Below are 57,671 nucleotides of genomic sequence, written 5' to 3' on the forward strand. Positions count from 1 at the left end.
GGGCGTACTGGTGTGTGCTTTGATAACGCGATGGCTGAGTCGTTCTGGTCGACGCTTAAAACCGAGTTCTACGACCGCAAGCGCTGGCCAACCCGTGATGCCGCGCGCAAGGCCGTTGCCTACTGGATGGAAGTCGTTTACAACCGTCGGCGCCGGCACTCTGCACTAGGAATGGTCAGTCCCGTCGACTTCGAAAACCACATTGGTCTAACCACCAGTAGAAAAGAAATAGCTGCCTAAACACTAGGTAGCCCCACTACGTGTCCACGATTTGCGGGCAACCCCAGTAATGCTGCTGATATAGACAAAGGTGTCATTAAGCTTTCCACCGGGCGTGTGCCTTTTGTCCCGGCTGGCCCGGATGTGGCGCTGTATAACAGGCTTATGCAGGTAATTGAGTACGTTGATGGTCGTCAAGCAGTTCCAGTCCAGGTTATTCCGCAACAGCGTATCGATAGGCGTATCTCTTCGCGCTACTTATCGATAGAAGAACGCGAGCTCATCTTTGATCTTGACCGGCAAGGCAAAGGTGTACGTGAGATAGCTCGGCGTCTTCAGCGCTCTGCTGGCACTATCAGCAAGGAGCTTAAACGCAACCGGGATGAATTTGGGGTGTATCTTCCCACGCATGCGCACCGTAAATCGGTGTTGCGTAGGTTTAGACCGAAAAAGCGCAAGATTGATGCCAATCCACGTTTGCGCACCGTGGTCTGGGCGATGGTGAAAGATAGGTACTCGCCGGAGCAGATTTCTGGGAGGTTGCGCAGTCGCTATCCCGGTGATGAGACTATGTACGTGTGTCCTGAAACTATTTATCAGTCTTTGTATTTCCAGGCTAAAGGCGAGTTGAAAAAGGAAGTCGCTGCTGCACTGCGTCGCGGTCACGCCCAACGTCGACCTCGTGGCACGCGCAGTGCCCGCAGGCGGTTTGTTGACCCTATGGTGATGATTTCCGACCGGCCAGCAGAAGTAGATGACCGAGCAGTACCAGGTCATTGGGAAGGCGACCTCATTTTAGGCGCGGGTAATAAGTCTGCAATTGGCACGCTAGTAGAGCGAACCACGCGCTATGTCATCTTGCTGCATTTACCTAATGGGCATAGTGCTACCGAAGTAAATGAAGCACTTACTAAAGCGATTGCTACCTTGCCAGATCATCTCAAAGGATCACTTACCTGGGATCAGGGAAGTGAAATGGCCTGCCATAAGGCCTTTTCTGTAGCGACAAACTGTCCCGTGTTCTTCTGCGATCCTGGTTCGCCGTGGCAGCGAGGCACCAATGAAAACACCAATGGACTACTAAGGCAGTACTTCCCTAAAGGAACAGACCTAAGCGTCCATAGTGCAGCGGACCTAGAATTCGTCGCCATGCAACTCAACCGCCGCCCCCGCAAAACCCTGGGCTTTCAAACACCAGCCGAGAAAATGGCCGCACTGATAAACTCAACCGAAACATAAGAAGTGTTTCCACGACCACTAGAATCCGCCCAGCGATTGAAAACAGCGAAACCCCCGCACCTTCGTGCGCGGTTCCTTGTGGTGGGTTCCGAGCGGAGGAAGAAGGTGAGGGGTTTAGCTGGTCTTCATGAAGGAGTACAGAAGGCTAATTACTTAGCTTCTGCAGCAGCCTCTGCGTCATCCTTGGAGGACAGGCCCTCGAATACGGAGGACAGGCCCTCGGAGTCGGTGTTGGACTCGGAGGAAGCGTCGATGAGGCCCTTGATGCCCTTAACGAGTGCTTCCCAGTCGATGGCGGAGCTGAGGTCTGCGAGGGAATCGAACATATACATTCCTTTCGGATCGGCGGAGTAAAACTACAATCTCTCTCTGGGGTAGCAGCTCTTAACTGCTGTAGTTCCTAGTGTGCGGTAGCGGGGGCGAGCTGCCAATCCTCTTTTGGATCCTTTCTGAGGTGACTTTTGGATCCTCTTAGGGTTATTTAAGGATCTCCGTTTGGGTGTGGGGCAGTGTTGGGTGAAGGGGGTGATTGTGCGGAGGGTAGGGGTGTGGGCGTCGGCAAGGGCGGGGCTGAGCTGCATAAAGGCAAGGTTTACAAGAAAAGTTGAGTCGCGGGGAATAACTTTTGTAGGCTACCCGTTGTAAGGATTGAGTGACACGGGCTCAAGGTTGTGTGACCGGACGTAGAAGTTCTGTTACAGTAGCGCTCGGACGCAACGAGAAGTTGAGTCACTGACAGTCAACTTTATTAATTACCCCAAGATAAAAGGAGAAGAAATCATGGGACGCGCAGTAGGTATTGACCTTGGTACGACGAACTCCGTCGTTTCCGTACTGGAGGGTGGCGAGTCCACCGTTATCGCTAACTCTGAAGGCTCCCGCACCACGCCTTCCGTCGTTGCTTTTGCAAAGAATGGCGAAATCCTGGTCGGCCAGTCCGCTAAGAACCAGGCGGTAACCAATGTTGACCGCACCATTCGCTCCGTCAAGCGCCACATCGGCACCGACTGGAAGATCAACATTGATGATAAGGATTACACCTCCCAGGAGATCTCCGCTCGCACGCTGATGAAGCTGAAGCGCGACGCAGAGGCTTACCTCGGTGAGGATGTTACTGACGCCGTTATTACCGTTCCTGCATACTTCGAGGACGCACAGCGCCAGGCCACCAAGGAAGCTGGCCAGATTGCAGGCCTGAACGTGCTCCGTATCGTTAACGAGCCAACCGCAGCTGCTTTGGCTTACGGCCTAGAAAAGGGCGAGCAGGAGCAGACCATCCTGGTATTCGACCTGGGTGGCGGCACCTTTGACGTCTCCTTGTTGGAAATCGGCGATGGCGTCGTTGAGGTTATGGCCACCGCCGGCGATAACGAGCTGGGTGGCGATGACTGGGATCAGCGCATCGTCGACTGGCTGGTAGACCGCTTCAAGACCTCCCAGGGCGTTGACCTGACCAAGGATAAGCGCGCCGTACAGCGTCTGCGCGAGGCTGCAGAGAAGGCCAAGATTGAGCTGTCCTCCTCCCAGCAGGCCAACATCAACCTGCCGTACATCACCGTTGACTCCGACAAGAACCCGCTGTTCTTGGATGAGACCCTGACCCGCACCGAGTTCCAGAAGATCACCCAGGATCTGCTGGACCGCACCAAGGCTCCGTTCAACCAGGTCATCAAGGACGCTGACCTTTCCGTCGGCGATATCGACCACGTTGTTCTCGTTGGTGGCTCCACCCGTATGCCAGCCGTATCTGACTTGGTTAAGGAACTGACCGGCAAGGATGCCAACAAGGGCGTTAACCCGGACGAGGTTGTTGCAGTCGGCGCTGCCCTGCAGGCAGGCGTGCTGCGCGGCGAGGTTAAGGACGTGCTGCTTCTCGACGTCACCCCGCTGTCCCTCGGCATTGAGACCAAGGGTGGCGTGATGACCAAGCTCATCGAGCGCAACACCACCATCCCGACCAAGAAGTCCGAGACCTTCACTACCGCAGAGGACAACCAGCCTTCCGTACAGATTCAGGTCTTCCAGGGCGAGCGCGAGATGGCTACCGCTAATAAGCTGCTCGGCTCCTTCGAGCTCGGCGGCATTGCTCCGGCACCGCGCGGTGTTCCGCAGATTGAGGTCACCTTCGATATCGATGCCAACGGTATCGTCCACGTGACCGCAAAGGACAAGGGCACCGGCAAGGAAAACACCATCAAGATTCAGGATGGTTCCGGCCTGTCCCAGGAAGAAATCGACCGCATGGTCAAGGATGCTGAGCAGCACGCTGAAGAGGACAAGAAGCGCCGTGAGGAGCAGGAGCTGCGCAATAACGCAGAGTCCACCTCCTACCAGACCCGCAAGTTCTTGGATGACAACGCTGACAAGGTATCCGAGGACGTTAAGACCAAGGTCACCGAGGCTGCTGATGCCGTTGATGAGGCTCTGAAGGGCGATGACCTCGAGGCCATCAAGTCTGCAGTGGAGAAGCTGTCCACCGAATCCCAGGAGATGGGCAAGCAGATCTACGAGGCACAGGCTGCTGAGGCAGGCGCCGAGGGTGCTGCCGATGCTGGTGCTGCGCAGGGTGACCCGAACGTCGTCGACGCTGAGGTCGTTGACGAGGACGAGAACAAGGATGGCAACAAGTAATGACTCAGGACAGCGGAATGCCGCACAACCCAGGCGACCCGGAAAACACGGATCCGGAGGCTACCTCGGCTGACCGCGCTGAGGCTGCTGCCGAGCAGGCCGAGGAGGCCCAGGCTGCGCAGGAAGCACAGGCTGACGCCACCGAAGAAGCCGAGCTGGATCCCACCCTCGATGCTGACCTCGAAGAAGCGCTGGCAGATGTCAACGCTGATGAGGTAGAAGCCGAAGCAGCGGGCGAAGAGCCCGCAGGCACCGGCGCTAGCGATGTGGAAGCACAGTTGGCAGAACGCACAGAAGACCTGCAGCGTCTCAATGCGGAATACACCAACTACCGCCGCCGCACCGAGCGCGACCGCCAGGCCGTAATCGAGACCGCCAAGGCCAAGGTCATCGCAGATATGCTGCCTGTCCTTGATGACCTGGAACTGGCTCGTGAACACGGCGACTTGGAAGGCCCGCTCAAGGCGTTTGCGGATAAGCTCCACAGCACGCTGGAAAAGCACGACCTCGCTGCCTTTGGTGAGGAAGGCGATGCCTTCGACCCTGAGGTCCACGAAGCCGTGCAGGACTTGTCCTCCGGCGATGAGCAGGTGCTTGGCACCGTGCTGCGCAAGGGCTACCGCGTGGGCGACAGGCTCGTACGCAATGCCATGGTCATCATCGCGGACCCCAGCGATGAGTCCGGCAGCTCGGAAGAATCCGAGTAAATAACATAAAGGGCGCCCTGGGAATTGACTAGTGACCTTCCCGCGGCGCCCTTTTACTTAACTTGTATCGATTCTCTTTGAAAGGAGGAGATGCCCAGTGAGCGCTAAACCCGAATGGGCAGACAAAGATTACTATGCGGATCTGGGGGTCTCCTCGTCCGCAGACCAGAACGAGATTAAGCGTGCTTACCGCAAGCTAGCGCGCGAAAATCACCCTGATACCCACCCGGACGACCCCGCGGCAGCGGAAAAGTTCAAGAAGGTTGCGGAAGCCTACGACGTGCTTTCCGACGCCACCGAGCGCAAGGAATACGACCAGTTCAAGGCCATGCTCCGCAATGGAGGCGGCTTTGGACGGATGGGAGGCGCCGGATTTCCCGGCGGGTTTCGATCCACGCGCATGGGTGGACAAGGTGCGCAAGAATTCGACCTCTCGGACCTCTTCGGAGGATCCGCTGGAGGATCGGCTCAAGGCGGCGGTGTTGGGGATATCTTCGGTAGCGTTTTCAACCGCGGCGGTAGTGCTGGCCACTCAGCTAAACCGTCGCGGGGGGCCGACGTCGAAACGGAAATAACCCTCGACTTCCGAGAGGCTGCTAAGGGAACCACCATTCCCCTAGCGCTCAGCGGCAATGCGCCCTGCACCACGTGCCACGGCTCGGGTTCCGCTTCCGGCAAGACCTCTACCTGTGGCACCTGCAGCGGTACCGGTTTTACCTCGGAAAACCGCGGCGCCTTCGGTTTCTCTGCCCCGTGTAAGGACTGCGATGGCACCGGCCGCCGCATCACGGATCCGTGCAAGGATTGCCACGGCACTGGCACGGTTCACCGCACCCGCAATATCACCGTGCGCATCCCTGCCGGCGTCATTGATGGACAAAAGGTCCGCCTCGCCGGCCAGGGCGAAGCAGGTCCCAACGGCACACCGGCCGGTGACCTGTTCGTAGCGGTGACTGTAAAGCCGGATAAGGTCTTTACCCGCGAGGGCGATGACCTCCATGTCACCGTTCCGGTTTCCTTCACGGAGCTGGCCTTGGGCGACACCATCGCGGTTCCTACCTTGGATAACCCGGTGCGCGTGAAGATCCCGGCTGGCACCCCGGATGGTCGCACGTTGAGGGTGCGTGGAAGGGGCATCGCCAAGCGCGGTGGCAACTCCGGTGATCTGCTGGTTTCCGTGCAGGTTACCGTGCCCACCAAGCTCGATGCCGCTGCCTCCAGCGCCCTGCGCACCTATGCTCAAGCGGAAAAGGACTCCGGTTTCAACCCGCGTGCGGGTTGGGCCGGCGCCGAGAATGCTTAAGGCAGGAGGTGTGTTGAAAGATGAGCACTGGAAAGGCAGAAGATTCCGGCACCGCGGTCTACGTCATCTCGGTAGCTGCAGAACTATCCGGAATGCACGCCCAGACCCTGCGCACCTATGACCGTATGGGCTTAGTCTCCCCGGCCCGCACCCGTGGCGGCGGCCGCCGCTACTCTGACCGGGATATTGAGCTGTTGCGCAAGATTCAGGCGCTGTCCCAGGACGATGGCGTCAACCTTGCCGGCATCAAGTCCATCATCGAGTTGACCGAAGAACGCGATCGACTCGAGGCTGAGCGCGACGCTTTAGCTGAAGAGGTCCGAGCCCTGCGCGAGCAGGCCGCTGGACGTCGCCCGCAGCGCAGTGGCGAGCTTGTCCATGTACCACGGTCCACTTCCGTGGTGATGTGGAGCCCGCGTACCGCGCGTGAGCGCAAGCGCTCCCGCGGCCGTGGATACGGCCAAGACTAACTCTCGCTCTGCAGACGAGTACACCCAACCCCGCAGCCAGCTTCCCCGCTGGATGCGGGGTTTTCTTCTGCCTGCGTACTCGCGGTGGCATGTGAATATTTGCAAAGGGGGTAACTGTAATCAGTGCGCATTGCAAAGTTTAGGGTTAGGATGACTAGCAGGTTGGTGATGTAAGACACAGGCAGGAATATTAGTGTCGCACAACACCTTTACCCGTAATTTTCTCCAGGAAAGGACACACAGCATGACCCTGTATGCAGCCCCGGGAACCGAAGGCTCCATCGTTGACTATCGCGAAAGCTATGACAACTACATCGGCGGCCAGTGGGTGGCGCCCGTCGATGGTGAATACATGGACAACATCAGTCCAGTAAACGGCGAGGTATTTTGCCGGGTAGCTCGCGGCAAAGAAGCCGATATCAACTTGGCTATCGATGCCGCGGAAAAGGCCTTCGAAACCTTCGGTAAAACCACCCCGGCCGAGCGTGCATTGCTTCTGCATCGCATTGCGGACCGCATCGAGGAAAACCTGGAAAAGATTGCGGTCGCGGAAACTTGGGAGAACGGCAAGGCCGTACGCGAAACTCTGGCCGCTGATATTCCGCTGGCCGTGGATCACTTCCGCTACTTCGCTGGCGCCATCCGCGCCCAGGAGGGCCGCCTGTCCCAGCTCAACCAGGACACCGTGGCCTATCACTACCATGAGCCGCTCGGCGTCGTAGGCCAGATTATCCCGTGGAATTTCCCGTTGCTCATGGCCGCCTGGAAGATTGCGCCAGCGCTGGCTGCTGGAAACTGCATTGTCATGAAGCCGGCTGAGCAGACACCAGCATCCATCCTGTTGCTCATCGATATCATCGGTGATCTTCTTCCTGACGGCGTGCTCAATATCGTCAATGGCCTAGGTGATGAAGCCGGTGCGGCACTATCCGGTTCGGACCGCATTGCCAAAATCGCCTTCACCGGCTCTACCCCGGTGGGAAAGATCATCAACAAGGCTGCCGCTGACAAGGTCATCCCCGTTACCTTGGAACTGGGTGGTAAATCCCCGTCCATCTTCTTCAAAGACATCATGGATGAAGACGATTCCTACTTGGAAAAGTGCGTGGAGGGCTTTGTCATGTTCGCCCTTAACCAAGGCGAGGTCTGCACGTGCCCATCGCGCGCGCTGGTGCACGAAGACATTGCGGATAAGTTCTTGGAACTGGCCGTTGAGCGCGTCAAGAAGATTAAGATTGGTCACCCACTCGATACGGAAACCATGATGGGTGCGCAGGCCTCCCAGGAGCAGATGGACAAGATCAAGCAGTACCTGGAGATCGGTCCGCAAGAAGGCGCGGAGACTCTTGTGGGCGGCCACGTGAACAAGGTGGAAGGCCTGGAAAAGGGCTACTACATCGAGCCCACCGTGTTTAAGGGAAATAACGACATGCGCATCTTCCAGGAGGAGATCTTTGGCCCGGTGCTCTCCGTAGCTACGTTTAAGGACTATGACGAGGCGATCACAATCGCTAACGCCACCAACTTCGGCCTTGGTGCCGGCGTATGGTCGCGCAGCCAAAACATCTGCTACCGCGCGGGCCGCGATATCCAAGCCGGCCGCGTGTGGGTAAACCACTACCACGACTACCCAGCGCACAGTGCCTTTGGTGGCTACAAGGAATCTGGCCTTGGCCGTGAGAACCACTTGATGATGCTGGGCCACTATCAGGAGACTAAGAATATGTTGGTCTCCTATTCGGACCAGCCGGCCGGCCTGTTCTAAAGGCCGTACCCCTCGGATTAGTTCGCGCGCGCCACTTGGCCTAGGCCACGCAAGAACCGCGGGTCCTCCCAATAGGAGCCATGATCGCCAGGGAGGCCATCCGCGCCGGGGAGGGGAGTGGCACCAAAAGTATCAACGGTGGGATCGGGACCATGGATGCCGCCGTTAGGCCCCGTCGTAATAGCGATGGGGTCGTTGGCATTTGTGGCCGCCCAGATGCGGCCATGCAGTTCTGAGGCATGGTCAGCGCCGGTGCCAGGGCTGCCGACGAGCACTACGTCCTCAGCAATCCTTTCCTGCTTTGCGGCATGCCCGGTGACGACAGAACCATAGGAATATCCCACTACGGTGCGCTTGGCCTGCGGATAGCGTGTACCGAGCGAGCGCTGAAACCGGGCGAGTTCTTGACTGGCAGTGCGCGCGGGAGTGGCGTGAACCGCACGGGGTAGGGAGGATGGCGCCTGGTAGCCCAACCACACCACCGCCGGCCCGCCACTGGCCTTAGCAAGATTGCGGCCGCGGTCTACCGCGCGCTGCCAGGTTTCTGGATCGGAGGAGTGAACTCCTTCCACGAAGGTGGTAAGTGATGCCGGCGTAGTCCGGAAGCCGCCGGGGTCCACCATGGCTACGAGCCGTCCGTCGCTAGTTTCTAGCACCCGCATATCTGGGTTCTGCGCGGCTAGCTGAGATACGTGCTCGCTGGCGTGGGCAAGGTTAATCTCGTGGACGGTATCCACTGGAAGATCGGAGAAGTCTTCGAAGCGAACGGGTGGCGCGACCCCGGCAGGCGTACACAGGGCATCGATTTCTTGGGAGCACAGCCAGTCGAGGGAATCACCCAGTGCCCGCACCTGATTCAACAAGAGTCCAGCGGCACTGGCCGCGGCGCCATTGCGCTCATCCACTTGTCCTAGAAATGCGATGATGCGGTCCTCGAGTTCCTCGCGGCGGGCCTGCAGGTCCGCGTGACGCTCAAGGGTGGTGGCAACCTGCTCCATCTGGTGCAGCGGCTGGGTCAGCCAGTCGGTGTAGCCCGCCAAACTGGTGCGGGCGGCGTCACCAGCGGGGCCACCCAGTGATAGGCCGCGCCAATCCTGGTGTGCATCTAAAAATCGAAAACGCAGTTCAGTGCGTTCGCTGTGCAACGTACTGGCGCCATGTCTTAAAGCCATAGATAGGGTCATCGCGCATCTCCCAGTGCATGGCCCAGGCGGGAATCCACCCCAGCGGCAGTGCCGAGAAAGGCCGCAATGGAGCGCAATTGCTCGGTCGTGGCGTCCTCCGTTGCGGCCACGGTGCTGGACCAGGTGTCGCGGGCCCGCTCTAGTGCGGCCGCGGTGCGGTAGGCGGTATCGAGCGCGGCCGTCGGCGGTGGCAGTGGAGGACGCGCCATGAGGGAGCGGACGTAATCGGGCAGGTGCGTGGGAATTTCTACATAACTCATGCCCCTAAGCCTGAAGGACCACACAACGCCGCGCTAGGGGTTATGACGCAGCCTGTGGATAACTTTGCCCTGCTTCATTATTTTGGGAGGCATGAAGGTAGCAGCAGTGCAGTTAACGTCCACCGGTAATATCACCGAAAACCAGGAACTGGCCCTTGCCAAGATCCGTGAGGCAGCCGGAAACGGGGCGCGGTTAATCGTGCTGCCGGAGGCCACGTCGCAGAATTTCCGCTCCGGGCGCCTTGATGAGCAGGCGCAGACGCTCGAAGGCCCGTTCGCCACGGCGATCCAAGCGCTCGCAGAGGAGCTCGAGGTCACCGTCGTGGCCGGCATGTTCTGCCCAGCCGATACCGTGGAGCGCGAGGGCAAGACCATTAATCGCGTGACCAATACGGCGCTCATTGCAGGTCCTGGCGTACTGGGTGGCTACGACAAGATTCATACCTATGATGCCTTTGACTACCGCGAATCGGATACGGTCTTGGCCGGCGAATCGCTGGTGGCCTTCGACGTGGATGACCTTATTGTGGGCGTAGGCACCTGCTATGACATCCGTTTCCCGGAGCAGTTTAAGGAGCTGGCCAGCCAGGGCGCGCAGCTCATTGTTGTGCCCACGAGCTGGGCGGACGGCCCCGGAAAGCTGGAGCAATGGCGCCTGCTCACGGCCGCGCGTGCCTTGGACTCCACCAGTTATATCGTTGCGGCCGGCCAATCGCGCCCGGGCGGTGACGCAGAGGCGGGCAATCCTTCCGGACCAACGGGCATTGGCCATTCCACCATCGTTGACCCGAATGGCGTGCGCATGGCCGAGGCCGGGTACGAGGATGACATCCTTTATGCCGACATCGATCCGAATGAGGTAGCGAAAACCCGCCGCGCCCTGCCGGTCGTGGCCACTGCGGACTAGGCCAGTGCCGCGTAGTCTTCCGGCTGCCAGCGCCCGTCGCGGCCCCAGCTAAGGAGGTCGATGTGCTGCTTGCCGACGCCCCTTTGAACCAACTCTTCCTCACCTTCCACAACTTCTTCGGCCGGTCCGACGAGTAGGAAGCGCGGGGGAGTGCCTGTGGATAACTCCACCTCGTTGACTACTACATCGGTCGGCTCCCCGGAGACCACGTAGTCGGCGCCGGGTGCCAATTCGCGGGCATTGAGCAACCACGGGTCTTTTTCTTCCCGCACGATGCGGCGCACCGGTACGCCGAGCGCTGCTAGGTTCTGCTGGAAGTAGGTGTCATAGTGGGCGCCGGGGCTGCCCGCCACGGCAAAGAGGCGCGGTACTCGGCTGCGGACTTTATCGCCCAGCGCGGCGAGCGCCGCGCAGCGGGCTGTGGCCCAGCCGGTGCCGTAGGCAATGATGACCAGTTCACCTGCGCCCGCGTTCTGGAGGCTAATGCCGCCGGCGGGCTGGCCCAAGGTCCACCAGTCTCCGGGCTGCGCGTGCGCGAGGGACCGGGAAGCCTCGCCCGCGGTGGAGACGTGAAAGATCAGCTGACCGGTCCCGTCGCTAGGCTGCGCAGGGGTGAGCATCCGCCATTGCCCGGGCAAGTACTGTGTAGTCACCGGAAAGTGCTGCCCCGGTTGGTAGGGCACAGCCAGGCCAGCCTCCACGCGGATGATGGATGTCTCGCGGGTGGGGTGATCCACCGCTACCACTTGCGCCGAGTGCGCCGGTGCTTCGCCGGCGGCGTCGGATTCCCGTGCGGCGTCGGCCATCGTGGTACATACCTGGTGGATGACGTCGCAGGCAAAGTTGTATTGATACTGCGTTAGCGCCAAAACCCGCAGTCCCGCCACGAGGGCATCGTCAAAGCGGGAATAGATTTCGGCCGGAAACCCATGCCGGCGGTGATCGCGGGCGAGCTGGGTGAGCTTTGCGGAGACGTCGGCAAGCAGGGGCTCCCCAGGCTCCGTATGCTCAATCACCCACGCCAGCGCAGGCACCATCGAGGTATGGGTATCGCGCATGGACAGGGCAAAAATCTGCCGGGATTCAGGCACCGCGTTAAAGAAATGCTCGTGGACCGCATCGCGGTACTCGTCTTCGTAATTTCGAAAATGCTCGCCCAATTCCCACATGTCACATCATCCTAATAGTCAGCGCCCAACCGGGGGTCGAGCTACCTACTGAAAGTGTAGTGGGGGTGAAAACGGGAGCCTATGTTGTGGCTCACTTGTCGGAAGGTATTGTATTCCCTATCCGTCTGCCCTCTAACGGGGGCAAGTCGCCATAATTGCACAGCTAGAAAGGGTCCCCATGGAAGATTTTTCCGCTTATACGCTCATGTTGGATGTGGGCTGGATTTCTTTGCTCATGGTCATCGGCAACGTCCTGCGTCACCAGGTGAAGTTCATCTTCCAGGACCTGCTGCTGCCTGCCCCTATTACCGCCGGCCTTATCGGCCTGCTGGTAGGTCCAAACGTGCTGGGCTGGATCAACTTCTCCGATAATTTGGGTGACTACACCTCCATCCTCATTGCGGTGGTCTTTGCGTCCATGGCCTACTCCATGGAAGTGGGCGGCAACATGGGCAAGGGCGCGCGCAATATGTGGGGCTATTCCACCATGATGTTCACCGGCCAGTGGGGCCTGTTTATCGTGCTGGGCCTTATCCTCTTTGCGCCGCTTTTCGATACCCCGAATTGGTTCGGCATGATGCTGCCCGTCGGTTTTACCGGCGGCTTCGGTACTGCTGCGGCCGTGGGCGGCGCGCTGGAGGGCGTGGGCGCTGATGCCGCGTCTTCGCTCGGCTTTACCTCAGCGACCGTCGGCACGCTGGCCGCTATCATTGGCGGCGTAATCGCCGGTAACTGGGGCATCCGCAAGGGCAAGGTCTCCCACGTACCCAAGGAGCTGCCGGAAGAGCTGCGTCGCGGCTACATCAAGAATATTGATGAGCGCCCGTCTCTCGGCCGCGCTACCACCAACCCTTCCTCCATCGAGCCGCTCGCACTGCACTTTGGCTTCATCATCTTGACCGTGATGACCGCCTACGGCATCAATCAGGGTTTGAGCAGCATCTGGGAAAACGTCTCCGTGCCGCTTTTTGCTATGTCTATGGTGGTGGGCCTTCTCTTCCGTGCGGTCATGAATTTCGTCGGCGCCGAGGATTATCTGGATAAGGACTCCATTTCCTCCATTTCCGGCGCGGCCACGGACTACCTCATCGCTTTCGGCGTGGCTGCCATCGTCCCAGCCGCTATTGCCTCTTATTGGCAGGCACTTCTCCTGCTCTTCGTCTTGGGCACCATCTTCTGCGTGTTCTTCTTGCTGTGGTTCCCGGCCGAGTTCTTTGGTGAGCGCTGGATCGAGCGCGGCATCTTTGGCTGGGGCTGGGCCACCGCCACCGTGGCGACCGGCATCGCCATCCTCAAGATTGTGGATCCTAAGCTCAAGTCCGGCACGCTGTCCGAATACGGCATGGCCTATATCGGTTTCGGTCCCTTCGAAATCTCGTGGACCATCATCGCGCCCATGGCTGTCATGTACGGATTTACCGGCGTCTTCGGCGCCATTTCCTTGGCGATTTCCATCGGCGTCTACATTGCCTTCAAGGCCATGCGCCTTATGCCGCCGCGCGGCACTATCTTCCAAGAGGGCATCGGCCATGTAGGACAGAAGCAAGCATAGCCGCGCTTGCCGACGACCCCCTCCTTCCCGCCTTGAAAAACTATGAGATTGACCGCATAAAAGTTAAGAATATTTCTCGTCGGTGCGGGATTGGTGGAAACCCTCATGGCCGCGACCATGGCCTATAGGCCGCGCTACCACCGTTAACATCGGTGAGAAAAGATTTTCTCGAGAAAGGGCATTCGATTGGGGGTTATTCCTGTACCTTAAATTTTGTTAGAATTAGCGGGTATTAATCTTTGTCTTGATGGGGAACTAGATGTACCAGTTAGATGCGGCTTCCAGGCGGGTGATCATCCTGGAAGCCGCTGTTTATGTAGCGGGCTGCGAAGGCGAGCAAGCCGTTACCGTGGAATCTGTGGCGGACCAGGCTGGTCTCTCGCCACAGGTGGTGGCTGAGGAATTCGCCACCGGTGCCGACATGCTCGCGGAAGTCCCCGCCTTCTTGGATCGTCGCATGTCTGAATACATGGTGGAAGCGGCGCGTCACCTGCCGGAGGGTGATTCCGGCGGCGATGTCCTCATGCAGCTGGCAGAGGCCTACTTTGCCTACGCCCATGACGAGCCCGCCATCTACCACTACCTCTTCGAGCGGTACGATGCTATGGATGAGGAGCACGTCTGCCAATTTGCCAAGGGAGAAAAGTCGGGGACTCCGGGGGCGGACATGGCGCTGGACGTCGTCAAGCGCTTTGCCGAAGAACAGGGTGCCGTCGTGGCCCACGATGGAGACATCTCGCCTTTGGAAATCGGCCGCATCACCTTGGCGTGCTGGTCGGTCATTCACGGCATGGGCCACTTGAGTGTGATGGGTATCTTGCGCCTGCAACATGCCGTTATTCGCGCCGCCAATCTTAAGCAGGTCGATCGCCTCGTAGTCGATGCCCTGCAATATTGGTTTAAGAATAAGCAGATCCCGCAACGCCGCCCCATTATGAACGATGCCCGCGGCATTGTGGAAAAGGTCATGGGCAGCGAGCGTGAAAAACCCTTCGTGGCTCCGGATAACCTTGAGCAGATGGATCCTGAGGAAGCCAAGAAGGTCATTATTGAGGCCGCGCTGCGCGTGGCTGGTCGCCGCGGTGTCGACCGCCGCTTCTTTGACCACGTGGCCGAAAAGCTTGGTACCTCCAAAGACTTCCTGACCACCATCGTGGACAACGATTTCGCGCTGCGTGAGGTGGCAGAAACCCTCACCACCACGGAAATGGTCAAGGTCTTCGAGGATTGCCTTGCTGCGCTTCCGGAGGACACCCCCACTGTAGACCAACTGCAGATTGTTGCGGCCGCCTATTTTAATTACGCGATGATGTACCCAGAGCGTTTCAGCTCCATTATCGCGCTGGCCAGCGGTTCCATCGTTCCACACAATGGTGATGGCAGCTCGCATGAGGGTATGACCAAGAACTATGCCATCATGATGGACCTACTCCGCAAGTTTGTCATCGAGATGGGAATTACCCCCACCGACCAGCTGGTTTATATCAGCGCCTTGGCTGTATGGGCCGGCGCCAATGGCATTGCCCATCTGTGTAGTATCGGCGATTTCAAGACCTTTAATGAAGATCTCAAGTGGGCGCTTTTTGTTCAGGTAGTGACCGTATCCTTCTTTGCCATCGCGCATAGCTTGCAGATTCTGGGCCACGAAAACGAGGAATACAAGCAGGTTTAAAAGTCCTGCGCAAAGTTGAGCGCCCCACGCTCAAAAATATTTAGGTTGAGTGGAATAGGCTCAACTCTGGGTGCGTTGTGCTAAGTGAAGCCCTACAGTGGGTGAATAAAACTTAGAAGGAGCAACGCACACATGAACTCATTTAACCCCACCACTAAAACACAAGAGGCCCTGCAGGACGCCCTGCAAACAGCCTCCTCTAATGGCAACCCGGATATCCGCCCGGCCCATCTGCTGGCCGCTATCTTGAGCCAAGAAGGCGGCATTGCCGCCCCAGTTCTTAAGGCCACCGGCGTAGACCCAGATACCGTGCTCAAGGAAGCCCGCGAGCTCGTTGATTCTTATCCCAAAGCCGAGGGCGCCAATATGGCCAACCCGCAATTTAACCGCGATGGCCTCAACGTCCTGACTAAATCGCAGGAGTTGGCCGGGGAGCTGGGCGATGAGTTCGTCTCCACCGAGGTCCTCCTCGCCGCCATCGCTGGCTCTAAGACCGACGCCGCCGAGCTACTTACCGGCCGTGGTGCTACTTATGACGCCATCAAGGGTGCCTTCCCCTCCGTCCGCGGCGCTGCCAAGGTGACCTCTGAGAACCCGGAGGACCAGTTCCAGGCCCTAGAAAAGTACGCCACGGACCTCACCGCCCGCGCCCGAGAGGGAAAGATCGACCCGGTTATCGGCCGCGATCAGGAAATCCGCCGTGTGGTCCAGGTGCTTAGCCGTCGCACGAAGAATAACCCAGTGCTCATTGGCGAACCCGGCGTGGGCAAGACCGCCATCGTGGAGGGCTTGGCCCGCCGCATCGTGGCTGGCGACGTCCCCGAGTCCCTCAAGGGCAAGACCCTCATCAGCCTGGATCTTGGCTCCATGGTCGCCGGTGCGAAGTACCGCGGCGAATTCGAGGAGCGCCTCAAGGCCGTGCTCGATGAGATTAAGTCCTCCGAGGGCGAGATCATCACCTTCATCGATGAGCTGCACACCATCGTTGGCGCCGGCGCTACTGGCGACGGCTCCATGGACGCCGGCAACATGATTAAGCCCATGCTGGCCCGCGGCGAGCTGCGCCTCGTTGGCGCCACCACCTTGGACGAGTACCGCAAGTACATTGAAAAGGACGCCGCCCTCGAGCGCCGCTTCCAGCAGGTCTACGCCGCCGAGCCTTCCGTGGAAGACACCATCGGCATCCTGCGTGGCTTGAAGGAGCGCTACGAGGTGCACCACGGCGTGCGCATCATGGACTCCGCGTTGGTATCGGCCGCCGAGCTATCCAACCGCTACATCACCAACCGCTTCCTACCGGATAAGGCCATCGACCTCGTCGATGAAGCAGGCTCCCGCCTGCGCATGGAGATCGACTCCTCCCCGCAGGAAATCGACGAGCTTGAGCGCATCGTTCGCCGCATGGAGATCGAAGAGCTGGCGCTGAAGAAGGAATCTGACGCCGCCTCCCAGGATCGCCTGGCTACCCTGCAGGGTGAGCTCGCGGACCAGCGTGAGAAGCTCGGGGAGCTCAAGGCCCGCTGGGCCAATGAGAAGAAGGCCATCGATGATGTCCAAAACATCAAGGAAGAACTCGATGACCTGCGCCGCCAAGCCGAAATTGCCGAGCGCGACGGCGACCTCGCACTCGCCTCTGAGATCAACTACGGCAAGATCCCCCCGCTGGAAAAGGATCTCGCGGCCGCGGAGGTCAAGGCCTCCGAGCAGCGCAATACGATGCTCGATGAGGAGGTAAGCCCGGACACCATCGCGGAGGTCGTTTCCGCCTGGACCGGCATCCCGGCCGGCAAGATGCTACAGGGCGAGACCGAGAAGCTGCTCAATATGGAATCCGTGCTGGGCAACCGCGTGGTCGGCCAGAAGGAAGCCGTCACTGCCGTATCGGACGCCGTTCGCCGCTCCCGTGCGGGCGTGGCCGACCCCAACCGCCCGACCGGTTCCTTCCTCTTCCTCGGTCCCACCGGTGTGGGCAAGACCGAGCTCGCGAAGGCATTGGCGGACTTCCTCTTCGACGATGAATCCGCCATGGTGCGCATCGATATGTCCGAGTACGGCGAGAAGCACTCCGTTTCCCGCCTCGTCGGTGCCCCTCCGGGATACGTCGGCCACGAGGCCGGCGGCCAGCTCACCGAGGCCGTGCGCCGTCGCCCCTACACGCTCGTGCTTTTCGACGAGGTAGAGAAGGCCCACCCCGACGTCTTCGACGTCCTCCTGCAGGTCCTGGATGAAGGCCGGCTTACCGACGGCCAAGGACGCACCGTCGACTTCCGCAATACCGTCATCATCCTGACCTCCAACCTGGGCGCCGGCGGCACCCGCGAGGAGACCATGGACGCGGTGAAGAAGGCCTTCAAGCCCGAATTCATCAATCGCCTCGATGATGTGGTTATGTTCGAGCCCCTTTCTGAGGAGCTACTGCGCGGCATCGTCGACATCCAACTGCGCGGCCTGTCCGAGCGCCTCGACGCCCGCCGCCTGACCCTGCAGGTCTCGGATTCCGCCAAGTCCTGGCTCGCCGAGCGCGGCTACGACCCGGCCTATGGCGCCCGCCCGTTGCGCCGCACCATCCAGCAGGCCATTGGTGACAAGCTCGCCAAGAAGCTGCTGGCCGGCGACATCGTTGATGGCGACACCGTCCACGTGGACGTCGCCGATGGCGGCGCCGAGCTAGACATCGCCGCCCGTTAGTCGGGCGCACAGCGCCCGCCGCGCCAAATCCTGCTCATGCCCCTAGACTCGGGGGCATGAGCATTTTGGTCTCCCCGCAAGAACTCCGCGAATCCATTTATCACGGCGAGCGTTTCACCCTCTTGGCCACCCACTGGCAGCCGCAGCTGCGCCAGAGCTATAACGAATTCACCTCCCTGCACATCCCGACGGCACTATTTAGCGATACCGCCAATTCCTTCGCCGGCCTGCCCGGCTCCCAGGTAGGCCGCAACCCGCTGCCGGATCCGGATAAGCTGCAGGAGCACTTCCGCCAGTGGGGAATCCGCGAGGATCGGCCAGTCGTGGTCTATGACGAAGGCCGTGGCCTTTTCGCCGGCCGCGCCTGGTGGACCTTGCGCTGGGCCGGCCTGGACAACGTCCGCATCCTCGACGGCGGCTTAGCCAATTGGCGCCACCTGGGCTATACCACGCTTACCGGCCCTGGCAACTTCGCCGTTGGTGCCACCGCCGAGGTCAACCCGGGCCAGATGCCCGTGGCCACCATCGATGACGTGCGCAATCACGATGGCCTGCTCATCGATACCCGCACCCGCAACCGCTTCGCCGGCCGTCGCGAGAACCTTGACCTCAAGGCCGGCCACATCCCCGGCGCCGTCAATGTGCCGGAGCGCCTGTTCCACAACGATGGCCTGCGCACCTGGAAGTCCGCGGGCGAAATCCGCGAAGTGCTTTTCGACGCCGGCCTCACCCCCGACAACGTCCAAGGCGCCATCATCTACTCCGGTTCCGGCAACCACTCCGCCCTCGCCTTGGCCGCCATGGAAGACGCTGGCTTCACCGGCCTGCGCCACTATGTCGGTGGCTGGTCCCAGTGGTCTGCCAACCCCCACAACCCCGTCGAGCGCGGCGACCGCCTCACCGTCAACGGCTAACCGCCCCAGTCCGCCCCTCACCTTCGCCCTCAGCCTCCCGCGTCCGCGCGCCGAGCGCTGAGGGCTTGCTCGTTCCTACTACTATCGTGGGGTGATGGCTTTTCTAATCCTTGCTCTCGCGGTTCTTCTCGGCATTGCCGGCGGTGCCCTGCTGCTTTACGACGGCAAACAGCGCACCTCCACCCCTACACCCTCCGCCGACGCAGACCCCAGCTCCGTGGATCCCACCCCCGCGGACCCCACGCCAACGGACTCCGCATCCACCTTCGCCGCGCCCGAAAACGCTGCCCCGGCCGAGCCTGCCGATTCGGCCTCGAGCGTGGCCCCCGAGCGTGCCTCTGCCGCTGACCCGGCCACTCCGGCCACCGAAGCAGCTGCGTCAGCTCCCGCACCGGAGCCCACTCCCGAGCCCGCGACCGAGACCCCGTCCCAGCAAGAACCTGAGCCAACTGACGAACCCGAGCCGGTCCCCGAGCGTGAACCGGCTCCCGACCCCGATCACCAGCCGGCCCCCGAGACCGCGAGCGAGCACCCCGCGCCTTCCAAGCCACATGCGCGCCACCGGCCGATCCTGCCGGGAACCATGCGCCGCGAGCGCCGCAATTGGGCGGAAGCCAAGGGATTTGAATTCATGAAGGCCGACCCTTACCTCGTAGACGAATGGACCAGGGGAGTGGCCTCCACCGGCGCGGCTCCCAAAGACATTGTCGCCGGTAACGTGTACGGCCACGAGATGCTGTTGATGGATATCGATGGCGTCAACGTCATGGCCATGCGCACCGGCGCAGCCTCCGACATGGTGGTGGACTTCCGTCGTTTCGATCGCGACGACGCGAAGGCTTCCGAGGACCTGCTTTTGGCCATGACCATCGAGGGGTTCGATGTGTATTCCTCGGATAGCGCCGTGACCGAGCGCATGGTGGACGAGCGCGTCCACGTCGCCCTCCAGCAAATGCCCGAGGCCGTTACCGCACTGTGGATGGAAACAGAGTGGGTCCTGGCGCAGACCACGAAGCAGGCGCGCTCCGCGGAATGGGACGCGATGCTGCCGCCTCTCGCCCTGCTTGCCGACGCCGCCCGCGTCCTCCCCCCGCGTTCCTCGGCCACCCACGTGGTGCGCCTTGAGGAATTGGATCCAGCCCGCGAGATTCCCGCTCAGCCCATCGTCGAAGTCGTCGGCGGCGCGCCGACCGCAGGCGCGCCCGAATTCGAGCGACCCGTCATCCAACGGCCGGAAGAGCCGTTGCAGATGCCGTCTCGGGCCTACTCCGAAACCCGCGGCCCGGTCGAGCACAGCGCCCTCGGCGGCGACGAAGTAGACGCCATTGCCGACGGCCGCGAGCGCCCCAACCCCGATTCTCATACCGCCCGCCTGCCGCGCCAGCAGTTCCGCGCCGCCTCCATCTTCGACAGCCCCTCCGCCGACTCCACCACCGATGGCCTCCGTGCGGCCGACCCCAACCCAGTCGACCCCACCCCGGCGAGCGAGTCCGCGGCCGATCGCAACCAGGCCGACCCCAACCCGGCGAGCGACTCCGCGGCCGAGGAATCGGACCCGCGCCGGGGAGAGTAGCCTAGAGTCCGATACCGGCGGCCGGCCGCCGTCCCCGAACCACAACAAGGAGCAGATGACTGTGGATTCTCACACCACCAACGCCCAGAACGCGCACGCCCAGAACTTGGACGCCGAGAAGAAGGCCCGCCTCGCCGAACTGGTTAAGGAACTGGCCGTCGTCCACGGCAAGGTGACCCTGTCCTCAGGTAAGGAAGCTGACTACTACGTGGATCTCCGCCGCGCTACCTTGCATCACGAAGCTTCCCGCCTTATCGGCGCCCTGCTGCGCGAGTTGACCGCAGATTGGGATTTCGCGGCCGTCGGTGGCCTGACTCTCGGCGCCGACCCGGTTGCTACCTCCATCATGCATGCCGAGGGCCGCGATATCGACGCCTTCGTCGTGCGCAAAGAAGCCAAGAAGCACGGCATGCAGCGTCGCATCGAGGGCGCGGACGTAGAAGGCAAGAAGGTTCTTGTCGTAGAAGACACCACCACTACCGGTAACTCCCCGCTGACCGCCGTGGCCGCGCTGCGCGAGGCCGGCGCCGAGGTCGTGGGCGTGGCGACCGTTGTGGACCGCGAGACCGGCGCCGGCGACGTCATCGCCGCAGAAGGCCTCGAGTACCGCTCCCTGCTGGGCTTGGGCGACCTTGACCTCGCCTAACGCAGATGGCGCGGCCGACCAGGCCAAGGGCCCGACCGAGTGGAACGAGGGCCGCCATGGCGTAGGCCCCTGGGAAGGTCCGCTGCCGCAAGGGCCGGAGGCCGCGAAATACGATCCAGAGCTGCTTGCCGAAGGCGACCGTCGCAACGTCGTCGACGCCTACCGCTACTGGAGTAGGGAAGCGATCAAAGAGGACATCGATAAGCGCCGGCATAGCCTGCACATCGCCATCGAGAACTTCGAAAACGACGCCAATATCGGCACCGTCGTGCGCACCGCCAACGCCTTCGCCGTCGATACCGTGCATATCGTCGGCCGGCGGCGGTGGAATCGCCGCGGGGCAATGGTCACGGATAGGTACCAGCACTTGATGCACCACGAGAGCGTCGAGAAGCTTATTGCTTGGGCGGCCGAGGAGGGCCTTACCGTCGTTGCCATCGACAACACCCCCGGTTGCGTGCCCCTGGAAACGGCCGAGCTGCCGGAGCGCAGCCTGCTACTCTTCGGCCAGGAAGGCCCCGGCGTGACGCAAGCAGCCCAAGATGCCGCGGTGATGACCTGCTCCATCGCCCAATTTGGCTCCACCCGCTCCATCAACGCGGGTGTCGCGGCCGGCATCGCCATGCACGCCTGGATCCGCCAGCACGCCGATCTGGATAATTCTTGGTAGGAAGATCGCTACACTAGCTGTATCTACCCGTGCGACTGGAGTGATTGAGGAACCGTGGAAGAAAAATGGGCCCACCGCGCCGAACTCGCAGAGGCCGCCATCAATGAGCGCCACGCGCACTCTGTGTGGGGCCTGCCTCGCACCAATCTAGCGGTGGTTAGCTGGCCGCCCACCACGAAGGAAAAACTCTTTGTCCACTGGCACTACTGGTGGCAGGCCCACTACCTGGACTGCCTCGTCGATGCGGCGCTGCGCAATAACACCAAGGTGCGCCGCTACCGCATCTATGACACCTTGCGCGGCATTCGCATCCGCAACCTCGCGCAGCTGACCAAGAATAAGTACTACGACGACAAGGCTTGGCTCGCGCTGGCCTTCGGCCGCGTGGAAGGACTGAAGAAGGCAAAGACGCCCAAGCGCCTCGCGGCCCTGCAGCGCAATATCCACGAAGGCCTCGATGAAACGCTTGGTGTGCTGCCGTGGCGCCTGGGCGAGAATTTCATGAACGTGCCCTCCAATGGCCCGGGCGCCATCATGCTCGCGCGGATGGGGCGCATTGAGGAAGCACGCCACATCGTTGACTGGATCTATGACCACCTGCTTGACGACGACGGCTACATCATGGACGGCGTCCGCATGCGCATGGACGGCCCTGAGGTGGTAAAAAACATCCACCCCTACTGCCAGGGCGTAGTGCTCGGCGCGTGCCTGGAAATCGTGCTGGCGCTGCGGGAAAAGGCCGGCGTGGGCGATCTGGAGCACATCGACAGCGTGTACGAGGCCGAGATGGCTTCCGAGATGATGGATTACATCATCCGCATCCGGGGCTTGGTGCAGACCGTGGCTTCGGGCATGGCTACGCCTTCGGGCGTGGTGGACTGGGAGACCGGCGATGGCGACGGTGGCCTGTTTAAGGGAATTTTGATGCGCTATCTTGCCGACGTCGCTGTGCGCCTGCCCGGCGATTCCCCCGCCAACCGCGCGACGAAAAAGCTGGCCGCGCGCATGGTGGTGGCCTCGGCCGAGTCGGTGTGGGAGCACCGCCTCGAGGTCGACGGCCTGCCGATTTTCGGATCCGACTGGTTGTCCGATGCGCGCCTGCCGCATAACTACGGATTCGGCCGGCGCACCATGAGTGAGAAGGTCGGCATCATTCGCGTAGATGAGCGTGATCTGTCCGTGCAACTCTCCGGGTGGATGCTGATGGAGGCCTGCGCTCGCGTGACGCGGCACATGTCTAAATAATCCACGCTTTTCAGAGGGGGATTGGCTCCGGAAATGAGCGGGTTGAAAATGTCACACGGTTTTTGCGGCAGAATTTTCGTGAAACGGGCATACTTGGGTGCTGGAACGTGTTTGACCACAAACCCACTTTTTAAGGATGGAAACTCATGCCAATTGCAACCCCTGAGGTCTATAACGAGATGCTGGATACCGCGAAGAAGAATGGCTTCGCGTTCCCAGCTATCAACTGCACCTCATCTGAGACCATTAACGCAGCTCTGAAGGGCTTTGCTGAGGCCGAGTCCGACGGCATCATCCAGTTCTCCACCGGCGGTGCCGCCTTCGGCTCCGGTCTGGCTGTGAAGGACAAGGTCAAGGGTGCTCAGGCACTGGCCGCATTCGCTCATGAGGCCGCCAAGCACTACGGCGTGAATATCGCGCTGCACACCGACCACTGCCAGAAGGAGGTACTCGATGAGTACGTCCGCCCACTGCTGGCAATCTCCCAGGAGCGCGTCGACCGCGGCGAGAACCCACTGTTCCAGTCCCACATGTGGGACGGCTCCGCTATTCCAATCGATGAGAACCTGGTCATCGCACAGGAGCTGCTGGAGAAGGCTAAGAACGCTCACGTCATCCTCGAGGCCGAAATCGGCGTCGTCGGCGGCGAAGAGGACGGCGTCCAGGCCAAGGCGGGCGCTAACCTCTACACCTCCCCAGAGGACTTTGAGAAGACCATCGATGCTCTGGGCACCGGTGAGAAGGGCCGCTACATGCTGGCTGCTACTTTCGGCAACGTTCACGGCGTCTACAAGCCAGGCAACGTGAAGCTTCGCCCAGAGGTCCTGCTTGAGGGCCAGAAGGTTGCACAAAAGAAGCTCGGCCTGGGTGAGGACGAGTACGCCTTCGACTTCGTCTTCCACGGTGGCTCCGGCTCCGAGAAGGAAAAGATCGAAGAGGCTCTGCGCTACGGTGTCATCAAGATGAACGTAGACACCGATACCCAATACGCCTTCACCAACCCGATCGCTCGCCACATGATGACGAATTACGATGGCGTCTTCAAGATTGACGGCGAGGTTGGCAACAAGAAGGTCTACGACCCACGTTCCTACCTGAAGAAGGCAGAGCAGGGCATGTCCGAGCGCGTCATCGAGTCCTGCCAGGACCTGCACTCTGTGGGCAAGTCCATTTCCAAGTAATTGCCCTTAGCTGCTCCACACTGCTTTAAGTTGAGGCAGCCTCGCACATAGGCATGCCGAATGAGCCGCTTCCCCGCGTGGGAGGCGGCTTTTTCGTGCTCTCGGCCGGCGCAGTTAGGGGTTGTGGCTGGGGCTGTGGTTGGGGTTTGGCGGCCTAGCGGGGCTGGGGACGAAGCGTGGGGTGTTGCTCCACGGTGGTATCCAGGCGACGCGGCCATCGATGCGCACCATGCGGCCGCGTTCCGTGGGCCGGGAGGGGTCATCTTGGTTGACGGCATTGTGGTGAGCACACAAGGTGACCAGATTTTCTTGGTTGGTAGGCCCGCCGGCGGACCAGGCGGTGAGGTGGTGGACTTGGGCGTCGTCGGCAGGCGTATTGCAGCCCGGCCACGCGCACACGGGGTGCTCGGCTGCGGCGAGCATGCGCTGTTTCCACGTGGCCATGCGCTCGGTGCGGTACAGGTTCACCGGGCCGTGCTCCGGGTGTACCAGGCTGACGTAGCCGCGCTGGGCTAAAGCGCGGGCGATGAGCTGCGCGCCGGTTATGCGGGCACCGTTGGTGAGCTGGAGGGTGATATCGGCGGCGTCGGCAGGCGCGGCGACGATGCGGTCGAGCTGGTCTAGGGTGAGGATGACGTTGGTATGCACGGCCGGCAGCGCGCCGGGGTTGCCCTCGAGGAGGACCTTCTTGGCGGCGGCGAGGGGATCGTCCTTGTTGACCGAGGAGAGCACGCCCTTGATATCGGCGATATCGGTGGGATCGGCCGTAATGGAGATGGTGTGGGGACCGTCGGGGCGGCGGGTATAGCGCACGCCGGGTTCGGGGCGACGGGGAGGATTGAGCTGCTTGAGGAGCTTCTTGGCCACAGAAGGGATGAGGCGGGCCTCGGTGCGACAGAGTTCTAGGCGCAGGTCCCAAGCGCGGCTGGTGTCGCGCACACGGCGGGTATAGGACTCGATGCTATCGAGCGTGGTGAGGTCATGGGCACGGGTGCGGGCGGCATCGCGCGCGAGGCGCTGCTTGCGGGTATTGGACGTGCGGCCGAAATAGACGTGCTGCAGGCGGGCGAGCTGGGCAGCCAGAAGGGGGCTGGCTCCGGCCTCGAGGAGCGAGTCTTCGGAGCAGCCCTGAAATTCGGCGACGAGGTCGACGCCGCGGCGGCATAGCAAGAGAAATTCGGTGTTCACACGGCCGAAGTTAAAGGGCACGCGAGGGTCGAACAAGCGGTGCGCGGCCGGGAATGGCGAAATTGTGGACAGGTGGGGGAAAAGGGGGCGTCGGCAAGAGCTATCCACAAGCCGGCCGGCGGCCGAGATGCGCGGGGACAGCGGCGATGGTAAGGGCGGTCTTCTATGCTGGAAGGCATGTCGGAAGCGAAGGAAAGAGTCTCAACGCGGCAAAAGCTGCGGGTGATTGACCGTTCGGTGCTCTCGCGGGTAAACCGCATCCGCTCGCGGTTTGTCTACATCGTCCAGGCGACTATCGGCGCGGCGCTCGCGTACTGGGTAGCCGGCGATGTGGTGGGGCACCCGCAGCCGTTCTTTGCGCCGATTTCTGCGGTCATCATTCTGGGGATGTCCGGTGGGGACAGGATGAAAAAGGCGCTGGAGATGTCGATTGGCGGCATCATTGGCGTGGCCGTGGGCGACCTGCTCTTCCAGATTGTGGGGCAGGGGCCGTTCCAGATTTTCTTCATTGTGGGCGCGGGCCTGGTGGTGGGCTCGTTTTTGACCAAGTCGCCGCTGGTGACCAACCAGATTGTCTTTGGCGCGATTTTGATCGCCACGATTTTCCCACCCACAGAGGGTCCAGGCGGCCTGCACCGCGCGATTGACGCGATGATTGGCTCGGGCATTGGCCTGATAACCATTGCGTTGATTCCCAATTCCCCGTTGGTGGAAGCGCGGCGCGAGGTGTCGAAGGTGCTTAAGATTGCCTCGAGCATTCTTGCCGACGTCACTTATGGCATCCGCCACCAAGACCCCGCCGTCATCCGCGACGCACGCGAGGCAGTGCGCGGTACGCAAAATAGCGTCAATACCCTGCTGAGCGCGGCGCAATCGGGTAGGGAGGCCTCGGAGGTCTCGCCGCTGTTGTGGGCCTCGCGGCGCAGCATTCGCTCGCTGGAGCGCATCCTCATGCCGGTGGATAACGCGGTGCGCGGCGTGCGCGTGCTCTCCCGCCAGGCGCTGGGCCTGACGGAGGACCGCGACAAGGTTTCGGACGAGCAGGTGGAGTTGCTCGATGAGCTTTCTGAAATCATGCTCGCGGTTAGTGAGCTCTACAGCCAGGGCAAAAAGCATGGGCACGACGAGGCGATTGAAATTCCGGACCTTGTGCAGCGCCTGCGCATCGTGGGCGGGCGCGCCGGGCTGGACATTATCGATAAAGAAGGCACGCTCTCGGCCTATATGATTCTGGGCCAGACGCGCTCCATCGTGGTGGACATGCTGATGGTGTGCGGGCTCTCGCGCGAGTCAGCCGTGGCGCACCTCGTGCCGACCTCGCAGCACCCGGCCTACCCGCCGGAGGTGTGGGGGCGCGAGGACAAGCGTCCTCGCGCGTAGATAAAGACGTCGCGCGCAGACAAGGACGCCGCGTGAGCTAAGGGCGGACGATTTGGAGGTCGCGCAGGTGGCGGTAAAACGTCACGCGGGTCACCGGGCGCTTGTGGGGGACGGAATCGACGATGACGCGCAGCTGTGGGCCGCCAGCCTGGACCGCGCGGCCGGTGCTGACGGATTCGGGGTCGAGCTGACCGGGCTTACGCAGGAGCGAGCGCAGGCGGCCCTGCGACTCGACGGGGGAGGTGGCGCGGGCGGCGAGGATGCCGGGGGCGTCGGTCATCGGGACGAGGCGCGCGCCAAAGGTTTTGGGGGAAGTGGCGGCTAGGGTGTGGTCGTCGATGATGATTTCGCCGGTGAAAGAGCCATTTGCGGCGTCCGAAATAGTGGCGGAGCCAGCGACGGCGAGGCCGGAATCGTTGCGGATGAGCGGCGCAGGGCGGACCGGGGCCGTGCGGGCGAAGTCGAGGGCCTCGGCCGGGGAGGTGGGAATTCCCCAGTTCTGCGCGGCCGCGGATGTGGCGGATGCGGGGGAGGCGGTCGGCGCGGTGGTTGAGGGGGCAGAGGCTGCGGCCGAGGGGACGGGGATGAAAGCGACCTCGGCCCAGAGGCGGTCGGAGCGCATGAGGCGGGTCAGCACGGCCGAGAGGGCGGCGTCGGAGCCGGCGACGACGATGCGGGCGGGCTCAGCTAAGTGTGGGGCTTGTGGGGCAGGTTCGGGGGCGCCGAGGTGGCGGACGTCGGGTTGCGCGGCGATGTCATCGAGCGAGGGAGTGGGGTCTGTGGGGAGGAGGGGGCTGAGGAAGGCGTCGATAAGCGCGAGCTCTTTGCGGGTAGGGATGGGGGAGAGGTCGTGGGCTTCGGCAGGCATGGCCACGCCAGGGGCGCCGCAGCGGAGGAACAAAAAACGCATGCGGACAATGCTACGCGGGCTTTTTGCGCCGGGAAAGTGTAAAGTTGGAGAGTATTTTGGCTTCAATTATGAGGAAGTGACTAAACAATGGCAGCGATCGTCATTGTCGGCGCCCAGTGGGGCGACGAAGGCAAGGGCAAAGCGACCGACATCCTCGGCGGCAAGGTTGACTACGTGGTCAAGCCGAACGGCGGTAATAACGCCGGCCATACCGTCGTGGTAGGCGGCGAAAAATACGAGCTGAAGCTCCTGCCGGCCGGCATTTTGTCCGAGAACGCCACCCCGGTGCTGGGCAATGGCGTAGTGATCAACCTTGAGGCGCTCTTTGATGAGATTGACGGCCTTGAGGCCCGCGGCGCGAACGCCTCGCGCCTGAAGATTTCCGCCAATGCGCACCTGGTGGCGCCGTACCACCAGACCCTGGACCGCGTGCAGGAACGCTTCCTGGGCAAGCGCGCTATCGGCACCACCGGCCGCGGCATTGGCCCGACCTACGCCGATAAGGTCGCGCGCATTGGCATCCGCGTGCAGGACATTTTTGATGAGTCCATCCTGCGCCAGAAGGTGGAATCCGCGCTGGATATCAAGAACCAGATGCTGGTGAAGATGTACAACCGCAAGGCCATCGAGGCGAACCAGATTGTGGAGTACTTCCTGAGCTACCGCGACCGCCTCCGTCCGATGGTTATTGACGCCGAGCTGGAGCTCAACCAGGCCCTCGAGGCCGGCAAGCACGTGCTCATGGAGGGCGGCCAGGCCACCATGCTCGACGTGGACCACGGCACCTACCCGTTTGTGACCTCGTCTAACCCGACCGCCGGTGGTGCTTCCGTAGGTTCCGGCATTGGTCCAACGCGCATTAAGACCTCGCTGGGCATCATCAAGGCCTACACCACCCGCGTGGGTGCCGGCCCGTTCCCCACCGAGCTCTTTGATAAGTGGGGCGAGTACCTGCAGACCACCGGCGGCGAGATTGGTGTGAACACCGGCCGCAAGCGCCGTTGTGGTTGGTATGACTCCGTTGTGGCGCGCTATGCCACCCGCGTTAACGGCTTTACCGATTACTTCCTGACCAAGCTGGACGTTCTTACCGGCATTGGCGAGATCCCGATCTGCGTGGCTTATGACGTCGATGGCAAGCGCTATGACGAACTGCCGCTTACCCAGTCCGAGTTCCACCACGCCGAGCCCATCTTCGAGACCATGCCGGCCTGGGATGAGGACATCACGGAGTGCTCCACCTTTGAGGAGCTGCCGCAGAAGGCGCAGGATTACGTCCTGCGCTTGGAAGAGCTGTCTGGCTGCCGTATCTCCTATATCGGCGTTGGTCCGGGCCGCGACCAGACCATCATTCGTCATGATGTGATGGAAGACCAGTAAGGCCGTAGTCCTCACTGAGGTGGTGTGAGAGCCCCACTGTCTAGCACAGCTGAACTGGCTCTCTGCACGATGCTTCTTCTAGCCCTCCAAGCAGACAACAAAGGTTGCTATCCCTGCCCAGCTCTTGGTCCCTCTAAGGGATTGAGACCTAATTGAGTGAAAGCGCCCGTGTCCCGTCATTGAGACGGAGCACGGGCGCTGTGGCGTTTTCATCGACCCTTAACCGCACACAGGGCCATGGCGTGGTGAATTAAGGCTTTCCCTGTTGAATGTAACTAGACACTAAGCTAAAGTTAAGATTACTTTAAGTACTGAGAGTTTTCAGCTTTCGCGGGCCCTATTCCCGCGTATTACTACACAGGGAGTTACTTCAATGATTATCAAGCTTGTGAGCGGCCTGCTAGCCACGATTATGGGCTTCTTCGGCCTGGGCGCCCCGGCGCAGGAGGCTGCGCCGGCACCTGAGCAGGAGCAAGTTGCTGTTGCTGAGCAGGGCAACAACGACGACGTGCAGGCGCTTATCGACGCCGCCCATGCCGAAGCCGGCTACGACTTCATCAGCGTCCGTTACGAAGGCGACACCGCCCATATTGCCCTGAACCCGGAGACCTACAACCCGGACAAGGATGGCGATACTTTTGAGGCGGTTTCCCAGCTCCTGCAGGAAAAGGGCTACCGGGTTACTGCCGTTCTTTAAGGCCTAGTTCATTCCAGGATCCGCACTGCGGCCTCGGTAAAGCATCCGCTTGTCGACGCCCGTGCGGATTTTTCTTTGCCCAATTCTCCCTCACTCCCTATTTGGGGGTCCTAAGTGTGATTGTGACGACCTTAGGCAGAGTTTTCGCTCACACAGCCCTTCTTGGAGATGAGAGGCAAAAGGGTTAAGGATTACTACATTTCTAAAATGTCGAACGTGCGTACACTCTTATCGAATGCCATGCAGTTACACCTGTAACACCAACTTTCTGGGGATGGTAGCGGGGTGACGCGAAGAAATTGCGTGCAATCCCCCCTCTCTAAAATTTGCAAGAAATTAGATAAAGCGCAGCGTAAAGAAATATCTACGTAGGTCTTGTTAAAGCTAATCTTAGTATTGATTAAGCCATTGGTGTGCTGTCCCGACCTTAAGAAAAGCCTAGGATACATTGAACATACGTATTTAAACCTAGGTTAACCGTGGAAATAAGTGCATCTACCTGTGGGTATGAAATTAGAAATCCTGCATAACCTGCAGTTTTCTAAAGCTTTCTGGCTGGCGCCTTAAATTTTCCCGTGATATCATGCTGAGAGCACAATAAGAGTTAATCCAGATTCGGGTTCAAAACCCTGATTAACCGCAGTGTGTTCAAGTCTCAATTTCAGGTTCTGTTCAGCGAAGACACTCGCTGTACAGGAAAACGAATGTAAGTATTTGTACCGCTCGAAGAGGAAAGAATGAGTAAGTTAAGAAATATATCCCGAGAGGGGTGGATGGTCTTTACCGCAGTGCTTGCTGCAATTGCGGTAATCGCGGCCATGGTCACCGTTCCGGGGGTCAAGGCGGAGGCTGCTGAGCCTGCCGATTTTGTACCCAACACGACACTGGGTGACGAAAACTTCAAGGAGGAAAAGAACCCACAGCATTTCGCTGCGGACTATGATTGGGGTCTTCTTGTTTGGGCGGGAAAGCCGGCAGGAAAAGGCTTCGGCAATGGCGGAAGTGACAAGAACGATGTGGGCTGGGCGTGGTGTATTGAGCCACATGCTCCTACTCCTCTAAACACGAAAGAGTCGTACGAAAAAAAGAACGCTACGAAACTTGAGTATAAAAAGGAATATCACGACGCCGTGATTAATCTCGGCCGGAAGATGGAAGCCGCAGCTGCACGGGGGGATAGCAAGTCAGCTGCTAACTATTACGTCTACCTGTTGATGTTCTACAATTCGCCGGGACAAAATCCAAAGAACCAACCCTATGAGACCATCATAGAGAACAGCAAAAAATATTTCCCGGCGTTTACTGGGTCCCACGAAGAGTTTACGGAGCTTACGGGGTATAAGATTGAAGGAACCTCAGCTATCCCAAAGCTTGTAAAAGACTCGGAGACGGAGATCGCAAAGCAACCTGCAGATGCGTATATTACTGTTGTACATCCGAACAACAATCGCGGCTCACGTGCTCAAAGCGTTATTCCGGTAGACCAGCCTGGTCTGCCTGATGAGCCTGATAATGGTGGTGACACCGAAGAGCCAACAACTTCTCCGGAGGCTCCGAACACGGAGGAAAATCCGTCCGATGAGACCACTCCTGAAAATCCGGGTGAGGAGACTACTCCTAACAGCGAGACGACTACTGATTCTGAGCCGTCTAACACTGAGGAGACCACTCCGAAGGATTCCACTACTGAACCGACCTCTCCTGACGAGACCACCAAGGTGACCGAGCCGACCGCTCCGGTTCCAGGTACTGAAGAGCAGGAGAAGGATCTTAATCCGGAGATTAAGACGGAGGCCAAGATCAAGGATGGCAACCGTGTGGAAAAGGGCGCCACGGTTATTGACACTGTGACGTATAAGGATCTAGTTCCGGGTAAGAAGTACACCCTGAAGGCAAAGCTGATCTCCAAGGCCGATGGCAAGACCGTACTGGGTGAAGGCTCTGCGGAACTCGTTCCGGAAGAGTCCGCCGGTGAGAAGGAAGTTGAGATCACCGTCAACGACAAGGCAGATCCTGCTGTTGACGCTGCGGTTGCCTTCGAGAAGCTTGTATCTACCGAGGTAGACAAGGATGGCAACGAGACCTCTGGCTCCACCGATGAGAACGAGATTGCTACTCACGAAAACATCAACGATGAGAAGCAGACCGTTAACACCAAGTGGACCCCGTCTATCCACACCAACGCTGACTTTGACAACGCTAAGCAGGTTAAGGCTGGCGTTACCGTCAAGGACACCGTTACCTACACCGACTTGGTTCCGGGTAAGGAATACACCCTGAAGGCTGAGCTGCATAACAAGGCTGCCGATGAGAACGGTGACTACCCGGTCGTCGGCAAGGGCGATGTAACCTTCACCCCGAAGAAATCTGCTGGTGAGCAGGTCGTTGACATCAAGGTCAACGACGATGTTAAGGGCGTCATCAAGGCAGCCGTCGCATTCGAGGACCTCTACTCCAAGCAGGTCGATGAGAACGGTAAGGAAACTCCGAACTCTGACGAAGAGAAGAAGATTACCGATCACCGCGACATCGATGATGAGGCGCAGACCGTAACTTCTAAGATGGAGCCATCCATCGGCACCAAGGCTGAGAAGGCTGAGGGTGATGAGATCAAGGCTGGCACCGTCATTACCGATAAGGTTAAGTACAACGACCTGGTTGCTGGCAAGGAATACACTCTGAATGCAGAGCTGCGTTCCAAGGTCAAGGACGAGACCACTGGTGACTACCCGGTAATCGGCCACGGTGAAAAGACCTTCGTACCTTCTGCTTCTAAGGGCGAGGTAGAGGTTGAGATCACCGTTGATGAGGGTGTTACCGAGGCCGTTGACGAGGCAGTTGCTTTCGAGTACCTGACCTCCACTGCTGTTAACAAGGACGGCGAGGATTCCACCACTGGTGAGAAGAATGACATCGCCGAGCACACCAATATCGATGACGATGACCAGACCGTAACCTCCGAGGATGAGCCGGAGACCTCTACTCCGGAGACCACCACCCCGAAGGACGACGTCCCAGAGACGCCTGATGACGGCGACAAGACCAGCGAGTCTGAGGAGCCGGGTGACTCTGAGAGTGAGAAGCCTTCCGAGTCTGAGGAACCGTCTGAGTCCAGTGAGCCTTCTGAGTCCGAGTCTGTAGAGACCACGGCTTCTGAAGCTTCCGAGACCTCTGAGTCTGACAAGCCTTCGGACGGCGAGTCGACGACCCCGGATAAGCCGACCGAGCCTTCTGAGTCGACCGAGCCTAACGAGCCGGGTACCCCTGGTGACGACGAGGAGAAGGACACCCCGAAGATCTCCACCAATGCTGACTTCGAGGGCGGCCTGCGTGAGGTTGTTGCTGGTGCCAAGGTTGTGGACCAGGTTTCTTACGAGGGTCTGGTTCCGGGTAAGCAGTACACTCTGGATGCGCAGCTGATTTCTAAGGAAGACGGCAAGACCGTTCTTGGCGAGACCAAGGGTCACAAGTTCACCCCGGATGAGGCTAACGGTACTGAGGCTGTCACTATTGTTGTCAACGATGATGTGACCGAGCCGGTCCAGGCAGCTGTTGCGTTCGAGTACTTGACCTCCACCGAGGTCAACGAGAATGGCGACGATGAGCCGACCGACGAGGGCACCCCGAATGACATCGCTAAGCACGATGACATCAACGACAAGGACCAGACTGTAACCTCCAAGCCGCGCATTTCCACCAATGCGGACTTTGCAGACGGCTCCAAGGAAGTTGTTGCTGGTGCTACGGTCATCGACACCGTCGATTACTTCAACCTGATTCCGGGTAAGGAATACAAGCTCAATGCTGAGCTGATTTCCAAGAAGGACGGCAAGACCGTTCTGGGCAAGGGCGAGGCTACTGTTAAGCCTGAGTCCGCTAATGGTCAGGCCAAGGTTGAGATCACTGTTTCTGACGACGTGAAGGAGCCGGTTGAGGCTGCGGTTGCCTTCGAGGAACTGACCTCCACCGACGTCAACGACAAGGGTGAGGACACTCCGGATACCACTCCGGAGAACCCGAATGACATCGCTGAGCACAAGGACATCAACGACGAGAACCAGACCGTAACCTCCCACAAGAACGCGATTGTTTCTACCAACGCGGACTTCGAGGGCGACCTGCGCGAGGTTGTTGCTGGTGCCGAGATTGTGGACCAGGTTTCCTACGAGGGTCTGGTTCCGGGTAAGGAATACTCCCTGGATGCCCAGCTGATTTCCAAGGAAGACGGCAAGACTGTTCTGGGTGAGACTAAGGGTCATACCTTCAAGCCGGAAGCGGCTGACGGTGTCGAGGCTGTCACCATCACCGTCAATGATGATGTGACCGAGCCGGTTGAGGCTGCAGTTGCCTTCGAGACTCTGACTTCCAAGGTTGTCAATGACAAGGGTGAGGACACCCCGGACAATGACAAGCCGAATGAAATCGGTGAGCACAAGGACATCAACGACGAGGATCAGACCGTAACCTCCGAGGATGAGCCGGAGACCTCTGCTCCGGAGACCACCACCCCGAAGGACGACGTCCCAGGTACGCCTGATGACGGCGACAAGACTTGTGAGTCTGAAGAGCCAGGTGACTCTGAGAGCGAGCAGCCTTCCGAGTCTGAGGAACCGTCTGAGTCTGAGTCCAGCGAGCCTTCTGAGTCCGAGTCTGTAGAGACCACGTCTTCTGAAGCTTCCGAGACCTCTGAGTCTGATAAGCCTTCGGACTGCGGTTCTACCACTCCGGAGAAGCCGAGCGAGCCTTCTGAGTCGACCGAGCCTAACGAGCCGGGTACCCCTGGTGACAACGACGAGAAGGACACCCCGAAGGTTTCCACCAACGCGGACTTCGAGGGCGACCTGCGTGAGGTTGTTGCTGGTGCCAAGGTTGTGGACCAGGTTTCTTACGAGGGTCTGGTTCCGGGTAAGCAGTACACTCTGGATGCGCAGCTGATTTCTAAGGAAGACGGCAAGACCGTTCTTGGCGAGACCAAGGGTCACAAGTTCACCCCGGATGAGGCTAACGGTACTGAGGCTGTCACTATTGTTGTCAACGATGATGTGACCGAGCCGGTTGAGGCTGCGGTTGCTTTCGAGACGCTGACTTCCACCCAGGTGGATAAGCACGGTGAAAACAACCCGACCGATGAGGACAACCCGAATCCGGTTGGTGAGCACAAGGACATCAATGACGAAGATCAGACTGTGACCTCTGAGGATTCTGAGAAGACTCCGAAGATCACCACCAACGCTGACTTCGAGAAGGGTTCCCACGCTGTTGTTGCTGGTGCCAAGATTGTCGATGAGGTCACCTACGAGGGTCTGGTTCCGGGTAAGGAATACACCCTGAAGGCTGAGCTCATTAACAAGAAGGACGGCAAGTCTGTTCTGGGTACCGGTGAAGCTACCTTCACCCCGAAGAAGTCCAAGGGTATGGAGCCTGTCACCATCACCGTTAACGATGATGTGAAGGAGCCTGTCCAGGCTGCGGTTGCCTTCGAGGAGCTCACCTCCACTGAGGTCAACGACAAGGGTGAGGACACCCCGGATGTAACTCCGGAGAAGCCGAACCACATTGCTGAGCACAAGGACATCAACGATGAGGATCAGACCGTAACCTCGCACGAGGTTCACGATCAGGACACCCCAGGCGGTTCTTCGGATGGTTCCTCTAACGGTTCTTCCCATGGTTCTTCCAAGGGCAAGACTCCGTGGTGGCTCATCCTGATTCCGGGTATCGGCCTGGGCAAGATCATCAAGGATCACCACGACCATAATGACCACGGCAACCACAACGGTGGCCACGGTGACAACACCGGTAACCACGATGGTGGCAACGGCAAGCACACCGACGGCCACAATGGCGGCAATGGTCACGAGGACAAGGGTCAGGATGCTCCTCAGGGCGGCAACTCTGACAATGGCCACGGCCGCAGCGTCGAGGTTCAGGGTCAGCAACCTGAAGAGACTGGCAACGCACTGCCATCCAACGCCGAGCGCGTTGAGATTAAGTCCGTACCGTCCGGCGCAACCGAGCTTGAGCCGGGTATGCAGGATTACATCAAGTAGTCCATAAGCATCGGTGAGGCGGCCCGCGGGTCGCCCCACCGGGGTTGAGACTTTAACACCAAAAATCCCCTCCAGGGTGTGACTGCACACGCTGGAGGGGATTTGCATATAACCTGCACAAGGTAGACAAATCGAGGAAGTAGAGGAAGCTAGCTATGGGAAAGCACGCTGAACCACGGCAGCCGGAGGACAATGGAATGTCGCAGTATCCGGCGAGTGGGGAAGAAGGGGGCGTCGGCAAGCAGGGCATGGGCCGTGGCAAGCTGATCGCTATTATCGCGGCCATCATTGCGGTGGCGTTGGTCTTGCTGCAGGTAGTGCTGTACCTGGCGCGCGATGATGAGGATGAGGCGGGTTCGGCGCCGGAGACGGTGGCCAGCGAGAGTGCAGCGGAAAAATCCGGACCGAAGTCCGATGCCTTTGTGGATGATTCGGGCCAGCAGGAGCACGAGTATGAGGCCGCGCCTGGTGAGTTCAAGGGCTTTGAGGGCATGTCCGTGGGCATCGATGGCGAGTACGCGGCCGTGGACCCCGTACAGGTCACGGACCAGGGCGTGCTTTTGCCGCCACACGACGTCACCCGCGTGGGCTGGTACTCCGCCTCCGCAGTGCCGGGTGAGCCGGGAAATGTGGGATCGAGTGTGATTACCGGCCACATTAACTACCAGGGCCAGGGCACTGGTTATGCGGAGAAGTTCACGAAGCTGAAGAAGGACCAGGAATTTACCGTGGTCATCGACGGCCAGGAGCGCACCTTCCGCGTAACTGAGGCGCCGTACCGCCTGCCTAAGGGCTCCGGATTCCCTGATGTGGTTAACGATAAGGAAGGCGAGAACCGCCTTGTTCTGATTACCTGCGGCGGCCAGTTCGTTGGTGGCGCGCTGGGTTATGAGGACAACATCATCACTGTGGCGGAGCCGGTAGGCGAGCCAGAGCAGCCCGCCGAGCAGCCGGCAGGGGAGGCTCCGGCCGAAGCCCCAGCCGAGGCACCGGCTGAGGCACCTGCAGCCTAGGCTGAAACTCCTACGGCGCCCTGTGGAATTGCCCACAGGGCGCCTTTGCTTATCCCGCTCACCTGGCATGTAGGTGGTGGGGTTGGGGCCTAAATATGAAATAATTTAGGGCAGTAAACGCCGCTGCCTGCGGCTTAGAAGGAGCATTTATCATGGATAATCCAGGCGAGATCGCCGGTCATATTGGCACGCCGCTGACCAGCAATGCCACCAAGGTATTGCTGCTGGGGTCGGGCGAGCTGGGCAAGCAGCTGGCCATGTCCTTCCAAAACTTGGGCTTGGAGGTCCACGCCGTGGACTCGTATGCGGGCGCGCCGGCGCACCAGGTGGCTCAGTATAGCTACGTCGCCGATATCAAGGACGCCGGGCGCATCCTGCAGCTGGCCCAAGAGATTCAGCCGCATTTTGTGGTTCCGGAGGTAGAAACCGTTGCGGTAGAAGCGCTGGAGGAGATGGAGGCGCATAGCGACGCCATCGTGGTCCCCTCCGCCCGCGCCTGCGCCATGACGCAGGACCGCCAGTGCGTGCGCGAGGTGGCGGAAAATATCGGGTTGCCGGTTTCCGCCTATCGCTTTGCTAGCTCCGTGGAGGAGCTGGAAGAAGCGGTGGGGGAGCTGGGCTTTCCGTGCATTATTAAGCCGGACGTGTCCACCTCCGGCAAGGGCCACATGATTGCCCGCGATGAAGAGGATGTGCGCACCGCATGGGAGACCGTGCGGCGCGTGTCCTCGGATTCGCAGCGCGTAGTGGCCGAGCGTTTCGTGGACTTTGACCTCGAGGTCACCCTGCTGGCCATCCGTTCCATCGATCCGGCCACGGGCAAGTTGGCCACGTGGTTTAGCGAGCCTATCGGTCACCGCCATGAGCGCGGTGACCTCGTGGAGGAGTGGCAGCCTACCGGCATGAGCGAAATCGCGCTGGAAAACGCACGCTCGGTGGCTGCCCGCATCTCCAATGAGTTGGGCGGGCGCGGCGTGTACTGCGTGGAGCTCTTTGTTGCGGGCGATGACGTGTACTTTTCCTCCGTGTCCCCGCGGCCCTCGGATACGGCGATGCTTACCGCCTACACACAGCGTTTTTCCGCCTTTGACCTGCATGCGCGCGCGATTTTGGGCTACCCCATCGACGCCACCTTGGTCACCCCGGGTGCAAGCGTGGTCATCCACGCGGACGAGGAGCTGAATGAGGTGGCATATACCGGCGTCGCCGCGGCCCTCAACTACGCCGAGACGGACGTCAAACTCTTTGGCAAGCCGGGGGCCTACAAGGGCCGTCGCATGGGCTTGGTGTCTGCCACCGCGGAAAGCGCGGAGGAGGCACGCGACCGCGCAGCACTAGCGGCGCACAAGATCGAGGTGACCTCCACGCCGGGCCTGTTGGCCCAGGGCGGTGCGCGCGGCATCGAGCCGGAGGCGGATAACGTCCCCGATATCGAGGTCGTGGAGTACGAGGGCGGCGTGGAGCTCGACCCAAAGCTCGCTTCCGGTGTGGACGACGCCGACTAGGGAGCGGGGCGCAGCATCGGCTGGTGGGGGACTCCCTCGTCGTCGAAAAGCTCGCCTACCGGAGTAAATCCAAAGCCGGCGTAGTAGTCCACGAGGCCGGCCTGCGCTTCCAGGTAGAGCGGCTGGCCTGGGTGCATGCGCTCGCCAAGGTCGACGGCCGCCTGGAAGAGTTCGCGGCCGAGGCCCGTGCCGCGCGCGGCGGGCGCGAGCGCGAAGCGGCCGATTTGGGCGCCGGCGGCGTCGGCAAGCGCGGCGTCAGTGGGCGCGGCCGGAAGGACGCGGGCCGTGCCAAGCAGGTCATGGGAATCCGCATCCCAGGCCAGCAGGTGCACGGTCTGGGGATCGGCGTCGGTGGCGTCGATCTCGGCGTACGGGCAGCGCTGCTCGTGCACAAAGACGTCCACCCGCAGCTTGTAGAGCTGGTGGACGTCCAAGGCCGCCAGCTGCCCCAGGGGCGCGGCGGTAATGATATGCGGCACGGGTTAGGCCTGCGGGCCGGCGTGCTTGACCATCTCGTCCCACTCGACGATCTTGATGCGCTCGCGGCCGTGCGGCTCACCGGCGGCGCGCTCGGCAGCATCCAGGCGGTGCCAGCCTTCCCAGGTGGTCACGGCGATATCGCGGGAGGCCAGGAAGTCCAGGATATCCTGCGGATCGCGCTTGGTGGCCGGCTCCAAGTCGCCGGCCTTGTAATCGGCGATGAGCATGGTGGTGGTGTCCTTGGCATCGGACTTGGTATTGCCGATGAGACCCACTGGGCCGCGCTTAATCCAGCCGGTGGTGTAGAGGCCGGGGATCTTCTCGCCATCGACATTGGCTAGCACGTGGCCGCCGTCGTTGGGCATGGTGGCCTGGGTTTCGTCGAAAGGTACGCCGTCGACGGACTGCGGGTGGTAGCCCACTGCGCGGTAGACCGCCTGCACCGGCCACTCGGTGAACTTGCCGGTACCGGTTACAGTGCCATCGCCGTTGAGCTCGGTGCGCTCGGTCTTAATGGCGGTGACGTGGCCGTCCTCGCCCAATACCTCTACCGGGGACTCGAAGAAGTGGATATAAAGCTTGTGCGGGGCATCGCCCGGCTCGCGCATGGCGTAGGACTCCAGCGTCTGGCACACCAGGTCAGTGGACTTGGCGGCGCGGCGGGCCTCTACAGAAGCCTCGTCATACTCGATGTCCTCAGGGTTGACGATGACCTCGATGGTCGGGGACTCGTCCAGCTCCTTAAGCTCCTTTGGCGTGTACTTAGCCTGCGCCGGGCCGCGACGGCCAAAGACGTGGACCTCCTTGGCGCGGTTCTTCTTCAGCGCTGCGTACACGTTATCCGGGATCTCAGTAACCAGCAGCTCATCTGCGGTCTTGGCCAAGATGCGGGAGACGTCGAGGGAAACATTGCCCACGCCGACGACGGCAACGGATTCTGCCGAGAGATCCCAATCGCGCTCGAAGTTGGGGTTGCCGTCATAAAAGCCCACAAACTCGCCTGCGCCATGGTTGCCCTTGAGATCCTCGCCTGGGATGCCCATGTGCTTATCGGCGGTGGCACCGGTGGCGAAGATGATGGCGTCATAATACTCGCGCATCTCCTCGACGGTGATGTCCTTGCCCACCTCGATATTGCCGAGGAAGCGGATCTCTTCCTTTTCCATAACGTTGTGCAGGGACTGCACAATGCCCTTAATGCGCGGGTGATCCGGTGCCACGCCGTAGCGGATCAATCCAAACGGCGTCGGCATCTTTTCAAAAAGATCGATCTGCACATCGAGGTCGGATTTCACTAGAAGATCAGAGGCGTAGATGCCGGCCGGGCCGGAGCCGACCACGGCGACGCGCACAGGGGTAGTCATGTGTTGTAGGTGTCCTTTCTTTCGTTTTGCTGCATATTCTACGCGGTCACTATGCGATAAAAACCACAGCATTACTAACCCCAGTTTAGGGAGGTCACGATAGGGCATAGGAGGGGGTAAATCGCGTACAGTGGAATAGTCACCGCGTGTTAATAACTGTGACGTATGACATGAAGTTATGACGCGCGTTAATTGTGTTCAAGTGACCGTGAATGAAAGGTAATTTGCATGTCTGCATCCCATTCCGCAGTTATTAGCGCTATTGGCCGGGGCTTCGATGGCCTCGACGTGCCGGCCCTGGCACAAGAACTGGGCGCGGAGTTCATCCGCCTCGAAGACTTCGATGCTACCGTCAGCGCCGTCCTGGCTAACGCGCCTGCCGCCGAGAACATCGTGGCGCAGGGTACCGGCGATATCGCCTTCGATGCCGAGACAGCTGCTGCCCTCGGCCTGCCGCTGGCCATCATTTCCGGCGCCCCACAGCGCACCGGCGAGCTTGCCCAGCACAATGCGGAATCCCTGGGTGCCACCGTCGCTGGCATCTTCACCGACCTGGAAGCGGTTCCGGGCGCACTTGCTGCGCTTGGCGACGTCTCCCCGGTCATGTCCGCAGACCTCTTCCAGAAGCAGCTCATCGACCAGGCCCGCGCCGCCGGTTCCCACATCGTCCTGCCAGAGGGCGACGATGACCGCATCCTCGAGGCTGCCCACGTGGTGCTGCGCGATAAGGTTGCCAAGCTGACTATCCTGGGCAACGAGGCCGATATCAAGGCCCGCGCCGCAGAGCTCAAGCTCGACCTGGCTGGTGCCGAGATCATCAACCACCTCGAGTCCCCGCTGGCAGAGGAATTCGCCGCTGATTTTGCTGAGCTGCGCAAGAAGAAGGGCGTTACCCTCGAGCAGGCTCGCGAGACGATGCAGGACATCTCCTACTTCGCCACCATGATGGTGCACAAGGGCTTGGCCGATGGCATGGTCTCCGGCGCTGCTCACACCACCGCGCACACCATTAAGCCTTCCTTCCAGATCATCAAGACCAAGCCGAACGCTTCCGTGGTCTCCTCCATCTTCCTGATGGTCATGCGCGGCCGCCTGTGGGCCTTCGGTGACTGCGCCGTCAACCCGAACCCCACCGCCGAGCAACTGGGCGAGATCGCCATCGTCTCCGCACAGACCGCCTCCCAGTTCGGCATCGACCCGCGTGTGGCCATGCTGTCCTACTCCTCCGGCACCTCCGGCTCCGGCCCGGACGTTGACCGTGCAGTGGCCGCCGTGGAGGCCGCCAAGAAGCTGGATTCCTCCGTCAAGGTGGATGGTCCGCTGCAGTTCGACGCCGCCTGCGATCCAGGCGTTGCGGCTAAGAAGATGCCGAATTCTGAGGTTGCCGGTCAGGCAAACGTCTTTGTCTTCCCGGATCTTGAGGCCGGCAATATTGGCTACAAGACGGCACAGCGCACCGGCGGCGCGCTCGCTGTAGGCCCTATCTTGCAGGGCCTGAACAAGCCGGTTAATGACTTGTCGCGTGGCGCGACCGTTCCGGACATCATCAACACCGTTGCAATCACCGCTATTCAGGCTGGAGAGAAATAAATGTCATACGTTCTGGTCCTTAACTCAGGTTCTTCCTCCGTTAAATTCCAGCTGGTCGATCCCGAGTCCAGCGCCACGGATACCCCGCTGGTCTCTGGCCTGGTCGAGCAGGTTGGCGAGCCCCTCGGCGCCGTCACCGTCAAGACCGGTGGTGAGAAGTACAAGGAAGAGCTGGAAATCCCTACTCACTCCTTCGGCCTTGAGCGCGCTTTTGCCATCATGAGCGAGCACAACGTTGGCCCGACCGACGTGGATGTTATCGCCGTTGGTCACCGTGTTGTTCACGGCGGCCGCCTCTTCTCCGAGCCACAGCTCATCGTGGACCAGATTGAGTCCATGATTGAAGACCTCATCCCGCTGGCTCCGCTGCACAACCCGGCCAACCTGGACGGCATTCGCGTGGCTCGCAAGATGCTGCCGGATATCCCGCACGTTGCCGTCTTCGATACCGCTTTCTTTAATACCCTGCCGCCGGCAGCTGCGCTGTATGCCATCAACAACGAGGTGGCATCTAAGTACGATATCCGCCGCTACGGCTTCCACGGCACCTCTCACGAGTTCGTCTCCCAGCAGGTGCCGGCCCTTTTGGGCCGCGACCCGATGCACACCCACCAGATCACTCTTCACCTGGGCAACGGTGCTTCTGCTGCAGCCATCCGTAATGGCCGCGCCATCGATACCTCGATGGGCCTGACCCCGCTGGCCGGTCTGGCTATGGGTACCCGTTCCGGTGACATTGACCCGGGCATCATCTTCCACCTCGTCCGCCAGGCGGGCATGAGCGTGGATGAGATTGACAACCTGCTCAACAAGCAGTCCGGTGTCAAGGGCATCTCTGGCGTTAACGACTTCCGTACGCTGCGCGAGCGCATCGACAACGAGGACCAAGACGCTTGGCTGGCTTATAACATCTACATCCACCAGCTGCGCCGCTTCATCGGTTCCTACATGATTTCCCTGGGCCGCGTGGACGCCATCACCTTTACTGCCGGTGTGGGCGAGAACGATACCGAGGTTCGCCAGGATTCCCTGTACAACCTGGATATGTACGGCATCCACTTTGATAAGGAGCGCAACCTGGTCCGTTCCGACCAGCCGCGTATGATCTCCACCGAGGATTCCCCGGTCAAGGTCTTTGTCGTTCCGACCAACGAGGAGCTGGCTATCGCTCAGAAGTCCGCCGAAATCGCCGCAATGGCGCGTGAGGCTGGCCTCTACAAGTAAAGACTCTCACGTCCAGTTAGAAGCTGGAATGTGAACGCGAGGCGTGCGATCCATAAGGGACCGCGCGCCTCGTTTTTATCTCTGAACCTAGTACAGCAACCGTTTCGTTTATTGCGTTTATTTTGTAAGGTGGGGGTATGAAGGACTTGCAAAATGGCGGGGCTACTCGGGATACCAGCCAAGCGGAAGAGGCTTTATTAAGGCTCAATTCTGTGTTGGAGGCAAAAGATTCACCGGCACCAGTGGATATATTCGTGCAAGGAACCGAGCAAATAATCGCAATTCCGCGAGAGATCGCTGAAACCCTGCAGAAAGTTCTCGCCATCGAAGCGGCAGGGAAATCGGTCCGCGTAGTGCCAGAAGAATCCGAGTTCACCACGCAACAGGCAGCAGACTTTCTAAATGTTTCGCGGCCACACGTTGTAAAGCTCATTGATGAAGGGAGCCTTCCCGGCTACAAAGTAGGTTCCCATCGGCGTGTGAGTCTTGCGGATCTGCAGAAATACAAGAATGAAAGAGATGCCCGTCAGCGCCGTGCCGTAGCTGAATTGACAGCCTTATCGGAGGACCTGGAGCTATATTAGTGGGGCGGTTGACGGTAGTTTATGACGCCAATGTGCTCTACCCGAGCATGCTCCGTGATGTCCTGATAAGGGTGGCTGGTAGCGGTGTATTCCGTGCCCGATGGACGGAGAGAATCCTAGATGAAGTCTTTTTCAACTTGCAGCGCAATCGCCCTGATTTAAACCCTAAGAAGTTATCCCGCACCCGTAGATTGATGTGTTTAGCGGTCGAGGACTGTCTTGTGACTGGATACGAGGAATTAATCGATGATCTATGGCTACCAGATCCGAATGACAGGCATGTCCTAGCGGCAGCAATTAGTTGTGGTGCTCAAAGTATCATTACTGAAAATGTAAAAGATTTTCCTTGTTCCATTCTTGATGGTTTTGGCATTAGACGGCAGAGCGCCGATGAGTTCTTGTGCGAGTTGATCGCTTCTTCGCCCGCGACTGTGCAGCAATCGATTGAGGACGCGGCTGCCACTTTTCAAAAGCCACCGCGAAGCGTGGACGATGTCCTAACGGCATTAGCGTCATCGGGAACACCGAGGGCAGTCGAAATGCTTCGTTCTTAAATTTTTAAACGTGTCGTCTGATTTATGCAGCGCAGGATGGCCTAGAAGATGTGCCGCTTGCGGGGCGGCTGTACGAACCTGTGTAGCGATTAGAAGGTGGTGACGGGGCGGACCTGGTTGGCTAGGTCAACGAGTGCGTAGCGGTGGCGGCTAAACGGCGCTTGGCGGGCGAGGGCACGGAGTGTCTCGGAGAGACCTGTGCGCAGACCACGCTGGGTAAAGGCGTATTCGAAGAGATCGTTGGGTGAAGCGGCGCGGGAAAGATCGGCATTGCGCAGGAAGTTCAGGCCAGCGGAAATGACGGCGATCTTGATCTGCAGGAAGCGCGGCTCGTTGGTGGGCACCTCTTCGAGGCGTCGGGCAGCGCGGCGAATGCGGGATTCGGAAAGGTCCTGGACGATGAGCTGGAGGATCGTCGTCAAGCGGGCCATGCGGTAGTGGCGCGACGCATTGGGAACCTTGTCGAGGACCACGACGGCTACCTCCACTTGGCCCTCGGAGCGCAGCTGGCGGGCGAGGCCAAAGGCGGAGGAGACGGTGGTGGGGTTGGTAGACCACACGATCCCGTAGAGGCGCATGGAGTTAAAGCGCAGCGCGGCCGGATCCTGGGTGACGTGGTTCCAAATTTCGGGTTGGCCCTCAAAGGCGGAGTTGGGGAGATCAGCCAGGGTGGAGTGCATATTGGAGCATGCACGGGCCACGGTGGGGTCAATGAGAGAGGTATCGCTGTAATCGAGCTGTTGCAGAATGAGCTCGTTGATGGCGGCGATGGCGAGCTTGGGGGCCGCCTCGCCCGGCAGGAGGTCGAGGACGGTAGAGAAGTATCTTTGGGCGTCGCGGTAGTCGTCGTGAAGCAGCTCGGTAATTCCGGCGTACCACTGGAAGCGCCAGTCTTGGCCAAGGCGGTCTTCGATGGAGCTAAGCCACTGGCGGGCCTGGCCGGTATAGCCAAGGTCAATCATGGAGCGCACCACGCCTAGCGGGATTTCGGCCGAGTGCTCGTACTCGGGGGTCTGCATGGCCTGGCGGAGGGTCTCCAGGGCTTCCTGTGGCTCGGCATAGGAAGCACCCTGGAGGAGGCCGGCGCCCACATCGTCGCGGTCCAGCAGCGGGGTGGGCAGGGCGGAGACGACCTCGGGGGCGGTGATTTGGACGGTGCGATCGATGCCGTCGATAAGCTGGTCGGTGCGAAAGACCAGGTGTTTGGTGCCAAAAGTGGTACGTTGCGGCGAAAAGAGCGAGTGCTGGGACGGATATTGGAGGCCGTCGCGGATGGCAATGACCTCGCGCAGAACGCCGTAGAGCTGGGTGCGCAGCTCTTTGATGGAGGTAAAGCGGCGTTTTGGGTCCGGGTCGGTGGCGCGCTGTAACAGGCGGTACAGCGAGAGGAAGCGGCGCAGTTCCGGCTCCTCGGTGGGGGTAGGAATGCCCGGCAGATAGACGCCGTCCTCAGTAGGCAGCTTGAGGCAGAGCGCAGCCAGGGTACGGCCGATGGTGTAGATATCGCTGGCGATGGAGGGCCCTTCGGTGGCTACCTCTGGGGCCTGGTAACCCTTGGTGCCGTAAATATAGCCAAAGGCGCCGATTCCGGAAACCGCTCCCAAATCAATGAGCTTGACCTGGTCCTCGGTGACGATGATGTTATCGGGCTTAAGGTCGTTGTAGACCACCCCGCGCGAATGCAGGTATTCCAGCGCAGGCAGGATTTCTAGGATATAGGCGATGGCGATATCAACCGGCAGGAGCTTATCGGGTTGCTTTTTGCGCCTGTTTCTTAGCGACGGCCCGCCAACGTACTCCATGACAATAAAGCCACCGGGTACTCGCTCGTCATCGATAAAGTTGAAAATCTTGACGATACCGGGGTGGGTAATATCCGCGAGAAACTCGCGTTCGGCCACCGCAGCGGCGGTTTCATCGGCCGATTTTTGGGCCTGCATACCTTTGAGAACCACCACTCTTCCCGAGACAAAGTGGTCATTGGCCAGGTAAATCCATCCCATGCCGCCATGGGCGATAACGCCCAGGATTTCGTACTGGCCGGCCACCACGTCGCCGGGCTGCAGCTGCGGCGGCGGGATCTTTTTGCCGGATGTTTTCTCGGCCGGATCGATCAGGGCATCGGTGGGTTCGGACGGGGTGATAAAGGGCAGCCGCACCATGCCATCGGCCACGCGGCGCTCGGTGCGGTGGGTGCCGCGGCGCTCACGGAAGGTATCGAGTGCGCGGCGGCGCGAGCGTTGCGAGGAATCCTCTTGGGCCTTCTGGGCGCGCTGCTGTTCGCGTTGGGCGCGGATATTATCCAGATCCGCCAGAAGGCTGGAGATGTGGTCTGGGTCGATGGAACCATCGCCATCTTCATCGTCGTCCGCGAACGGATCGAAAGCCACAGCAGCGGTGCCGGTTTCTTCCCCGGACTCCTCATCGGCGAAGGGGTCAAAGGCCACGGCCGCAGTGCCCTCTTCCTCTTCGTCCGCAAAGGGGTTGAAAGGAACGGCGGCGGTGGCGGGGCCATTGTCCAGCGCATCCGGCTCCTGCGCGGAATTGGAGGCATCGGTGGGCTGGCGGAAGGCGCGCTGGGTATCGAGGTTCTCCGGTTCGATGTACTCGAGCTCGTCGTCGCTAAAATTCGGGTTATGGCTCATGGCTTAGCGTCCTCCTCGATGTACTTGCCGGCAGGCAGGGTGGGCTCTTCCAAGTAGGCGCCGAGCCACTCCTCAAAGATTGTGGACCACGTGCCGTCGCGGCGGATGCGCTCGAGCGTGGAATTTACTTGGCGCAGCAGCGGGCGGGTGTCATGTTGCTTGCTGGGGCGGCGCACGGCCACGCCGTAGTTCTCGGTCTCTAGCGGCTCGCCCACGATGGAGGTATAGGAGTCTTGGGCGGCCATGCCGGAGAGCAAGGCATCATCGACGACGATGCCGTCGGCCTGGTTAAGCTGCAGGGCCATCAGGCAATCGCCCCAGGAACGGGTAACCAAGAGATCGGACTTGGGGGCGTGCTCGCGGATGGTATCCAGCGCGGTGGACGCGCCTACGCCGCATAGGGTCTTACCGGCGGCGTCTTTCACGGACCTAATGCCGGAATTGGTGAGCACCAGCATGCGGGTTTGGGTTCTCATATAGGGAATGGAAAAGGCCACGTCGCGCTCGCGCTCAGGGCTAATGGTCATGGTGCGCACAATCATGTCCACCGCGCCGGTATTGAGGGCATCGACGCGGTCGGAGGATTCCACGAAGCGGAAGTCCACCTTATTAGGATCACCAAAGATATCGCGGGCAATCTCGCGGGCGATATCCACCTCGAAGCCGCGCACGTCGCCGGAGGCGGCATCGCGGTAGCTCATCAAGTTATTGGAACGATCCACGCCCACGATGAGGCGTCCGCGCTTGACGATGTCCGGCACCCGCTCCTTTGCCTTCTTATCATCCGGACGGTAGCTGCCCTTGATTTCCTCATCAGAGGCGCGGTGAGCTGCGGTAGATCCGGCCTTTTCAATTTCCGCTCCTTCCGGCAGCGGCGGGCCTGGCCGGGAATCGAGGGCGTGCTCGGCGGGTGCCTCCAGCGGAGGGGCGGTGCGAACGTCGCAGGAGCTCAGTGGAAGCGCGGCGCAGACGCAGGCAAGCGTGGCGAGGGTAAGGCGTGTGCGGCGCATTAGAGGTACTCCTGTAGTCGGGGACGGATGCCCAGCCACACGGCAATAATGGCGCACAAGGTCAGCAGGAACACGGCCGAGGACACCGCAGTCATGGCGGTCAGGCCGCGCTCCAAGTAGCTGCGCATGGCGATGCGCGCCTGGCCGATGAGATCCGAAAGCTCCGCGTCGAGCTCATCATAGGAACGCGCCGCGGTCATCTCGCCGTCCTTGGGCTCGGTGGCCGTGGCCTGGTAGATGGCCTCGTCATAGTCGCCCTCCTTAAGCGCACCCATGAGCTTGTCGTGAGTGCCACGCCACTGCTCGGCGGCCGCCCGGGCACTATGGATGAGTTCTGGGTCGGTGACTTCCACGTCCTCATCATTGAGCGCTTCCTCATAATCCTCCAGGGCCGCTTCGATGGAGTTGATGGAGCTGGAAAAACGCACCATCGTATCCTTCTCGGAGGAGCGCAGCACCAGCGCCAGGGTCTCGGAGGTGCGCGCCTGCTGCGCTTCAATTCGCGAGGCCGTGAGCGAATCCCACGGGCGCGAGGCCGTCTCAAAGCCCTGGTGGCCAGTGGACCAGGTGGCGAGGTTTGATAGCGCCACCCAGGAGATGGCCAAGAAAAGTAGGACGCTGGCCGTTAAAAAGCCGCGGTTAAAACGCCGGCGGGTCTGGCGCCACAGCCACCATTGGGCCACGGCTAGGAAGAAGAGCGCCGCCAAGAGGCCGGAGAGCGGCACCCATTGCGGGGAAGTGAGCTTTTGCTGCTGCTGATTCACCTTGGCGGTGGTCAGCTGGAACAGTTCGGAGGCAGCCGGCAGGATACGCTCGCGCATGAGCGCCGAGGCATTGGACATATAGGAATTGGCCACCGCATTGCCCGCCCGGTGATTGGCGCGGGCCTTTTCCACCATTGCGGTATAGACGGGCAGCTCGCGTTGGATAAAGGTCACCAGCTCGCGCACGCGGCCATCTTCTTGGGTGGTACCCAGTACGGATTCGGTGGCCGCTACGGAAGCGGCATCGATGGCCTCGTTATAGCTATCGCGGTTGTGCTCCGATTCCACGCCCGCCTGCACGAAGCCGGTGGTGGCCACGGTATCGGCCACCGAGAGCGAACTATAAAGGTGGTGCGCCGCATTCGACATCGGCTCGGTGGTGGTCAGCAGCTCGTCCAAGTCGGAGTGGCGGGCGGCGGAAGACTGGGACATCGATAAGCCGGCGGCGCCCAGGGCTACGGTGAGAATGAGCGTGACCGTAAAAAGCTTGCCTGGGGTGGTGGAGGCGAAGTAGTAGAAGCGGCGCAGCAGGCGCGCCGGGCCCGCGAACCATTCCATGGCGCGGCTACTGAGCCCGCTGAAGGCCGGGCCGGTGGGCGCGGTAACCTCATCGAGCCAGTGATCGCTCGGGTGAGCGTGCTCATCGTGCACGCTTTCTGCCCGGACTGCCTGCTCGGTCATTCACTTAGAATAGCGCCCGCAGTGTGCTGGGCGCCACCATATACCCGCGTGTGTGGCTAGGATAGGCAGCATGCATAACCCTCACAGTGGAGACGGCTGGGCGGCAGGCCCCGGCGGCATTCGCGTCTGGGGAAAATTTGGTGCCGCCGGCCTGTTCCTCGTCGCCGGGCGCAAGGTGCTCCTCCAGCACCGCGCCGCGTGGACCAATCACGGCGATACCTGGGGGATTCCGGGTGGCGCCCGCGATTTTACGGAGACGCCCACCCAGGCCGCTCTGCGTGAAACTCATGAAGAATGCGCGATTGCACCCCAGGACGTAGAGGTGCTCGACGCGCGGGTAACGGCCGGGCCCTATCCCGCGGCGGGGGATCTGCCGGGGGAGTGGACCTATACCACCGTCCTAGCACGCACGCGCACCGGCGCACCGCTTCCTACTACAGCTAATGAAGAGTCCTATGAGCTGCGCTGGGTACCTTTTGAGGAGGTAGAAAGCCTCCCCCTTCTGGCCGCCTTCCGCCACGCCTTTCCCACCCTGCGGGAGAGCGTGGAGGCATTGAACAGGTAAAGTTGCCGGATTTATGGCACGCTAGTGCCATGATCGAAGTAGAAGGACTGACTAAACAATATAAGTCTGTCCGCGCCGTTGATGATCTCACCTTTCAGGTAAAACCCGGCATGGTCACCGGGTTCCTGGGTCCCAATGGCGCGGGCAAATCCACCACCATGCGCATGATCCTGGGCTTGGATACTCCCACGGCCGGCAGGGCGCGCATCAACGGCAAGCACTACCACGAGCTGAAGGAGCCCCTGCGTGAGGTAGGCGCCTTGCTCGATGCCAAAGCGGTGCACCGCAACCGCAGCGCCGCCAACCATCTGAAATGGATTGCGCAGTCCAACGGCATTTCTACTTCCCGCGTTGACGAGGTCTTGGGGCTGGTAGGGCTTTCCGACGTCGCCGGTAAGAAGGTCGGCGGCTTCTCCCTCGGCATGGGCCAGCGCCTGGGCTTAGCCGGCGCGCTGCTCGGTGACCCCGGCATCCTCATCCTGGACGAGCCGGTCAACGGCCTCGACCCAGAGGGCATCCGCTGGGTCCGCCAGCTCGTGCGCGCCCTAGCCGATGAAGGCCGCACCATTTTGATTTCCTCCCACCTCCTCTCGGAGATGTCTCAGACCGCGGATCACCTCGTGGTCATTGGTAAGGGCCGCTTGGTGGCTGACCAGCCCACCTATGACTTTGTGAAGGACCACTCGCAGTCCTCTGTGCTGGTGCGCTCCGACCATCTCGATGCCTTTAGCTCCGCGCTGCGTGCCGAGGGCATCGCCTTTACCGAATCCACCGACGAAGAGGGCCGCCCCCGCCTGGTGATTTCCAACCAGACCACGGACTTCGTGGGCCAGCTGGCCTACTCCACCGGGGTGCCGCTTAATGAGCTCAGCCTCAAGCGCGCCTCCTTGGAGGACGCTTTTATGGAGCTTACTGGCGACGCCGTCCAGTACCACGGCTCCACCGGTGCCCCCGCGCCAGCGGCTGGCACTGGCGCCGCCACTCCGTTCGCTCGACCCACCCAGCAGGAGGTTTAATTCGCCATGCTGAATACCTTGAAGTCCGAATGGACCAAGCTGCACACCACCCGCTCCTTCTGGTGGACCACCTTCATATTCCTCTTCTTTGTGTGGGGCTGGGCTATCTTGAATGCTCGCCTTACCCAACCGGCAGAAACCCCCGAGGATGCAGCGTTGGGCATGGATGTTATCACCCCGGATGGCGCGGTGTCTGTTCTTTTCGGCCTCGGCCTGCCCGTGCTCATGATCCAAGCCATCATGATCGTGACCACCGAGTACCGCTATGGCACGCAGACCATCACGTTTATGGCTACCCCGCGCCGCTGGTCGGTGGCCTTGGTTAAGCTGCTCATGTACGCGGTTATCGCAGCCGCGCTGACCTTTATCGCCGTGGCGGGCGCCTACCTACTTACCGAGCTTTTTGCCCACGATGAGGTAGCCGCGCAATTCCACCCTTGGGACGATGAGATGGGCCAAAAGCAGCTGTGGAAGTACCCGCTGGCTGCCGCGCTGCTCGTCCTTTTCTCGCAAGGCTTAGGGTTGCTGCTGCGTTCGACGGCTGGTGCTGTAGCTATCGGTCTCATCCTCTTCCTCGGCGTGGATAATCTTGTGGCCAGCATCCCCAAGGTTGGCAGCAAGCTGGTTAACTTCATGCCGTTCAAGTCTTTCCAGTCTTGGCTTTGGGAGATAGATCCGGTGGATGCTCCGTGGAAGGAATCCTGGGGATTCTGCCTGGTATTTATTGCCTGGGCCGTTGTCCTGTGGGGCCTCGGTGTCATCTTGCTGCAAAAGCGCGACGCTTAGGCATCTCACCGCTTAAGCTCTTTACCGCCCCGTCCGGCAGTTCATTCGCTGCCTACCGGGGCGGTTTCTTGTCTCCGCAACGGCTTTCCTTTGAGGCTGGTGGCTAAGCCTAGAAGTTCGTCTGGGTTATCTGCGGGACGCTGTTAAGAAAGTGCCCTCTGTGCTGCGCGCACGAGTCGGGTGAGCGTGGCGGCGTCTAGCGCGTACTCGTAGTCTCCACCGCCCCCGTGGGCTTTGATAAACAGCGCGCAGGTGCGTGTCCTGGGCTTCATGAACAATGTCAGTCATTCCAACCCTTCTTATTCAATCCACCTTTGATTTGGCCCTTTGAGGCTTTCCGAGGCCCACCACGCAAGCAATAAGGTAGAAATCTGGAAGAAAATAATCCATCCAGTCGCTGCCCCTTGGAGGCTCGAAACGATTCCGGAAACGGTTAGGCCTAGTAGACATACGCCCGTTATAACGCCCCCAGCTGGGCTCATCGTCGTAGCCAAGAAAAAATAACAAACCCCACTAGCGCTATTAGGAGACAAAGCCATATAACCCATTCCTTTGAAGTGTCCCAGGTTTTGTTCCGTCTGAGTAGATGGGAAAATCTGGAATATGCCAAGAAAATTTGACCAGGATGCGAAGGACCGTGTGGTCTGTCTTGTAGAGGACCGTATCTTGGCGGAAAATATGTCGATGCAAGCCGCGTGCCAGGCAGTAGCTCCAAAGTTGGGGGTTTCATGGCACACGGCTCGTCAATGGACTTAAGCCTGCCCGTCGTGCGGGAAGCATCCCAGAACCTGTGCCTGAAGACTTGGCCGCGGAAAACGCGAGGCTACGCCGTGAAAATCAAGAGCTACGCGACACCAATGAGCTACTGAAGGCTGCCTCGGCTTTTTTCGCGTCGGAACTCGACCCAAAACGTCGGAATTGATCCGGTTCATCGATGAGTATCGGGATCGTTTCTCCATCGAGTTCATTTGCGAGACGTTAAACACCCACCGTGTTGGCGGTTTCATCACGTCCCGTGGATACCGCCAATCAAAAGCCCGTGGTATGAGTGCCCGCAGTCTTCGTGACGCTGCTCTAGTCGCGCACATCGCCGAGGTCCATGAAGAAAATTTTGGCGTCTACGGCATCCGTAAGATGTGGCATACTCTGCGCCGTGAAGGAATCGACATTGGCCGTGAACAGACCGCACGCCTGATGCGTCTTGCTGGAGTCAGAGGCAAAGGTGAAGGTAAGTCTCCTATTACTACCCGCAAGCCGAAGGGACCAGATCTGCGTTCTGATTTAGTTAATCGCAAGTTCAACGCCCCGGCACCGGCCCGATTGTGGGTGGCCGATATTACTTATGTGCGCACTAGAAAAGGATTCGTGTACACCGCTTTTGTTACCGACGTGTTCTCCCGAAGGATCGTCGGGTGGGCACTATCTGATTCAATGCGTACCGAGGCGCTGCCGCTGCAGGCGCTTAATCAGGCGATTGTCAGCGCGAAGGAAACAACGGGGCTGATTCATCATTCAGATCATGGCTCACAGTACGTCAGCATTGTCTACAACGAACGGCTGGCTGAGTATGGAATTGCTGCCTCTACCGGGACAGTAGGAGATTCCTATGACAATGCTTTGGCCGAAAACGTCAACGGTTCCTACAAAAATGAGCTGATTCATCGGCGGTCGTGGGACAGCGTGGTTGACGTGGAGATCGCGACGTTTGAATGGGTTAATTGGTGGAACGAGGTACGGCTTCACCAAAGTCTCGGCTATCGCACGCCAGCTGAGGTTGAGTCAGAGTTTTGGGAAACCAACCCAGCCCAAGAAATAATGGAAATCAAGGCAAATGCCTAGGAACAAAACCCGGGACACTTCAATCCACCAGACCTGCTCTCAGAGGGCTGATCCCGTGTCGACCTTCCATGATGCTGCCCCTGCCTGCGTTATCACTGATCTGACGATGCCCGCATTCCGGCGAGATTGTCTTGGGAAAACCGATGCTTAAGAAGGGGTGGCTGCGTCGATTCCTGCAGGGGCATCTTACATTGCTGCGTTCAATGCTCTCATCGCAATCGGCTCGATTTCCGGGTCTGGCCAGGGGCTCACCACCGAGATAAACGCCCCTTGGCGGTTTTCTCGGTCCAGCACCATATGCGCGCCGAAGCCTGAGGCGTAACCGTTATGCCACACCAGATGCCGATCACGCTCGTCTGCAACAAACCATCCTGCCGCGATAGATTCAGTGTCATCGGTGAAGCGAACACGGAATGCATCAGAGTAAGGATCCTCATTGGAGAGAAGGGCTGACAAGATCGTGGCAAAGTCCCGGGCACTTCCCCGGATCGCTCCAGCAGGTCCGTAGCCTTGTCCAGTCCAAGGCCGCTGTTCGGTGCCCCACACTGTAAAAGCTTTAACGTCATACGGAAGGTTACGCTGTCCCGGTTGCTGAGCTCGTAGGCGTGGACATCCCAGCGGTATCGCCAGCCTGTTGCGCACAAGGTTGAAATAGTCTGTGCCGTTGGCGGCTGCCAAAGCATGCCCTAACGCCGAGGCTGCGAGGTTGGAATAGCTGAAACGGCCAGGATTACTAACACGCGATTTTCGAAGCTGATTTATCAATGCCTCGACGCTCTCCGGTTGCGGGTCACCACCTATCAGTACAGCGACTAAAGCCCTGGCTGCTGCACGAGTTGCCCCACCTGTGGCCGGCAGACCCGAGGTATGAGTCAGACAGGACTCCAAAGTTGCTTCACCGGCGGCTGTTCCTGCCAGTGGGAGGTAGTCAGCAAGCCGGTTATGCGGTGATATGAGCCCGGCATGGACCATCTCGGTGTAAATCAGGCCGTTGAGAGCTTTGCTGATTGAACCTATGTGGAACGTATCGTTCAGATCACATCCAATGGTAGCGATGCGAGCACCTTGCGGACCGACTGCCGCGAGACAAGCTGCATACACGGGGCGGTTTAGCGGCAAGGCTTCCAACAATAAAGCGGCGAGAGAAGTGTCACCATTTGACGCTGACACGTTTGTAAGACGGGCGGGCCTCTTCATACCTGGTCAGCATACCAGCGCCGAATCTCGCAACCGCCCACTCTCGTATGAGGGTAAAAATGCAAAGAAAAGCCCCCGGCTACAACCAGGAGCTTTCAAGTAACGTTTACATTCTTACCACTAGAATGGGGCAGCTCTTTTCTCGTTGAACCGATCAAGCAGGTAGTGGCACCAAAGAAGTGCAGACGATAGTGCTAAATTAGCCTGACTGTCGCTGGCAGCACGCAGCCCGGCCATGCCGTGTCCTTCATCTGTGTCCTCTCGTCGCATTTCTGAAGTGCCCTCAACGATTTTGTTCATGGCTTTGCGGATTCCTGTGAGTCCTTGGGAAATTTTTCCCGCACCGTTGTCAACAACGATTCCTACCTCGGACATTGCATTACTGCATCGTTCGGCAGCTTGCATCTTCCGCACTAATTCTTCCGGGTGTCCTAGTTCCTGCAGCACGGCATCGGCAGTTGCCTCCATCAAATCTTTAGAGAATCCGATTACCTCGAGGTTATCTCTGTCCCGGACCAGCGCCCTGTTGAGTTGCTTTATCTTACGATAAATTCCTTCCGTTGTTGATAGCCCATCAAGCTTCAGCTCATCCAGAGGAATGGCATCGCCGTGGGTTATTGTGTAGGGATCTTCTATGAACTCAAACCCGTCTTCTTGGCAGGCAGTGCGAATATCAGCAATTGTCAGATTGAATTCATACTCATCGGAAAAGCTATCAACGCTAGCCATTCGAATTATCTGAGATAGGGATCGCAGCCCCCTAGACGCCTGTTCCTGATCGCTCCAGTCAACCCGCTGAGACAGGCTAGAGAATATGCCCATTGAATCGTAAAGTCCTGGATTGCTTTTAATATCAGATGGATTCCTGTACTCAGGGTGAAAGAATCCATGACGGGCCCAGCTCATATACATATCGACTGGGGACACATACGGCGAGAGACTCAGAACAGCGCCTCGAATATTTGGGTTTACTAGATCCATTTTCCCTCTGACATCATTTTCCTCGATGCTTTGCTTCCTAGTAAGAGTTTATCTGGTTGCATTTTACAAACATTAATCTTGGATACATTCGACATTATTTTCTTGACCACTAGCCTTGCGATGGCTTATTCCGATGGGACAAACAGAAGGGCAAACCAGGGGTGCTTACATATGATGTTGATCACATATTGATAAAATGCATTGTTTATTCAATTCCTTGGTGGTATGATTTTTTAAACAAAAAATCATACCACCAAGGAATTGAAGATATTTCATAAGGGTTTCCGCCAGTCGAAACATTCTTGTCGGGGGGGGAATTTTATACTTTACCCTTTAGGTATTAGAAATCGATACCTAAAGGAGAATTGACATGAAGGTTTATTCGAACGAGATCACGAGTAATGAGGCGTCAGCGATTATGGCGGCACTTCCCGACGGTAGGAGAAATACCTACCTGGGGATTGCCCAGAAGAACTCTTCCTCAGACCTAACCATTGCAGCCGCTCGATTATATATTTGGAATGGCTATCTTGCTTCCGTTGTGGATAGAGTAACTGGCGAGGTTGAAGTTTTACTCAGAAACTGCATTGATGCAGGATTTTCCGAATGGAATTGCGCTCCGCAGCAAAAGGGCTCTCGCGAGTGGTTACTCTTTCCAGAAGGAGTGCTTTCGGAAATCGTAGCCCCAGTTGGAAATAAGCCGTTAACTGAATATGCCCACCTCGACACCGTACAGGGAGTTCCGGTGCACGATGATTATGTTGCTGGCCTAACTTTCGGCAATTGGGTCCACCTTTTGCCCAAACCACACGCTCAGGGAAATAATTCCCGTGTCATTCTTTGGAACGAAGCATTAGAACCGAGGGTTCGGGGGCTGAACCGCGTAATTTTTCAGAAGCGCGCAATGTTTGTGAAAGATATGCGAAACCGCGCTACGCACCGACGCCCCTTGGTTAAAGATATTAGTGCGATCGAAAAAGTGCATCAGAGTTGCGTTGAACTTTCTAGAGCTATGAATCCTGAACTGGGCGAATGGATTCGTAACGAGCGATGGATTCCTGAAGCACTTGAGCAATCGCCGTTAAAATGAAGATGGCCCCATAAAATGGGGCCAGAGCTTAATTGCCTTTCGGCTTGATAACCCTAAGAATACGACTTTTTCTAGAAAAGTCAATTCCAACCCTCCGCAACGAAAGCCACCGTAAGCTTCCGTTTCGTAAAGTACACCCTATTGTTATGTGAGTTTATGCCGGTAAGTTACGTGTAAATAAGATAGATTCGGCCATTGTTTTACACCTGCATAGTGGGGTTTAGGCCTTAGTTATGCGGAAAGGGGCCTTACCTCTCTTTGGTGGACACCTGATATCCATCCCAGTCGGGCTGGGGAAGGTAATCTACCAAACAGGGGCCAGGTCCCCCGCTTTGTGACGCATAGCCTAACCCAAGAATCAGACAACGGTAGAAGCACTTTCGAACGAACGATCTAGAAGGACAGGAAAGGAACGAAAGTACCCACCTGTTTGAGGTCAATCATTAGGTGCCAGAATTTTGCATTAGAGTCGACAACTCTATCGTTTCTGAGGCTGTTTTTTGAGTATTGAAAATTTTCCGGACATGAGATCTATTATCCCTGAGAATATTGCGATGATGCCTATCCAAGAACCTGTTACATAGATGAAAAGTGTGCCGAGGAGTATGGCTGAGCAGCTAACTACCTTCAACTGTTTAGCTCTTCTGTCATTGGATTCGTCAGGCTGATAGATCACGGCAATTATGAGATCAACAGCGGCAAAGGCTAGAAAAATATACGAGATGTTTGTGTAACCGAGTAAAGCAAAGACTCCCGAAATCACCAGCACGGCAATCCCAGCAAAGCCAATCAAACGGCTCATCAAAAAGCACTCCAAAACATTGTTTGATAGTAAACGTCTCCTTAACTCTATTCGAAAGGCGAGGTCAATCCAATGAAAAAGAAGGTAACGGGATTTGTGCTCGCTCTGAGCATTGCGCTCGGAGGGGCTCATTCGGCTGGGGCTGCCGAATCGACAACGGGAACTACCGAAAAAGTCGGTGCGAATGTCGAAGAAACCACTATCACTACAGAGGGAGCGTGACAACAATCAGTGGCCCTGATGGTGTTACGACATTGGTAGAAGATGCTGTGGCGAACACGATCACCATTAATAGCCCAAATGGAGTGACTGTTTTGAATCGTAATGAGGTGCTCGGTTTTGAAGAACAGGGTGAATACGGGCCGGTTACGGCAGCCCGAG

46 protein-coding genes and 1 pseudogene are annotated in these 57,671 nt (G+C 59.3%); 33 read left to right on the forward strand and 14 right to left on the reverse strand.

The window, feature by feature from the left end; genetic code table 11:
* Both QP941_RS09550 and QP941_RS09555 read left to right on the forward strand, forming a co-directional pair.
* The coding region (locus QP941_RS09550) for an integrase core domain-containing protein (protein ID WP_502869213.1) at positions 1 to 240 on the forward strand (240 nt) is incomplete at its 5' end.
* Between the two features lie 60 nt (positions 241 to 300).
* Positions 301 to 1,458: an IS30 family transposase gene (locus QP941_RS09555; RefSeq protein WP_502869214.1), complete on the forward strand. Its 1,158-nt coding sequence runs from the start codon at positions 301 to 303 to the stop codon at positions 1,456 to 1,458.
* A gap of 149 nt (positions 1,459 to 1,607) precedes the next feature.
* On the opposite strand, the gene QP941_RS09560 is transcribed toward QP941_RS09555, so the two are convergent.
* Positions 1,608 to 1,784 carry a hypothetical protein gene (locus QP941_RS09560; protein ID WP_284844676.1) on the reverse strand — a complete coding sequence of 59 codons (177 nt, stop codon included), beginning with the start codon at positions 1,782 to 1,784 and terminating at the stop codon, positions 1,608 to 1,610.
* Positions 1,785 to 2,238: 454 nt separating this feature from the next.
* Between QP941_RS09560 and dnaK the strand changes: the two genes are divergently transcribed.
* The 5 genes from dnaK to exaC all read left to right on the forward strand — a co-directional run bounded on the left by dnaK (position 2,239) and on the right by exaC (position 8,334).
* Complete coding sequence (gene dnaK, locus QP941_RS09565) at positions 2,239 to 4,089, forward strand: molecular chaperone DnaK (RefSeq protein ID WP_005325523.1); 1,851 nt, start codon at positions 2,239 to 2,241, stop codon at positions 4,087 to 4,089.
* Entirely contained in the window at positions 4,089 to 4,796 is a 708-nt protein-coding gene (gene grpE, locus QP941_RS09570) for a nucleotide exchange factor GrpE (protein ID WP_284868778.1), read from the forward strand. The genes dnaK and grpE overlap by 1 nt, the downstream gene beginning before the upstream one ends.
* Positions 4,797 to 4,893: 97 nt before the next feature.
* The gene (gene dnaJ, locus QP941_RS09575) at positions 4,894 to 6,099 is read left to right on the forward strand and encodes a molecular chaperone DnaJ (RefSeq protein WP_284868779.1); all 1,206 of its coding nucleotides are present in this window, start codon (positions 4,894 to 4,896) and stop codon (positions 6,097 to 6,099) included.
* Positions 6,100 to 6,119: 20 nt separating this feature from the next.
* Positions 6,120 to 6,569: a heat shock protein transcriptional repressor HspR gene (locus QP941_RS09580; protein ID WP_049378992.1), complete on the forward strand. Its 450-nt coding sequence runs from the start codon at positions 6,120 to 6,122 to the stop codon at positions 6,567 to 6,569.
* Positions 6,570 to 6,813: 244 nt separating this feature from the next.
* Positions 6,814 to 8,334, forward strand: coding sequence for an acetaldehyde dehydrogenase ExaC (gene exaC / locus QP941_RS09585; protein ID WP_239279378.1), 1,521 nt, complete (start codon positions 6,814 to 6,816; stop codon positions 8,332 to 8,334).
* A 17-nt stretch (positions 8,335 to 8,351) separates the two neighbouring features.
* On the opposite strand, the gene QP941_RS09590 is transcribed toward exaC, so the two are convergent.
* Together QP941_RS09590 and QP941_RS09595 are read right to left on the reverse strand one after the other, a co-directional pair.
* The gene (locus QP941_RS09590) at positions 8,352 to 9,506 is read right to left on the reverse strand and encodes an alpha/beta hydrolase (protein ID WP_284844677.1); all 1,155 of its coding nucleotides are present in this window, start codon (positions 9,504 to 9,506) and stop codon (positions 8,352 to 8,354) included.
* 8 nt (positions 9,507 to 9,514) lie between these two features.
* Entirely contained in the window at positions 9,515 to 9,778 is a 264-nt protein-coding gene (locus QP941_RS09595; protein ID WP_269953938.1) for a hypothetical protein, read from the reverse strand.
* Positions 9,779 to 9,869: 91 nt separating this feature from the next.
* Here QP941_RS09595 and QP941_RS09600 point away from each other — a divergent pair, with 91 nt between their 5' ends.
* The gene (locus tag QP941_RS09600; RefSeq protein ID WP_284868780.1) at positions 9,870 to 10,685 is read left to right on the forward strand and encodes a carbon-nitrogen hydrolase family protein; all 816 of its coding nucleotides are present in this window, start codon (positions 9,870 to 9,872) and stop codon (positions 10,683 to 10,685) included.
* Here the strand turns inward: QP941_RS09600 and QP941_RS09605 are convergent.
* Positions 10,682 to 11,854, reverse strand: a complete 1,173-nt coding sequence (locus tag QP941_RS09605) for a 2-polyprenylphenol hydroxylase (RefSeq protein ID WP_284868781.1) — start codon at positions 11,852 to 11,854, stop codon at positions 10,682 to 10,684. The two genes, QP941_RS09600 and QP941_RS09605, sit on opposite strands and share 4 nt — an antisense overlap.
* 178 nt (positions 11,855 to 12,032) lie before the next feature.
* Between QP941_RS09605 and QP941_RS09610 the strand changes: the two genes are divergently transcribed.
* The 9 genes from QP941_RS09610 to fbaA all read left to right on the forward strand — a co-directional run bounded on the left by QP941_RS09610 (position 12,033) and on the right by fbaA (position 23,995).
* Positions 12,033 to 13,406 carry a sodium/glutamate symporter gene (locus tag QP941_RS09610; protein ID WP_284844680.1) on the forward strand — a complete coding sequence of 458 codons (1,374 nt, stop codon included), beginning with the start codon at positions 12,033 to 12,035 and terminating at the stop codon, positions 13,404 to 13,406.
* 259 nt (positions 13,407 to 13,665) lie between these two features.
* Positions 13,666 to 15,078 carry a TetR/AcrR family transcriptional regulator gene (locus tag QP941_RS09615; protein ID WP_284868782.1) on the forward strand — a complete coding sequence of 471 codons (1,413 nt, stop codon included), beginning with the start codon at positions 13,666 to 13,668 and terminating at the stop codon, positions 15,076 to 15,078.
* A gap of 132 nt (positions 15,079 to 15,210) precedes the next feature.
* Positions 15,211 to 17,766 (forward strand): ATP-dependent chaperone ClpB, encoded by a 2,556-nt coding sequence (gene clpB, locus QP941_RS09620; protein ID WP_284868783.1) that lies wholly within the window; start codon positions 15,211 to 15,213, stop codon positions 17,764 to 17,766.
* Positions 17,767 to 17,822: 56 nt separating this feature from the next.
* A complete protein-coding gene (locus QP941_RS09625) occupies positions 17,823 to 18,680 on the forward strand; it encodes a sulfurtransferase (protein ID WP_005329334.1) in 858 nt (285 codons plus the stop codon).
* A gap of 94 nt (positions 18,681 to 18,774) precedes the next feature.
* Entirely contained in the window at positions 18,775 to 20,253 is a 1,479-nt protein-coding gene (locus QP941_RS09630) for a TtfA family protein (protein ID WP_284868784.1), read from the forward strand.
* 55 nt (positions 20,254 to 20,308) lie between these two features.
* A complete protein-coding gene (gene pyrE, locus QP941_RS09635) occupies positions 20,309 to 20,899 on the forward strand; it encodes an orotate phosphoribosyltransferase (RefSeq protein WP_005325539.1) in 591 nt (196 codons plus the stop codon).
* Positions 20,886 to 21,569, forward strand: a complete 684-nt coding sequence (locus QP941_RS09640) for a TrmH family RNA methyltransferase (protein ID WP_239279369.1) — start codon at positions 20,886 to 20,888, stop codon at positions 21,567 to 21,569. Before pyrE ends, QP941_RS09640 begins: the two co-directional genes overlap by 14 nt.
* Before the next feature lie 54 nt (positions 21,570 to 21,623).
* A complete protein-coding gene (locus QP941_RS09645) occupies positions 21,624 to 22,814 on the forward strand; it encodes a glycoside hydrolase family 76 protein (RefSeq protein ID WP_239279368.1) in 1,191 nt (396 codons plus the stop codon).
* A 146-nt stretch (positions 22,815 to 22,960) separates the two neighbouring features.
* Positions 22,961 to 23,995 (forward strand): class II fructose-bisphosphate aldolase, encoded by a 1,035-nt coding sequence (fbaA, locus tag QP941_RS09650; RefSeq protein WP_239279367.1) that lies wholly within the window; start codon positions 22,961 to 22,963, stop codon positions 23,993 to 23,995.
* 114 nt (positions 23,996 to 24,109) lie between these two features.
* Here fbaA and QP941_RS09655 read toward each other — a convergent pair whose 3' ends face one another.
* Positions 24,110 to 25,183: an HNH endonuclease signature motif containing protein gene (locus QP941_RS09655; RefSeq protein ID WP_284868785.1), complete on the reverse strand. Its 1,074-nt coding sequence runs from the start codon at positions 25,181 to 25,183 to the stop codon at positions 24,110 to 24,112.
* 165 nt (positions 25,184 to 25,348) lie between these two features.
* Between QP941_RS09655 and QP941_RS09660 the strand changes: the two genes are divergently transcribed.
* Complete coding sequence (locus tag QP941_RS09660; protein ID WP_284868786.1) at positions 25,349 to 26,563, forward strand: FUSC family protein; 1,215 nt, start codon at positions 25,349 to 25,351, stop codon at positions 26,561 to 26,563.
* A 37-nt stretch (positions 26,564 to 26,600) separates the two neighbouring features.
* On the opposite strand, the gene QP941_RS09665 is transcribed toward QP941_RS09660, so the two are convergent.
* Positions 26,601 to 27,473: a hypothetical protein gene (locus tag QP941_RS09665; RefSeq protein WP_284868787.1), complete on the reverse strand. Its 873-nt coding sequence runs from the start codon at positions 27,471 to 27,473 to the stop codon at positions 26,601 to 26,603.
* 87 nt (positions 27,474 to 27,560) lie between these two features.
* Here QP941_RS09665 and QP941_RS09670 point away from each other — a divergent pair, with 87 nt between their 5' ends.
* The 5 genes from QP941_RS09670 to purT all read left to right on the forward strand — a co-directional run bounded on the left by QP941_RS09670 (position 27,561) and on the right by purT (position 38,118).
* Positions 27,561 to 28,853 (forward strand): adenylosuccinate synthase, encoded by a 1,293-nt coding sequence (locus QP941_RS09670; RefSeq protein ID WP_284868788.1) that lies wholly within the window; start codon positions 27,561 to 27,563, stop codon positions 28,851 to 28,853.
* A 373-nt stretch (positions 28,854 to 29,226) separates the two neighbouring features.
* Positions 29,227 to 29,550 carry a malonyl-CoA-ACP transacylase gene (locus tag QP941_RS09675; protein ID WP_250411962.1) on the forward strand — a complete coding sequence of 108 codons (324 nt, stop codon included), beginning with the start codon at positions 29,227 to 29,229 and terminating at the stop codon, positions 29,548 to 29,550.
* A gap of 737 nt (positions 29,551 to 30,287) precedes the next feature.
* Positions 30,288 to 35,600, forward strand: a complete 5,313-nt coding sequence (locus QP941_RS09680; protein WP_284766685.1) for a VaFE repeat-containing surface-anchored protein — start codon at positions 30,288 to 30,290, stop codon at positions 35,598 to 35,600.
* A 155-nt stretch (positions 35,601 to 35,755) separates the two neighbouring features.
* A complete protein-coding gene (locus QP941_RS09685; protein ID WP_284868789.1) occupies positions 35,756 to 36,613 on the forward strand; it encodes a class F sortase in 858 nt (285 codons plus the stop codon).
* 152 nt (positions 36,614 to 36,765) lie between these two features.
* Complete coding sequence (purT, locus tag QP941_RS09690) at positions 36,766 to 38,118, forward strand: formate-dependent phosphoribosylglycinamide formyltransferase (RefSeq protein WP_284868790.1); 1,353 nt, start codon at positions 36,766 to 36,768, stop codon at positions 38,116 to 38,118.
* Here purT and QP941_RS09695 read toward each other — a convergent pair.
* Together QP941_RS09695 and QP941_RS09700 are read right to left on the reverse strand one after the other, a co-directional pair.
* Complete coding sequence (locus tag QP941_RS09695) at positions 38,115 to 38,597, reverse strand: GNAT family N-acetyltransferase (protein WP_284766688.1); 483 nt, start codon at positions 38,595 to 38,597, stop codon at positions 38,115 to 38,117. The genes purT and QP941_RS09695 overlap by 4 nt on opposite strands.
* Before the next feature lie 3 nt (positions 38,598 to 38,600).
* A complete protein-coding gene (locus QP941_RS09700; protein ID WP_284868791.1) occupies positions 38,601 to 39,962 on the reverse strand; it encodes an FAD-dependent oxidoreductase in 1,362 nt (453 codons plus the stop codon).
* Positions 39,963 to 40,190: 228 nt separating this feature from the next.
* Between QP941_RS09700 and pta the strand changes: the two genes are divergently transcribed.
* The 4 genes from pta (at position 40,191) to QP941_RS09720 (ending at position 43,914) form a co-directional block, all read left to right on the forward strand.
* Positions 40,191 to 41,552: a phosphate acetyltransferase gene (gene pta, locus QP941_RS09705; protein WP_284844487.1), complete on the forward strand. Its 1,362-nt coding sequence runs from the start codon at positions 40,191 to 40,193 to the stop codon at positions 41,550 to 41,552.
* Complete coding sequence (locus tag QP941_RS09710; RefSeq protein WP_238801400.1) at positions 41,553 to 42,776, forward strand: acetate kinase; 1,224 nt, start codon at positions 41,553 to 41,555, stop codon at positions 42,774 to 42,776.
* A 137-nt stretch (positions 42,777 to 42,913) separates the two neighbouring features.
* The gene (locus QP941_RS09715; protein WP_239278284.1) at positions 42,914 to 43,360 is read left to right on the forward strand and encodes a helix-turn-helix domain-containing protein; all 447 of its coding nucleotides are present in this window, start codon (positions 42,914 to 42,916) and stop codon (positions 43,358 to 43,360) included.
* Positions 43,360 to 43,914, forward strand: coding sequence for a PIN domain-containing protein (locus tag QP941_RS09720; RefSeq protein WP_284868792.1), 555 nt, complete (start codon positions 43,360 to 43,362; stop codon positions 43,912 to 43,914). The genes QP941_RS09715 and QP941_RS09720 overlap by 1 nt, the downstream gene beginning before the upstream one ends.
* An 89-nt stretch (positions 43,915 to 44,003) precedes the next feature.
* On the opposite strand, the gene QP941_RS09725 is transcribed toward QP941_RS09720, so the two are convergent.
* The 3 genes from QP941_RS09725 to QP941_RS09735 are packed head-to-tail and all read right to left on the reverse strand — an operon-like array spanning position 44,004 to position 49,014.
* Positions 44,004 to 46,559: a serine/threonine protein kinase gene (locus tag QP941_RS09725; protein WP_239278282.1), complete on the reverse strand. Its 2,556-nt coding sequence runs from the start codon at positions 46,557 to 46,559 to the stop codon at positions 44,004 to 44,006.
* Positions 46,556 to 47,569, reverse strand: a complete 1,014-nt coding sequence (locus QP941_RS09730; protein WP_284868793.1) for a glutamate ABC transporter substrate-binding protein — start codon at positions 47,567 to 47,569, stop codon at positions 46,556 to 46,558. The genes QP941_RS09725 and QP941_RS09730 overlap by 4 nt, the downstream gene beginning before the upstream one ends.
* Positions 47,569 to 49,014: a GlnX family signal transduction membrane protein gene (locus QP941_RS09735; protein ID WP_284868794.1), complete on the reverse strand. Its 1,446-nt coding sequence runs from the start codon at positions 49,012 to 49,014 to the stop codon at positions 47,569 to 47,571. Before QP941_RS09735 ends, QP941_RS09730 begins: the two co-directional genes overlap by 1 nt.
* A 70-nt stretch (positions 49,015 to 49,084) precedes the next feature.
* On the opposite strand from QP941_RS09735, the gene QP941_RS09740 reads away from it, so the two are divergent.
* The 5 genes and pseudogenes from QP941_RS09740 to QP941_RS09755 all read left to right on the forward strand — a co-directional run bounded on the left by QP941_RS09740 (position 49,085) and on the right by QP941_RS09755 (position 53,220).
* Positions 49,085 to 49,579: an NUDIX domain-containing protein gene (locus QP941_RS09740; protein ID WP_005329848.1), complete on the forward strand. Its 495-nt coding sequence runs from the start codon at positions 49,085 to 49,087 to the stop codon at positions 49,577 to 49,579.
* Positions 49,580 to 49,608: 29 nt separating this feature from the next.
* Entirely contained in the window at positions 49,609 to 50,595 is a 987-nt protein-coding gene (locus tag QP941_RS09745; protein WP_284844483.1) for an ABC transporter ATP-binding protein, read from the forward strand.
* Positions 50,596 to 50,601: 6 nt separating this feature from the next.
* Positions 50,602 to 51,381 carry an ABC-2 transporter permease family protein gene (locus tag QP941_RS09750; RefSeq protein ID WP_284868795.1) on the forward strand — a complete coding sequence of 260 codons (780 nt, stop codon included), beginning with the start codon at positions 50,602 to 50,604 and terminating at the stop codon, positions 51,379 to 51,381.
* A gap of 557 nt (positions 51,382 to 51,938) precedes the next feature.
* Positions 51,939 to 52,137, forward strand: a pseudogene (locus QP941_RS11645) (hypothetical protein).
* 162 nt (positions 52,138 to 52,299) lie between these two features.
* The gene (locus QP941_RS09755) at positions 52,300 to 53,220 is read left to right on the forward strand and encodes an IS3 family transposase (RefSeq protein ID WP_350309284.1); all 921 of its coding nucleotides are present in this window, start codon (positions 52,300 to 52,302) and stop codon (positions 53,218 to 53,220) included.
* 186 nt (positions 53,221 to 53,406) lie between these two features.
* Here the strand turns inward: QP941_RS09755 and QP941_RS09760 are convergent, their stop codons facing one another.
* Together QP941_RS09760 and QP941_RS09765 are read right to left on the reverse strand one after the other, a co-directional pair.
* Positions 53,407 to 54,417 carry a serine hydrolase domain-containing protein gene (locus tag QP941_RS09760; RefSeq protein WP_284868796.1) on the reverse strand — a complete coding sequence of 337 codons (1,011 nt, stop codon included), beginning with the start codon at positions 54,415 to 54,417 and terminating at the stop codon, positions 53,407 to 53,409.
* Between the two features lie 120 nt (positions 54,418 to 54,537).
* Positions 54,538 to 55,146, reverse strand: coding sequence for an abortive infection family protein (locus QP941_RS09765; RefSeq protein WP_284821483.1), 609 nt, complete (start codon positions 55,144 to 55,146; stop codon positions 54,538 to 54,540).
* A 622-nt stretch (positions 55,147 to 55,768) separates the two neighbouring features.
* Between QP941_RS09765 and QP941_RS09770 the strand changes: the two genes are divergently transcribed.
* The gene (locus tag QP941_RS09770) at positions 55,769 to 56,488 is read left to right on the forward strand and encodes a hypothetical protein (RefSeq protein WP_284868797.1); all 720 of its coding nucleotides are present in this window, start codon (positions 55,769 to 55,771) and stop codon (positions 56,486 to 56,488) included.
* A gap of 478 nt (positions 56,489 to 56,966) precedes the next feature.
* Here the strand turns inward: QP941_RS09770 and QP941_RS09775 are convergent, their stop codons facing one another.
* On the reverse strand, positions 56,967 to 57,290 hold the full coding sequence (locus QP941_RS09775) for a hypothetical protein (RefSeq protein ID WP_284821481.1): 324 nt from the start codon (positions 57,288 to 57,290) through the stop codon (positions 56,967 to 56,969).
* Positions 57,291 to 57,671 lie beyond the last annotated feature (381 nt).

The sequence above is a fragment of the Corynebacterium sp. MSK150 genome (genome assembly GCF_030229215.1).
Classification (GTDB): domain Bacteria; phylum Actinomycetota; class Actinomycetes; order Mycobacteriales; family Mycobacteriaceae; genus Corynebacterium.

What these genes read in the sequence shown, in the direction of transcription:
- QP941_RS09560 (WP_284844676.1), bottom strand. Translation starts at nt 1,784, where the DNA reads ATGTTCGATTCCCTCGCAGACCTCAGCTCCGCCATCGACTGGGAAGCA.
- dnaK (WP_005325523.1), top strand. Translation starts at nt 2,239, where the DNA reads ATGGGACGCGCAGTAGGTATTGACCTTGGTACGACGAACTCCGTCGTT.
- grpE (WP_284868778.1), top strand. Translation starts at nt 4,089, where the DNA reads ATGACTCAGGACAGCGGAATGCCGCACAACCCAGGCGACCCGGAAAAC.
- QP941_RS09580 (WP_049378992.1), top strand. Translation starts at nt 6,120, where the DNA reads ATGAGCACTGGAAAGGCAGAAGATTCCGGCACCGCGGTCTACGTCATC.
- exaC (WP_239279378.1), top strand. Translation starts at nt 6,814, where the DNA reads ATGACCCTGTATGCAGCCCCGGGAACCGAAGGCTCCATCGTTGACTAT.
- QP941_RS09590 (WP_284844677.1), bottom strand. Translation starts at nt 9,506, where the DNA reads ATGGCTTTAAGACATGGCGCCAGTACGTTGCACAGCGAACGCACTGAA.
- QP941_RS09595 (WP_269953938.1), bottom strand. Translation starts at nt 9,778, where the DNA reads ATGAGTTATGTAGAAATTCCCACGCACCTGCCCGATTACGTCCGCTCC.
- QP941_RS09600 (WP_284868780.1), top strand. Translation starts at nt 9,870, where the DNA reads ATGAAGGTAGCAGCAGTGCAGTTAACGTCCACCGGTAATATCACCGAA.
- QP941_RS09605 (WP_284868781.1), bottom strand. Translation starts at nt 11,854, where the DNA reads ATGTGGGAATTGGGCGAGCATTTTCGAAATTACGAAGACGAGTACCGC.
- QP941_RS09610 (WP_284844680.1), top strand. Translation starts at nt 12,033, where the DNA reads ATGGAAGATTTTTCCGCTTATACGCTCATGTTGGATGTGGGCTGGATT.
- QP941_RS09615 (WP_284868782.1), top strand. Translation starts at nt 13,666, where the DNA reads ATGTACCAGTTAGATGCGGCTTCCAGGCGGGTGATCATCCTGGAAGCC.
- clpB (WP_284868783.1), top strand. Translation starts at nt 15,211, where the DNA reads ATGAACTCATTTAACCCCACCACTAAAACACAAGAGGCCCTGCAGGAC.
- QP941_RS09625 (WP_005329334.1), top strand. Translation starts at nt 17,823, where the DNA reads ATGAGCATTTTGGTCTCCCCGCAAGAACTCCGCGAATCCATTTATCAC.
- QP941_RS09630 (WP_284868784.1), top strand. Translation starts at nt 18,775, where the DNA reads ATGGCTTTTCTAATCCTTGCTCTCGCGGTTCTTCTCGGCATTGCCGGC.
- pyrE (WP_005325539.1), top strand. Translation starts at nt 20,309, where the DNA reads ATGACTGTGGATTCTCACACCACCAACGCCCAGAACGCGCACGCCCAG.
- fbaA (WP_239279367.1), top strand. Translation starts at nt 22,961, where the DNA reads ATGCCAATTGCAACCCCTGAGGTCTATAACGAGATGCTGGATACCGCG.
- QP941_RS09660 (WP_284868786.1), top strand. Translation starts at nt 25,349, where the DNA reads ATGCTGGAAGGCATGTCGGAAGCGAAGGAAAGAGTCTCAACGCGGCAA.
- QP941_RS09665 (WP_284868787.1), bottom strand. Translation starts at nt 27,473, where the DNA reads ATGCGTTTTTTGTTCCTCCGCTGCGGCGCCCCTGGCGTGGCCATGCCT.
- QP941_RS09670 (WP_284868788.1), top strand. Translation starts at nt 27,561, where the DNA reads ATGGCAGCGATCGTCATTGTCGGCGCCCAGTGGGGCGACGAAGGCAAG.
- QP941_RS09675 (WP_250411962.1), top strand. Translation starts at nt 29,227, where the DNA reads ATGATTATCAAGCTTGTGAGCGGCCTGCTAGCCACGATTATGGGCTTC.
- QP941_RS09680 (WP_284766685.1), top strand. Translation starts at nt 30,288, where the DNA reads ATGAGTAAGTTAAGAAATATATCCCGAGAGGGGTGGATGGTCTTTACC.
- QP941_RS09685 (WP_284868789.1), top strand. Translation starts at nt 35,756, where the DNA reads ATGGGAAAGCACGCTGAACCACGGCAGCCGGAGGACAATGGAATGTCG.
- purT (WP_284868790.1), top strand. Translation starts at nt 36,766, where the DNA reads ATGGATAATCCAGGCGAGATCGCCGGTCATATTGGCACGCCGCTGACC.
- QP941_RS09700 (WP_284868791.1), bottom strand. Translation starts at nt 39,962, where the DNA reads ATGACTACCCCTGTGCGCGTCGCCGTGGTCGGCTCCGGCCCGGCCGGC.
- pta (WP_284844487.1), top strand. Translation starts at nt 40,191, where the DNA reads ATGTCTGCATCCCATTCCGCAGTTATTAGCGCTATTGGCCGGGGCTTC.
- QP941_RS09710 (WP_238801400.1), top strand. Translation starts at nt 41,553, where the DNA reads ATGTCATACGTTCTGGTCCTTAACTCAGGTTCTTCCTCCGTTAAATTC.
- QP941_RS09715 (WP_239278284.1), top strand. Translation starts at nt 42,914, where the DNA reads ATGAAGGACTTGCAAAATGGCGGGGCTACTCGGGATACCAGCCAAGCG.
- QP941_RS09725 (WP_239278282.1), bottom strand. Translation starts at nt 46,559, where the DNA reads ATGAGCCATAACCCGAATTTTAGCGACGACGAGCTCGAGTACATCGAA.
- QP941_RS09730 (WP_284868793.1), bottom strand. Translation starts at nt 47,569, where the DNA reads ATGCGCCGCACACGCCTTACCCTCGCCACGCTTGCCTGCGTCTGCGCC.
- QP941_RS09735 (WP_284868794.1), bottom strand. Translation starts at nt 49,014, where the DNA reads ATGACCGAGCAGGCAGTCCGGGCAGAAAGCGTGCACGATGAGCACGCT.
- QP941_RS09740 (WP_005329848.1), top strand. Translation starts at nt 49,085, where the DNA reads ATGCATAACCCTCACAGTGGAGACGGCTGGGCGGCAGGCCCCGGCGGC.
- QP941_RS09745 (WP_284844483.1), top strand. Translation starts at nt 49,609, where the DNA reads ATGATCGAAGTAGAAGGACTGACTAAACAATATAAGTCTGTCCGCGCC.
- QP941_RS09750 (WP_284868795.1), top strand. Translation starts at nt 50,602, where the DNA reads ATGCTGAATACCTTGAAGTCCGAATGGACCAAGCTGCACACCACCCGC.
- QP941_RS09760 (WP_284868796.1), bottom strand. Translation starts at nt 54,417, where the DNA reads ATGAAGAGGCCCGCCCGTCTTACAAACGTGTCAGCGTCAAATGGTGAC.
- QP941_RS09765 (WP_284821483.1), bottom strand. Translation starts at nt 55,146, where the DNA reads ATGGCTAGCGTTGATAGCTTTTCCGATGAGTATGAATTCAATCTGACA.
- QP941_RS09770 (WP_284868797.1), top strand. Translation starts at nt 55,769, where the DNA reads ATGAAGGTTTATTCGAACGAGATCACGAGTAATGAGGCGTCAGCGATT.
- QP941_RS09775 (WP_284821481.1), bottom strand. Translation starts at nt 57,290, where the DNA reads ATGAGCCGTTTGATTGGCTTTGCTGGGATTGCCGTGCTGGTGATTTCG.